At 73.1% G+C, this 57,150-nt stretch carries 48 protein-coding genes and 1 riboswitch (2 of these 49 running past the window's edge); of the genes, 23 read left to right on the forward strand and 25 right to left on the reverse strand.

Annotated features, from left to right (window positions below; translation table 11 throughout):
- The 4 genes from ACIQIB_RS12440 to ACIQIB_RS12455 all read right to left on the reverse strand — a co-directional run.
- Positions 1–994, reverse strand: the 5' portion of a protein-coding gene (locus ACIQIB_RS12440) for a S8 family serine peptidase (protein WP_363607964.1). 494 nt of this gene lie to the left of the window's left edge; 994 of the gene's 1,488 nt are visible here — the first part of the coding sequence; the start codon lies at positions 992–994; its stop codon lies beyond the left edge, outside the window.
- A 263-nt stretch (positions 995–1,257) separates the two neighbouring features.
- Positions 1,258–2,376: an amidohydrolase family protein gene (locus tag ACIQIB_RS12445; RefSeq protein WP_400757765.1), complete on the reverse strand. Its 1,119-nt coding sequence runs from the start codon at positions 2,374–2,376 to the stop codon at positions 1,258–1,260.
- 3 nt (positions 2,377–2,379) lie between these two features.
- Entirely contained in the window at positions 2,380–3,819 is a 1,440-nt protein-coding gene (locus ACIQIB_RS12450; RefSeq protein ID WP_363607966.1) for a glutamine synthetase family protein, read from the reverse strand.
- Positions 3,820–3,895: 76 nt separating this feature from the next.
- Complete coding sequence (locus tag ACIQIB_RS12455; protein WP_400757766.1) at positions 3,896–6,598, reverse strand: MXAN_6230/SCO0854 family RING domain-containing protein; 2,703 nt, start codon at positions 6,596–6,598, stop codon at positions 3,896–3,898.
- 560 nt (positions 6,599–7,158) lie between these two features.
- Between ACIQIB_RS12455 and ACIQIB_RS12460 the strand changes: the two genes are divergently transcribed.
- The 9 genes from ACIQIB_RS12460 to ACIQIB_RS12500 all read left to right on the forward strand — a co-directional run bounded on the left by ACIQIB_RS12460 (position 7,159) and on the right by ACIQIB_RS12500 (position 18,788).
- The gene (locus ACIQIB_RS12460; protein WP_400757767.1) at positions 7,159–8,934 is read left to right on the forward strand and encodes a 3-hydroxyacyl-CoA dehydrogenase family protein; all 1,776 of its coding nucleotides are present in this window, start codon (positions 7,159–7,161) and stop codon (positions 8,932–8,934) included.
- Between the two features lie 182 nt (positions 8,935–9,116).
- A complete protein-coding gene (locus ACIQIB_RS12465) occupies positions 9,117–10,034 on the forward strand; it encodes a TetR family transcriptional regulator (RefSeq protein ID WP_363607969.1) in 918 nt (305 codons plus the stop codon).
- Between the two features lie 391 nt (positions 10,035–10,425).
- Entirely contained in the window at positions 10,426–11,796 is a 1,371-nt protein-coding gene (gene ccrA / locus ACIQIB_RS12470; RefSeq protein ID WP_363607970.1) for a crotonyl-CoA carboxylase/reductase, read from the forward strand.
- Positions 11,796–13,835, forward strand: a complete 2,040-nt coding sequence (locus tag ACIQIB_RS12475) for a protein meaA (RefSeq protein ID WP_400653978.1) — start codon at positions 11,796–11,798, stop codon at positions 13,833–13,835. Before ccrA ends, ACIQIB_RS12475 begins: the two co-directional genes overlap by 1 nt.
- Before the next feature lie 26 nt (positions 13,836–13,861).
- Positions 13,862–14,848, forward strand: a complete 987-nt coding sequence (locus ACIQIB_RS12480) for an HpcH/HpaI aldolase/citrate lyase family protein (RefSeq protein ID WP_400653976.1) — start codon at positions 13,862–13,864, stop codon at positions 14,846–14,848.
- Between the two features lie 18 nt (positions 14,849–14,866).
- The gene (locus ACIQIB_RS12485) at positions 14,867–15,370 is read left to right on the forward strand and encodes a MaoC family dehydratase (RefSeq protein WP_363607973.1); all 504 of its coding nucleotides are present in this window, start codon (positions 14,867–14,869) and stop codon (positions 15,368–15,370) included.
- A gap of 160 nt (positions 15,371–15,530) precedes the next feature.
- Positions 15,531–16,733, forward strand: a complete 1,203-nt coding sequence (locus tag ACIQIB_RS12490; RefSeq protein ID WP_363607974.1) for an acyl-CoA dehydrogenase family protein — start codon at positions 15,531–15,533, stop codon at positions 16,731–16,733.
- Positions 16,734–17,230: 497 nt separating this feature from the next.
- Positions 17,231–17,923 (forward strand): phosphatidylserine decarboxylase, encoded by a 693-nt coding sequence (locus tag ACIQIB_RS12495; RefSeq protein WP_363607975.1) that lies wholly within the window; start codon positions 17,231–17,233, stop codon positions 17,921–17,923.
- Complete coding sequence (locus ACIQIB_RS12500; RefSeq protein ID WP_400653970.1) at positions 17,910–18,788, forward strand: CDP-alcohol phosphatidyltransferase family protein; 879 nt, start codon at positions 17,910–17,912, stop codon at positions 18,786–18,788. The genes ACIQIB_RS12495 and ACIQIB_RS12500 overlap by 14 nt, the downstream gene beginning before the upstream one ends.
- A gap of 106 nt (positions 18,789–18,894) precedes the next feature.
- Here the strand turns inward: ACIQIB_RS12500 and ACIQIB_RS12505 are convergent, their stop codons facing one another.
- A complete protein-coding gene (locus ACIQIB_RS12505; RefSeq protein WP_400757768.1) occupies positions 18,895–20,169 on the reverse strand; it encodes a hypothetical protein in 1,275 nt (424 codons plus the stop codon).
- A gap of 430 nt (positions 20,170–20,599) precedes the next feature.
- On the reverse strand, positions 20,600–21,715 hold the full coding sequence (locus ACIQIB_RS12510) for an alpha/beta hydrolase family protein (protein ID WP_400757769.1): 1,116 nt from the start codon (positions 21,713–21,715) through the stop codon (positions 20,600–20,602).
- 280 nt (positions 21,716–21,995) lie between these two features.
- Positions 21,996–22,160, forward strand: a riboswitch (cobalamin riboswitch).
- Between the two features lie 98 nt (positions 22,161–22,258).
- Here ACIQIB_RS12510 and ACIQIB_RS12515 point away from each other — a divergent pair.
- The 7 genes from ACIQIB_RS12515 (at position 22,259) to ACIQIB_RS12545 (ending at position 30,959) form a co-directional block, all read left to right on the forward strand.
- A complete protein-coding gene (locus ACIQIB_RS12515; RefSeq protein ID WP_400757770.1) occupies positions 22,259–23,248 on the forward strand; it encodes a cobalamin biosynthesis protein in 990 nt (329 codons plus the stop codon).
- The gene (locus ACIQIB_RS12520) at positions 23,245–24,789 is read left to right on the forward strand and encodes a cobyric acid synthase (RefSeq protein WP_400757771.1); all 1,545 of its coding nucleotides are present in this window, start codon (positions 23,245–23,247) and stop codon (positions 24,787–24,789) included. The genes ACIQIB_RS12515 and ACIQIB_RS12520 overlap by 4 nt, the downstream gene beginning before the upstream one ends.
- Positions 24,786–26,900: a putative cobaltochelatase gene (locus ACIQIB_RS12525; RefSeq protein WP_400757772.1), complete on the forward strand. Its 2,115-nt coding sequence runs from the start codon at positions 24,786–24,788 to the stop codon at positions 26,898–26,900. The genes ACIQIB_RS12520 and ACIQIB_RS12525 overlap by 4 nt, the downstream gene beginning before the upstream one ends.
- Before the next feature lie 5 nt (positions 26,901–26,905).
- Positions 26,906–27,511: a cob(I)yrinic acid a,c-diamide adenosyltransferase gene (cobO, locus tag ACIQIB_RS12530; protein WP_363607981.1), complete on the forward strand. Its 606-nt coding sequence runs from the start codon at positions 26,906–26,908 to the stop codon at positions 27,509–27,511.
- 10 nt (positions 27,512–27,521) lie between these two features.
- Positions 27,522–28,895 (forward strand): cobyrinate a,c-diamide synthase, encoded by a 1,374-nt coding sequence (locus tag ACIQIB_RS12535; RefSeq protein WP_400757773.1) that lies wholly within the window; start codon positions 27,522–27,524, stop codon positions 28,893–28,895.
- Between the two features lie 267 nt (positions 28,896–29,162).
- Entirely contained in the window at positions 29,163–29,978 is an 816-nt protein-coding gene (locus tag ACIQIB_RS12540; RefSeq protein ID WP_400653956.1) for a serine hydrolase, read from the forward strand.
- Positions 29,979–30,038: 60 nt separating this feature from the next.
- On the forward strand, positions 30,039–30,959 hold the full coding sequence (locus tag ACIQIB_RS12545; protein WP_400757774.1) for a hypothetical protein: 921 nt from the start codon (positions 30,039–30,041) through the stop codon (positions 30,957–30,959).
- Positions 30,960–31,057: 98 nt separating this feature from the next.
- Here ACIQIB_RS12545 and ACIQIB_RS12550 read toward each other — a convergent pair whose 3' ends face one another.
- The 4 genes from ACIQIB_RS12550 to ACIQIB_RS12565 form a co-directional block, all read right to left on the reverse strand.
- The gene (locus ACIQIB_RS12550; protein WP_400757775.1) at positions 31,058–31,882 is read right to left on the reverse strand and encodes a hypothetical protein; all 825 of its coding nucleotides are present in this window, start codon (positions 31,880–31,882) and stop codon (positions 31,058–31,060) included.
- A gap of 208 nt (positions 31,883–32,090) precedes the next feature.
- A complete protein-coding gene (locus ACIQIB_RS12555; RefSeq protein ID WP_363607984.1) occupies positions 32,091–33,125 on the reverse strand; it encodes a TolB-like translocation protein in 1,035 nt (344 codons plus the stop codon).
- Entirely contained in the window at positions 33,122–34,444 is a 1,323-nt protein-coding gene (locus tag ACIQIB_RS12560) for an MFS transporter (protein ID WP_400653949.1), read from the reverse strand. The genes ACIQIB_RS12555 and ACIQIB_RS12560 overlap by 4 nt, the downstream gene beginning before the upstream one ends.
- Before the next feature lie 5 nt (positions 34,445–34,449).
- Entirely contained in the window at positions 34,450–35,409 is a 960-nt protein-coding gene (locus ACIQIB_RS12565) for an alkaline phosphatase family protein (RefSeq protein WP_400757776.1), read from the reverse strand.
- Between the two features lie 307 nt (positions 35,410–35,716).
- Between ACIQIB_RS12565 and ACIQIB_RS12570 the strand changes: the two genes are divergently transcribed.
- A complete protein-coding gene (locus ACIQIB_RS12570; protein ID WP_363607987.1) occupies positions 35,717–36,943 on the forward strand; it encodes a cobalamin biosynthesis protein in 1,227 nt (408 codons plus the stop codon).
- Positions 36,940–37,986 carry an Rv2231c family pyridoxal phosphate-dependent protein CobC gene (gene cobC, locus ACIQIB_RS12575; protein ID WP_363607988.1) on the forward strand — a complete coding sequence of 349 codons (1,047 nt, stop codon included), beginning with the start codon at positions 36,940–36,942 and terminating at the stop codon, positions 37,984–37,986. The genes ACIQIB_RS12570 and cobC overlap by 4 nt, the downstream gene beginning before the upstream one ends.
- Before the next feature lie 162 nt (positions 37,987–38,148).
- Here cobC and ACIQIB_RS12580 read toward each other — a convergent pair whose 3' ends face one another.
- The 3 genes from ACIQIB_RS12580 to ACIQIB_RS12590 form a co-directional block, all read right to left on the reverse strand.
- Positions 38,149–38,676 (reverse strand): HAD domain-containing protein, encoded by a 528-nt coding sequence (locus ACIQIB_RS12580; protein WP_363607989.1) that lies wholly within the window; start codon positions 38,674–38,676, stop codon positions 38,149–38,151.
- Positions 38,677–38,862: 186 nt separating this feature from the next.
- Complete coding sequence (locus tag ACIQIB_RS12585) at positions 38,863–40,050, reverse strand: serine hydrolase domain-containing protein (protein WP_400653939.1); 1,188 nt, start codon at positions 40,048–40,050, stop codon at positions 38,863–38,865.
- Between the two features lie 123 nt (positions 40,051–40,173).
- On the reverse strand, positions 40,174–40,800 hold the full coding sequence (locus ACIQIB_RS12590; protein ID WP_400653937.1) for a TetR/AcrR family transcriptional regulator: 627 nt from the start codon (positions 40,798–40,800) through the stop codon (positions 40,174–40,176).
- 115 nt (positions 40,801–40,915) lie between these two features.
- Between ACIQIB_RS12590 and ACIQIB_RS12595 the strand changes: the two genes are divergently transcribed.
- The 3 genes from ACIQIB_RS12595 (at position 40,916) to ACIQIB_RS12605 (ending at position 45,199) form a co-directional block, all read left to right on the forward strand.
- Positions 40,916–42,472 carry a long-chain fatty acid--CoA ligase gene (locus ACIQIB_RS12595; RefSeq protein WP_363607992.1) on the forward strand — a complete coding sequence of 519 codons (1,557 nt, stop codon included), beginning with the start codon at positions 40,916–40,918 and terminating at the stop codon, positions 42,470–42,472.
- 46 nt (positions 42,473–42,518) lie between these two features.
- On the forward strand, positions 42,519–43,688 hold the full coding sequence (locus tag ACIQIB_RS12600; protein ID WP_363607993.1) for an acyl-CoA dehydrogenase family protein: 1,170 nt from the start codon (positions 42,519–42,521) through the stop codon (positions 43,686–43,688).
- Positions 43,689–43,870: 182 nt separating this feature from the next.
- Entirely contained in the window at positions 43,871–45,199 is a 1,329-nt protein-coding gene (locus tag ACIQIB_RS12605; RefSeq protein ID WP_400757777.1) for an MFS transporter, read from the forward strand.
- A gap of 100 nt (positions 45,200–45,299) precedes the next feature.
- Here the strand turns inward: ACIQIB_RS12605 and ACIQIB_RS12610 are convergent, their stop codons facing one another.
- The 7 genes from ACIQIB_RS12610 to ACIQIB_RS12640 form a co-directional block, all read right to left on the reverse strand.
- Positions 45,300–45,647: a cupin domain-containing protein gene (locus ACIQIB_RS12610; protein WP_400757875.1), complete on the reverse strand. Its 348-nt coding sequence runs from the start codon at positions 45,645–45,647 to the stop codon at positions 45,300–45,302.
- A 311-nt stretch (positions 45,648–45,958) separates the two neighbouring features.
- A complete protein-coding gene (locus ACIQIB_RS12615) occupies positions 45,959–46,675 on the reverse strand; it encodes a hypothetical protein (protein ID WP_363607995.1) in 717 nt (238 codons plus the stop codon).
- A 22-nt stretch (positions 46,676–46,697) separates the two neighbouring features.
- Complete coding sequence (locus ACIQIB_RS12620; protein WP_400757778.1) at positions 46,698–47,384, reverse strand: pentapeptide repeat-containing protein; 687 nt, start codon at positions 47,382–47,384, stop codon at positions 46,698–46,700.
- A gap of 73 nt (positions 47,385–47,457) precedes the next feature.
- Complete coding sequence (gene amcA / locus ACIQIB_RS12625; RefSeq protein WP_400757779.1) at positions 47,458–47,628, reverse strand: multiple cyclophane-containing RiPP AmcA; 171 nt, start codon at positions 47,626–47,628, stop codon at positions 47,458–47,460.
- On the reverse strand, positions 47,625–48,767 hold the full coding sequence (amcB, locus tag ACIQIB_RS12630) for a cyclophane-forming radical SAM peptide maturase AmcB (protein ID WP_400757780.1): 1,143 nt from the start codon (positions 48,765–48,767) through the stop codon (positions 47,625–47,627). The genes amcA and amcB overlap by 4 nt, the downstream gene beginning before the upstream one ends.
- 23 nt (positions 48,768–48,790) lie before the next feature.
- Positions 48,791–48,961 (reverse strand): hypothetical protein, encoded by a 171-nt coding sequence (locus ACIQIB_RS12635; protein WP_363607999.1) that lies wholly within the window; start codon positions 48,959–48,961, stop codon positions 48,791–48,793.
- Positions 48,958–49,326, reverse strand: coding sequence for an ATP-binding protein (locus tag ACIQIB_RS12640; protein WP_363608000.1), 369 nt, complete (start codon positions 49,324–49,326; stop codon positions 48,958–48,960). The genes ACIQIB_RS12635 and ACIQIB_RS12640 overlap by 4 nt, the downstream gene beginning before the upstream one ends.
- Before the next feature lie 697 nt (positions 49,327–50,023).
- Here ACIQIB_RS12640 and ACIQIB_RS12645 point away from each other — a divergent pair.
- Positions 50,024–50,920: a hypothetical protein gene (locus ACIQIB_RS12645; protein WP_400757781.1), complete on the forward strand. Its 897-nt coding sequence runs from the start codon at positions 50,024–50,026 to the stop codon at positions 50,918–50,920.
- Positions 50,917–51,444 carry a GNAT family N-acetyltransferase gene (locus ACIQIB_RS12650; RefSeq protein WP_363608002.1) on the forward strand — a complete coding sequence of 176 codons (528 nt, stop codon included), beginning with the start codon at positions 50,917–50,919 and terminating at the stop codon, positions 51,442–51,444. Before ACIQIB_RS12645 ends, ACIQIB_RS12650 begins: the two co-directional genes overlap by 4 nt.
- Positions 51,445–51,639: 195 nt before the next feature.
- Here the strand turns inward: ACIQIB_RS12650 and ACIQIB_RS12655 are convergent, their stop codons facing one another.
- From ACIQIB_RS12655 to ACIQIB_RS12675, 5 genes are all read right to left on the reverse strand, one after another.
- Positions 51,640–52,737, reverse strand: a complete 1,098-nt coding sequence (locus ACIQIB_RS12655; protein ID WP_400653930.1) for an LLM class flavin-dependent oxidoreductase — start codon at positions 52,735–52,737, stop codon at positions 51,640–51,642.
- Positions 52,738–52,984: 247 nt separating this feature from the next.
- Positions 52,985–54,007, reverse strand: coding sequence for a glutamine synthetase (gene glnII, locus ACIQIB_RS12660; protein ID WP_363608004.1), 1,023 nt, complete (start codon positions 54,005–54,007; stop codon positions 52,985–52,987).
- A gap of 175 nt (positions 54,008–54,182) precedes the next feature.
- Positions 54,183–55,193 carry an SCO1860 family LAETG-anchored protein gene (locus ACIQIB_RS12665; protein ID WP_400757782.1) on the reverse strand — a complete coding sequence of 337 codons (1,011 nt, stop codon included), beginning with the start codon at positions 55,191–55,193 and terminating at the stop codon, positions 54,183–54,185.
- A 199-nt stretch (positions 55,194–55,392) separates the two neighbouring features.
- A complete protein-coding gene (locus tag ACIQIB_RS12670; RefSeq protein ID WP_363608006.1) occupies positions 55,393–56,070 on the reverse strand; it encodes a uracil-DNA glycosylase in 678 nt (225 codons plus the stop codon).
- 83 nt (positions 56,071–56,153) lie between these two features.
- On the reverse strand, positions 56,154–57,150 hold the 3' portion of the coding sequence (locus tag ACIQIB_RS12675) for an amidohydrolase family protein (RefSeq protein WP_400757783.1). 95 nt of this gene lie beyond the right edge of the window; only the last 997 of its 1,092 coding nucleotides appear in the window; its start codon lies beyond the right edge, outside the window; the stop codon is at positions 56,154–56,156.

Consider the following 57,150-nt stretch of genomic DNA (forward strand, 5'->3'; position numbering starts at 1 on the left):
TGTCGTCCGGGCTGCTGACGTCGGTGGTCTTGTGCGCCAGGTCGATGTTCTCGTTGCCCGCGGCGGCCACGTTCAGGACGCCCTTGCGCTGCGAGAACTCGACCGCGCGGCGGACGGCGGTGGTGATCGCCGCCTGGTCCGCGTCGTTCTGGCAGTTGAACATCCACGGGTCGACGTAGTAGCTGTTGTTGGTGACCTTGAACTTGTGCTCACCGGCCCAGACGAAGCCGCAGATGGCGTACTCCGGGTAGATGAAGCCGCCCTCGTCGACGACCTTGACCGCGGCCAGCTTGACGTTCGGGGCCACGCCGACGACGCCCTTGCCGTTCTTGGCGGCGGCGATGGTGCCGGCCACGTGGGTGCCGTGGTCGCTGCTGGTCGGCTGCCAGGCGTTCCAGTCGGTGTTCGGCTTGCCGCCGTCGATGCAGGAGACCGACTGCGAGGCGTCCACGTTGGGTGCCAGGTCCTCGTGCAGCGCGTCGATGCCGGAGTCCAGCACGCCGACGGTGACGTTGCGGCTGCCGAGGGATATCTTGTGCGCCTTGTCCGCACCGATCTGGCGCATGTCCCACTGGTTGGCCTCAAGGGGCTCCTGGCCGGGGGCGGGCGCGGCGGTCGGCTCGGCGGCCACCTCGGCCTTCTGCGAGTCGGCGGCGGTGATGCCCTTGGTACGGCTGGCACCGACCGACTCGACGCCCTTCGCCTGCCGCAGCTTGGCGGCGAACTGGGTGTCGTTCGAGCGGGCGATCACCACACCGATCTGCTCGTACGAGTAGACCACCGTGCCGCCGAGCGCGCTGACGGCCTTCTCGACCTTCTGCACCTGGCCGTGGTTGGCCTTGGTGTTGACGACGTAGCTGAGCAGAGGCCCGGTCGTCGGCTCGGCCCCGGCGGCCGCGACGGCGGTGCCTGCCGGCAGCGCGAGGGCGCCGGCGGTGGCGAGAACGAGGCCCACCGCGGCGTACCGGGTCCGGCTGATCCGAGGAACACTCATAGGGGTTGGCCCTCCCGAGTCGTCATGCAGCTGCGGTTGGCAGGTGCACTGGAATGATCGGGACGCTAGTGAACAAGCGTTGCAATCCGCAAGAGGTAGACATCTAATCGTCACAAGTCGGCCATCTGCGGAAGTTAAGACTCCGCTGTTGACGGCCGCGACGAAAGGTTCAGACCATCGGACTGTCAATCACATGAGCCCGGGCGTGTCGAGAGGGGGGAGTCAGCCCCGGACGGACGGCTGCCCGGGAACCGCCGACCGGATCAAAGGCCGTACAGGCAACGGGCGTTGTCCGCGGCGACCTGCCGGGCGAGGCGCTGCGCGTCCGCCGCCGAGCAGGCGCCGTCGGCCCGCCAGCCGGCCAGCAGGGCACCCAGGCCGTGCCGGAACTGGGCCGCGCCGACCAGGTACAGCTCCGGCAGCCCGTAGGCGTCGGTGGAGAACAACAGTTTGCCGAACGGTGCCAGCTCCAGCATCTCGCCGAGCACCGCCGCCGCGCGCGGCCCGACGTAGGAGGCCGTCAGCCCGAGATCGGTGTAGACCCGGGGGAACGCCTGGGCCAGCCAGGCCGCCTGCCGGTGGTACGGATAGCCGTGCAGCAGCACCAGCGGGACGCCGCTCGGCTCGGCGGCCCGGACGAAGTCGGTCAGCAGGGACGGGTCGGCCCGGTGCAGGGTGAGGTCCGGATCGCCGAAGCCGGTGTGCAGTTGGAGCGGCAGACCGAGGTCCGCGCAGACCTCCAGGGCCGTCCAGAGCAGGTGGTGCAGCAGCACCGGATCGGTCAGCCGGCCGCGCCCCGCCCGCAGCCACTCCCCCGCGGCGGCGACCACCGCCGCCGGGGCGGGCCGCTCGGCGGGCACCGCGAGACCGTACCGGTAGGCGAGCACCGACTTGACCGCCACCGCACCGGCGGCGGCCGCCGCCAGCGCCTCCCGTACCGCGAGCGGCCAGGCCTGCGCCGTCGCCGAGACCGCCTGGGCCACCGACTCCAGCCGCACCACCTCGCGCACCCGGGCGCCGGCCGCCTCGGCGAACTCGCTGAGCGGGAGCAGCTGGTGGCCGGCCGCCGTGGTCAGCCCGGTGTCCACCAGGCAGGTGTCCAGCGCGGCGGCCGCGAGCAGCCGCCGGGTGGCCTCGGGAGCGCCGAGCTCGCGCCGCCGGGCCAGGTAGTCGGCGGCCGGGGCGTGGCAGGGCAGCCCGAGCGCGGGCGGGCACCAGCGCCGGACCGCCAGGCCGAGTGCGCTGTCGAACGGCGAGGTGCCGGGGGCGGGCGGCCGGTCGGACTCGGTGAGCAGCCCGGCCAGGGCGTCGTCGGCCAGATCGGCCACCACCACGCTGTGGCAGTGGTGGTCGAGCAGCGCCGGGACATCCAGCGAGTCCACCGGTCAGTACCGCCAGCGGGTGGCCGCGGCCAGCTGCTCGGGGGTGGCCGCGGCGTACTGCTCGCTCTCGGCCCGGCGGACGGCCAGCACCGCCTCGTACAGCGGCTCACCGAGCGCCTCGCGGAGCACCGCCGACTTCTCGTACGCCGCGATCGCCTCGGCCGGGCTCGCGGGCAGCCGGGGCACCGTGCCGGGCGCGGCCTCGGCCGGATCACCGGTGAACTCCGGTGGCAGCGCGAGCCGTTGGTCCAGCCCTGCGAGGCCGGTGGCGAGCACCGCGCCGACCGCCAGGTACGGATTGGCGGTGGCGTCGAAGCACTTGACCTCGGCGTTGGCCGCGGTGGCCCGCTCGCCGGAGGAGCCGGTGATCAGCCGCAGGGCGGCCTCGCGGTTCTCCAGACCCCAGCACTGGTAGGCGCCGGCCCAGTGCGAGGGCACCAGCCGCAGATAGCCGGCGGGGCTGGAGGAGCCGAGCACCAGCAGCTCGGGCAGCGCGCCGAGCACCCCGGCGAGGAAGCCCTCGGCCTCCACCGTCAGCCCGTGCGGTCCGGCGCCGCCCCGGCCGAGGTTCCGCCCGTCGCGCCAGAGGCTGAGGTGGAGGTGGCCGCCGTTGCCGACCGCGCCGGGCTCGACCACGGGAGCGAAGGAGACCCGCAGGCCGTGCCGGGCGGAGACGGCCCGCACGGTGTGCCGGACCAGCACGGAGGCGTCGGCCGCGCCGACCGGGCCCTCGGGGGCGACCGACACCTCGAACTGGCCCGGGGAGTACTCGGGGTGGATCTGCAGCACCGTCAGGCCCTGCTCGCCGAGGGCGCGCAGCACGTCCCCGAGGTAGTCGGAGAGGTCGGTCAGGCGGTGCATGCCGTAGGCCGGGCCGTCCGTCGGGTAGCGCAGGCCCTCCTGGGGCGCTCCGGCGCGGGCGACCACCCACTCGACCTCGATGCCGGCCTTGAGACTCAGGCCGCGCGCGGCCGCGGCGGCCTCCATCCGGCGGGCGAACAGCCGCTGGCACCCGGGGTGCGGGTCCCCCGTCTGCGTGTACCTCTCCCCCGGCGCCCAGGCCCAGCCGGGCTGGGCGGCCAGCGGGACGATCCGGTCGAGGGCCGGGTAGAGCCGCAGATCACCCGTCGGGCCGCCGATGATCCGGCTGGTGGTGATCGTGTCGTCGGCCAGGAAGACGTCGAAGCAGGGCGCGGTGCCGACGCCCCACTGCGCGGCGTGCACCAGCCCACCGAGCGGGACGGCCTTCACCCGGGTGATGCCCGCGTTGTCCACCCAGGTGACGGCCACCGCGTCCACCCCGGCCACGCGCAGCCGCTCGGCGGCCGCCTCCGCCCGCTCGCCGCGCTCGGCGCGCGGCGGCAGGGCGACGGCGCCGAGGTGGCCGCCGAGGCCGGTGGCGGGCGGCTCGGCGGGGCCCGCGGCAACGGTTCCGGTGCTCATGCCCCCATGCTGCCGGGCCTGTTGACCCCGGGGAATTCCTCTATCGGGTGATTGGAGTGGACGCCTGTCCGCCCATTCACTCGTCCGGGTTGAACAGGGCCACCAAGTCCCCTGCGGTGAGCCGCTCCACGGTGTCGGGCGCGGCGTCCGACGGGCCCGGGTACAGCCGGTAGGCGGCGCCGGTGAGGCCCGCGGGGACGGGCACATCGGCGTGCACCAGCGCGGTGAACGCCCGGGCGCCGGTGAGCCGTTCGGCGAGCAGCCGGACGGTGTCGTCGGCCGGCCCGTCGGTCCGGTCGTCGGGCTCGTGCCGGGCGCGCAGCCGCTCGGCGAAGGCCGCCACCGGCTCGCCCCCGGCCCGGCGGTAGGCGCTCAGCGCGGTGCCGGTGCGGCCGCGGACCAGGACCTCGTCGGTACGGGCGGCGGCGGTGGCGCAGGCGAGGTCCCAGAGCGTGGCGCGGGAGCCCCCGGCGAAGTGCGCCAGCACGTCGGCGGCGAGCACGCCGATCCGGTCCCGGTGCCGCCAGACGTTGTGGAAGCCGCCCGAGGCACTGGTGTTGAGGTCCGTCCAGACGTACTCGCGCTGGGTCAGGTCGACGATCATCGGGACACAGACCCTGGCGTCGCCGGCCAGGTCGAGGCGCTGGCGGACGTCCTTCGGCCGGAAGCTGCTCCGGCGGTACTTCGCGGTCTCGGTGGCGTCAAGGTCCAGGAAACCGGCGAAGGCGTCGGTGAGGTCCTCGAAGGGGACGTCGTTGTAGCTGAAGACGATCGTCACCGCGTAGCGCGCCCCGGCCGCGGCCAGCACGAGCAGGTCGAGGTCGACGAACTCGGTGGCGCCGTGCGGCGGCGGGGCCGAGGTGAGGTCGCCCGAGTGCACCGCCGCGCGCGGGCCGTGCACCAGGTGGGTGTAGTCGCAGAGGCCGACGAACCGCCACTGGTCGTCGTAGAGGGCGACCGACAGATCCAGGTCGACGCGTTGGCGCGGGGTCTGCATCCAGTGCAGGAAGAGCCGCACCCGCCGGCCGTCCGGGAGCCGTTGCACGCTGCCGCGCGGCAGCGCCACCAGCGTTTTGGCGCTGGCCCGTTCGGCGAACGGGACGACCAGGTCGGCCAGGCCCTCGTCCAGCACCGCGAGGTCGAGGCGCTCGTGCGCACCCGCCCGGCGCAGCAGTTCGGCCTCGATCAGGGCGCAGACCGGTGCGCTGAGGGCGGCCGGGACGACGGTGCCCCAGTCGTCGCGGGCGTGGGCCAGCGAGACCCGGCCGCGCGGGAAGTACAGCCGGCGCTCGCCGAGTTCACGCGGGGCGCGCAGCCGACCGTACGCGCCGAGCAGCGGGCCGGGCGCGACCTTGCGCAGCGCGCCCGGCAGCGCCCCGGCGAGCGCGGCGGGCAGCGGTTCGGCCGGGCTCCAGGTGGCGTGCACCCGCAGCAGGTGGTGCAGTCGGCGGACCAGCTCGCCCGGGCGGGCGGTCAGCAGCCGGACGGCGGCGGGCACGTCACCGACGGCGAGGGCCTGTTCGACCCGGCCCGCGAAGGTGGTGACGGCCAGCCTGGTGTGGCCGCCCGGGGTCTCGGCGACCCGCAGCGGCGCGGGCGCGTCGCGCAGTTCGGCGCCGAGGCCGTGCAGGTCGAGGTCGCTCTGCCGGAGCACGGCGAACGCGGCGGCGGCGTACGGGAAGCGGGCCCGGTGCTCGTAGGGGTGCAGCAGTTCGCCGGCCCGCAGCCAGGCGGACCGGTGGCGGCCGAGGTCCTCGGCCAGGGTGCCGAGCGGCAACGCGTCGAGGGCGGCGAGCAGTTCGCGGCGGAGCGGGCGGGGCAGGTTGCGCAGCCGCAGGCCCTTGGCGGTGGCGGGCAGCAGGTCGGGCTCGGCGCCGGACCAGGCCCAGATCAGCCGCAGTACGTCGGTGGCGGTGGTGAGGCGGTCGGCGAGCAGTGGGCGGGCGGTGGCCTGGTCGCGGTGGAGCAGGGCGGCCAGGACGCTCGCGCGGCTCTCCCGGACGGGGATGTCGACGGGCAGCCAGTCGGCCGGATCGGCGGGGGCGTGGTCGAGCAGCAGGGCGAGGTCTTCGCGGTCCTGCGGGTCGAGCGGGGTGCGGCGCCCGAGCAGCCGGGCCAGTTCGGCGGCGGCCACGGCGGCCGGGTCGGCGCCCTCGGCGAGGCGCAGCGGGCGCAGCAGGCTGTCGCGGGGGTGCTCGCGGGCTGCGTTGCGGACGGCCTTGGCGTCCAGCGGGAGGTGGCGTTCCCCGTCGACCGGGGTGCTGCAGAGCAGGCATCGCGCCCCGCGCGGCCAGAGGGCCTCGGCGTCCTGGTAGCAGTCGTCGCAGAGCAGGTGGGCACAGGGCGCGAGGGCGCCGATGCCGACCTCGGCGCCGGTGCGGTCGCACCAGGAGCAGGGCTGGTTCGGCTGGTTGAGCAGGAAGGCGCGGATGTGCGCGGAGTAGGTGGCGTGCGCGTGGGCCGGGACCGTCTCCGGGAAGCGGCGGAACAGCGGCTGGTGCTTGCGGTCGGCGCCGAGCAGGGCGTCGATCCGGCGCAGCAGTTCCGCTCCGGCGTCGGCCAGGGCGGCCGGGCGGAGCCGTCCGAGCGCGGCGCGCAGCGGCCCGGTCAGCAGGAAGCCGCGCTGCGCGAGGTCGGCCTCCAGGGCGATCAGCCCCGACGCGTTGGAGGGGTCCGGCTCTCCCGGGGCCGCCCCGGCGGCGACCACGACCGTCCCGTGCCGGCGCAGCAGGTACGCGTCCAGACCGGTGTCGGGCGTGGCGGTGCTCTGCTTCTTCACTGGTGTCCCCCGGGGATATGACGAAGCGGGGGCGGAGAGTGGGCGCACTCGGATTCATTGTAAGAGATGAGAGGAGAAGGAAGCACGCCGCGGAGCCGCCCCCGCACCGCCACCCTAGCGAAGCCCCCGCCCGGCGCCGAACGGATTTCCGGTTCGGTCCCCCCACCCCCTTCCTACTGGCGAGTAGCTTCGCTACAGTGTCCGCACGCACCACCGCCGGGCTTCGGGAGCCGCACCGGCGGGGTCGTCGGCCGGCGCGCGGGATCGTGCGGTACGGGCGGCGGCGGGCGGTGCGTCTTTCACCGGTCCGTGCCGCGATGGGCGGCGGGCCGGGTTTCCTCCTCGTATCAGCGCCGCTTCCTTCACCTTTGAGCGCCTGAGTACCACGGCACACCCGCGGCACGGCCGGAGCGGACCGGCGGCTGCGCCGGTGGGCCGCAACCGTCATCTCCCCAGCCCCGCGCGCGAACCCTCCTCCGGCGGCGGCCGTCCCCGGTGTACGGGCGCGGCGGCGCGCCCGCCGGAGCGCGCGGGCCCTTCATGACAAGGAGTCAGGACAGATGGAGCGTCCCTTTCCCACGGTCGCCGTGGTCGGCCTCGGCACGATGGGTGCCGGTGTCGCGGTCGCGGCCGCGAAGAGCGGCCGCCGGGTGATCGGCATCGAGGCCACCGCGGACTCGGCCGCCCGGGCGCTGGCCCGGATCGAGGAGGCGACCGCCCACGCGGTGGCCCGTGCGCGGATCACCGCCGAGGAGCGGGCCGCGCTGCTCGCGCTGATCTCGGTGGGCCACGCGCTGGAGGCCGCCGCGGCGGCGGACCTGGTGATCGAGGAGGTCCCCGAGCAACTGGAGCTGAAGCGGGAGCTGTTCGCCGCACTGGACCGGATCTGCCCGGCGGAGACGGTGCTGGCCACCGGCACCACCGCCCTGTCGGTGACCCGGATCGCCGCCGCCACCACCCGCCCGGAGCGGGTGCTGGGGCTGCACTTCTTCAACCCGGTGCACACCATGAAGCTGGTCGAGGTGGTCCGCACCGTGCTGACCGCCCCGCAGGTGGCCGAGGACGCCGCCGCGTTCTCCCGCGACCTGGGCAAGGAGCCGGTGGCGGCGGGCGACCGGGCCGGCTTCGTGGTGAACGGGCTGCTCTTCGCCTATCTGAACCAGGCCGCCGCGATGTACGAGTCCCGGTACGCCACCCAGGAGGACATCGACGCCGCGATGCGGCTCGGCTGCGGCCTGCCGATGGGCCCGCTGGCGCTGCTCGACCTGATCGGCGTGGACACCGCCCGCACCGTGCTGGAGGCGATGTACGAGCAGTCCAGGGACCGGCTGCACGCGCCCGCGCCGATCCTCGGCCAGCTGGTGGCGGCCGGGCTGCTGGGCCGCAAGACCGGCCGCGGCTTCTACACCTACGAGGCGCCGGGCTCGTCCAGGACGGTCGACGCGGCGACCGCCGGCACCGCGGCGCGGGTGCCGGGCCGGGAGGTGCGCGACGTCGGAGTCTGCGGCTCGGGCACCATGGCCACCGGCATCGCCGAGGTGTTCGCCAAGGCCGGGTACCCGGTGCTGCTGGCCGCCCGCGGCCAGGAGAAGGCCGACCGGGCCAAGGCGCGGCTCGCCGGGTCGCTGGAGCGCTCGGTCTCCCGGGGCCGGCTGACGGCGGACCAGCGGGACGCGGCGCTGGCGCTGGTGACACCGGTCGACCGGTACACCGAGCTGGCCGGGGTGGACCTGGTGGTCGAGGCGGTGGCCGAGGACCTGGCGGTCAAGCGCGAGCTGTTCGCCACCCTGGACAAGATCGTCAAGCCCGGCGCGGTGCTCGCCACCACCACCTCCTCGCTGCCGGTGATCAGCTGCGCCACGGCCACCTCGCGGCCGCAGGACGTGATCGGGATGCACTTCTTCAACCCGGCGCCGGCGATGCGGCTGGTCGAGGTGGTCTCCACGGTGCTGACCGCGCCGGACGTCACCACGACCGTGCTGGAGCTGTGCGCGGCGGTGCGCAAGCACCCCGTGGAGTGCGGCGACCGGGCCGGGTTCATCGTGAACGCGCTGCTCTTCCCGTACCTGAACGACGCGGTGCGGATGCTGCAGGAGCACTACGCGACGGTGGACGACATCGACACCGCGATGAAGCTGGGCTGCGGCTATCCGATGGGTCCGTTCGAACTGCTGGACGTGGTCGGCCTGGACGTCTCGCTGACCATCGAGCAGGTGCTGCACCAGGAGTTCCGCGAGCCGGGTCTGGCGGCGGCGCCGCTGCTGGAGCACCTGGTGGCGGCCGGCTGCCTGGGCCGCAAGACCGGCCGCGGCTTCCGCGACCACGCGCGCCGGTGACCGCGCCGTCGACCGGGGGCGCCGGGCCCCGCGGCGCGGTGCCGCACGGGTCCCCGCCGCCCGGCTGGAGCCCCGGGGCGGTGGCCGCCCGGTGGCCGAGACCGGCCGTGACCGGCCCGGTTCCGCCGGTGCGCCGGGGAAGGCCGGCCACCCCGGCGTCGGGGACGTGTAGCGTTCCGGACATGGATCGGGTTCAGTCAGCCTCCCCACAGCACGCCGCCGTACCGCGCGGCGCCGACCGGCCGGCCGGGTCCGGCCCCGCCGTCCCCGACACCGGCCCGGGCAGCCGCCGGGCGGCCGCGCAGCGCCAGCAGATGCGCCAGGACCTGGCGACGGCGGCGATGGAGCTGTTCGCCTCGCAGGGCTACGAGGAGACCACGGTCGATCAGATCGCGGCGGCCGCCGGGGTGGCCCGACGCACCTTCTTCCGGTACTTCCGGTCCAAGGAGGAGGCGATCTTCCCGGACCACGACGACACCCTGGTCCGGGTGGCCGACCTGCTGGCCAGCGCCGAGCCCGAGGAGCACCCGCTGGACGTGGTCTGCCGGGGCATCAAGGAGGTGCTGCGGATGTACGCCTCCACCCCCTCGGTGTCGGTCGCGCGGTACCAGCTGATCCGTCAGGTCCCGGCGCTGCGCGAGCGGGAGATCGCGGTGGTGGCCCGGTACGAGCGGTTGTTCACCCGCTATCTGCTGGGGCGGTTCGACACCCGCGAGTCCATCCCGTCGGGCTGGCAGCGCGGCGGTGAGGACGACTCGATGCTGGCCGAGGTCTCGGCGGCGGCGGTCGTGGCGGCGCACAACCACGTGCTGCGGCGCTGGCTGCGGGCCGGCGGGCGGGGGGACGTGGAGGCGCAGCTGGACCACTCCTTCGAGGTGATCCGGCGGACCTTCTGGGCCGCCTCGGAGCCCGGCCCGCGACGGCGTGGGTCGCTGGTGGCACCCGGTGCCAGTGCGACGCCGCTGGAGACGGCGGCCCGGAGCGCACTGAGTGCCAGCCCCGGAGGTGAGGTGCTCATCACAGTGGCCAGGACGGACGCCCCGCTGGACGTGGTGGTGGACAGCATCAGGGCTGCGCTGATCAGCGCCAAGGAGGCCTGAGCAGCAGCGTCTTCGCAGGTCGAAGCGGTTTCACAGGGCTTTGGGGGCCCGCGCCGGAGGGTCGGCGCGGGCCCCTTCCGCGCCTGCGGGCACCCGGTCGAACACGGATCCGGTTCACCCGAATTGATGACACCCGGTGTCTTTACGCGTGGCACAGGGTGCCACTACCTTGTTACCCACCAGTCGCGGCGCCGCGGCTCCCACCTCGGCGCGCCGTCGTCCGGCGTTCCCACACCCCGGGAGCTCTGCCCTACGCCAGGCACCAGCCGGGCGCACGCCAGGCCCACCCCGCCAGACCACCCACCACCCACCTCAGCGAAGCCGGTGTCCGCTCCCGGCTCCCCCAGACGCCCTGTGCTCCCTCGGCACAGGTACGCCTTCGGAGGCAGCCATGAAGGAAATCCTCGACGCGATCCTCAGCTCCGACAGCACGTCCGCGGACTTCGCCGCGCTCAGACTGCCGGAGTCCTACCGGGCGGTGACGCTCCACAAGGACGAGGAGCAGATGTTCGCGGGCCTCGACAGCCGCGACAAGGACCCCCGCACGTCCCTCCACCTCGACGAGGTCGCCCTGCCCGAGCTGGGCCCCGGCGAGGCGCTGGTCGCCGTCATGGCCAGCGCCGTGAACTACAACACGGTGTGGAGCTCGATCTTCGAACCGGTCTCCACCTTCGGCTTCCTGGAGCGCTACGGCCGCCTCTCGCCGCTCACCAGGCGCCACGACCTGCCGTACCACGTGGTCGGCTCGGACCTCGCGGGCGTGGTCCTGCGCACCGGCGCCGGGGTCAACGCCTGGAAGCCGGGCGACGAGGTGGTCGCCCACTGCCTCTCGGTCGAGCTGGAGTCCTCCGACGGCCACAACGACACGATGATGGACCCGGAGCAGCGGATCTGGGGCTTCGAGACCAACTTCGGCGGCCTGGCCCAGCTGGCCCTGGTGAAGACCAACCAGCTGATGCCCAAGCCCGCCCACCTGACCTGGGAGGAGGCCGCCTCCCCCGGTCTGGTCAACTCCACCGCCTACCGCCAGCTGGTCTCGCAGAACGGCGCGGGCCTGAAGCAGGGCGACAACGTGCTGATCTGGGGCGCCAGCGGCGGCCTCGGCTCGTACGCCACCCAGTACGCGCTGGCCGGTGGCGCCACCCCGATCTGTGTGGTCTCCAACGACCAGAAGGCCGAGATCTGCCGGGCGATGGGCGCCGAGGCGATCATCGACCGCTCCGCCGAGGGCTACCGGTTCTGGAAGGACGAGAACACCCAGGACCCGCGCGAGTGGAAGCGCCTCGGCGGGCGGATCCGCGAGCTGACCGGCGGCGAGGACGTGGACATCGTCTTCGAGCACCCCGGCCGCGAGACCTTCGGCGCGAGCGTCTACGTCACCCGCAAGGGCGGCACCATCGTCACCTGCGCCTCCACCTCCGGCTACATGCACTCGTACGACAACCGGTACCTGTGGATGTCGCTCAAGCGCATCGTCGGCTCGCACTTCGCCAACTACCGCGAGGCCTGGGAGGCCAACCGCCTGATCGCCAAGGGGAAGATCCACCCGACGCTGTCCAAGGTCTACCCGCTGGAGCAGACCGGCCAGGCCGCCCTCGACGTCCACCACAACAAGCACCAGGGCAAGGTCGGCGTGCTCTGCCTCGCCCCCGCCGAGGGCCTGGGCGTGCGCGACGCCGAGCTGCGCGCGAAGCACCTGCCGGCCATCAACCTGTTCCGCGAGGTCTCCGAGCGGGCGGCAGAGCCGAGCCGGGGCCTCTGATGGCAGACCGCGACCGCCCCTGGCTGATGCGGACCTACGCCGGCCACTCCACCGCGAGCGACTCCAACGCCCTCTACCGGCGGAACCTGGCGAAGGGTCAGACCGGTCTCTCCGTCGCCTTCGACCTGCCGACCCAGACCGGCTACGACTCCGACCACGTCCTCGCCCGCGGCGAGGTCGGCCGGGTCGGCGTCCCGGTCGGCCACGTCGGGGACATGCGCACCCTGTTCGAGGGCATCCCGCTCGACCGGACCAACACCTCGATGACGATCAACGCCACCGCGATGTGGCTGCTGGCGCTCTACCAGGTGGTCGCCGAGGAGCAGGGCGCCGACATCTCCGGGCTCACCGGCACCACCCAGAACGACATCGTCAAGGAGTACCTCTCGCGGGGGACGCACGTCTTCCCGCCGGGCCCCTCGGTGCGCCTGATCACCGACATGATCGCCTACACGGTCGGGCGCCTCCCCAAGTGGAACCCGATCAACATCTGCAGCTACCACCTCCAGGAGGCCGGTGCCACCCCGGTCCAGGAGATCGCCTACGCGATGTGCACCGCCATCTCGGTGCTGGACGCGGTCCGCGACTCCGGCCAGGTGCCGGCCGAGCGGATGGGCGAGGTGGTCGCCCGGATCTCCTTCTTCGTCAACGCCGGCGTGCGCTTCGTCGAGGAGATGTGCAAGATGCGCGCCTTCGCCCGGCTCTGGGAGAAGGTCACACTGGAGCGCTACGGCATCCAGGACGCCAAGCAGCGCCGCTTCCGCTACGGCGTCCAGGTCAACTCGCTGGGCCTGACCGAGGCCCAGCCGGAGAACAACGTCCAGCGGATCGTGCTGGAGATGCTCGCCGTCACGCTCTCCAAGGACGCCCGCGCCCGGGCCGTCCAGCTGCCCGCGTGGAACGAGGCGCTCGGCCTGCCCCGCCCCTGGGACCAGCAGTGGTCGCTGCGAATCCAGCAGGTGCTCGCCTACGAGTCCGACCTGCTGGAGTACGGGGACCTCTTCAACGGCTCCGAGGTGGTCGAGGCCAAGACCGCCGAGCTGCTGGCCGGCGCCGAGGCCGAGATCGCCAAGGTGCTGGAGATGGGCGCCCGGGCGGGCAACCGGGGCATCATCCCGGCCGTCGAGTCCGGCTACCTCAAGTCCAGCCTGGTCGCCTCGCACGCCGCCCGCCGGGCCAGGATCGAGTCCGGCGAGGACAAGATCGTCGGGGTCAACTGCTTCGACACCACCGAGGAGAGCCCGCTCACGGCCGACCTCGACACCGCGATCATGGTGGTCGACCCGGCCGCCGAGCAGTCCGTGCTCGCCGCGCTGGAGGACTGGCGCGCCCGGCGCGACGAGGCCGCCGCCCAGCGGGCGCTGGAGGAGCTCAAGGCCGTCGCCGCCACCGACGCCAACCTGATGGCGCCGACGCTCGACTGCGCCCGGGCCGGGGTCACCACCGGCGAGTGGGCCTTCGCCCTGCGCGAGGTCTTCGGCGAGTACCGCGCGCCCACCGGCGTCGGCGGCGCCCCGGTCGCGGTCGCGGCCGAGCCGGGCGGCGAGCTGGCCGCGGTCCGCGCCGCGGTGGCCGCGACGGCCGCCGAGCTCGGCGCCGGCAAGCTGCGGCTGCTGGTCGGCAAACCCGGGCTGGACGGGCACTCCAACGGCGCCGAGCAGATCGCCGTCCGCGCCCGGGACGCCGGGTTCGAGGTGGTCTACCAGGGCATCCGGCTGACACCCGAGCAGATCGTCTCCGCCGCCGTCGCCGAGGACGTGCACTGCGTGGGCCTGTCGATCCTCTCCGGCGCCCACACCGAGCTGGTTCCCGACGTACTGCGGCGGCTGCGCCGCGCCGGGGTGGAGGATGTCCCGGTGATCGTGGGTGGCATCATCCCGGCAGCGGACGGCGAGGCCCTCAAGGCCGCCGGCGTCGCCGCCGTGTTCACCCCGAAGGACTTCGGCATCACGACCATCATCGGCCGGATCGTGGATGAGATCCGGCTGGCCAACAGGCTCCAGCCGTGGACGCCCGAGCCCGCCGCGACCACCAGCTGACCCCCGGAAGGAACTGACCCGCCCTCATGAGCAACGCCAGCCCGACGCCCGCCGCCGCCTTCGACCGGCTCCGCCCCCGCCGCTCCTGCCTCGCGGTACCGGGCAGCAACCCGCGCTTCCTGGAGAAGGCCCAGGGCCTGCCCGCCGACCAGGTCTTCCTCGACCTCGAGGACGCCTGCGCCCCGCTGGTCAAGGAGAGCGCCCGGCACTCCATCGTCGACGCGCTGAACAACGGCGACTGGGGCGGCAAGACCCGCGTCGTCCGCGTGAACGACTGGACCACCCACTGGACGTACCGCGACGTGATCACCGTCGTCGAGGGCGCCGGCCCGAACCTCGACTGCATCATGCTGCCGAAGGTCCAGGACGCCGAGCAGGTCAGGGCCCTCGATCTGCTGCTCACCCAGATCGAGAAGACCATGGGCTTCGAGGTCGGCCGGATCGGCATCGAGGCGCAGATCGAGAACGCCAAGGGCCTGATCAACGTCGACGCCATCGCCACGGCCTCGCCCCGACTGGAGACGATCATCTTCGGCCCGGCCGACTTCATGGCCTCGATCAACATGAAGTCCCTGGTGGTCGGCGAGCAGCCGGCCGGCTACCCGGCCGACGCCTACCACTACATCCTGATGCGCATCCTGATGGCCGCCCGGGCCAACGACCTCCAGGCGATCGACGGCCCCTATCTCCAGATCCGCAACCAGGAGGGCTACCGCGAGGTGGCCGGCCGCGCCGCCGCGCTCGGCTTCGACGGCAAGTGGGTACTCCACCCCGACCAGGTCGCCGCCGCGAACGAGATCTTCTCGCCCGCGCAGGAGGACTACGACCACGCCGAGCTGATCCTCGACGCCTACGACTGGTGCACCTCCGAGGAGGGCGGCGCCAAGGGCTCCGCGATGCTCGGCGACGAGATGATCGACGAGGCCAGCCGGAAGATGGCACTGGTCATCGCCGGCAAGGGCCGCGCCGCCGGTCTCAAGCGCACCTCCACGTTCGAGCCCCCGCAGGCCTGACCCCCAGGAGCCCTGATCATGCAGTTCGGACGCACCTACGAGGAGTTCGAGGTCGGCGCGGTCTACAAGCACTGGCCCGGCAAGACGGTCACCGAGTACGACGACCACCTCTTCTGTCTGCTCACCATGAACCACCACCCGCTCCACCTGGACACCAACTACGCCGAGAAGACGACGGACTTCGGCAAGAACGTCGTGGTGGGCAACTACGTCTACTCCCTGCTGCTCGGCATGTCCGTCCCGGACGTCTCCGGGAAGGCCATCGCCAACCTGGAGGTCGAGTCGCTGCGGCACATCGCGCCGACCTTCCACGGCGACACCGTCTACGGCGAGACGACCGTGCTCGACAAGTGGCCGTCCAAGTCCAAGGACGACCGGGGCATCGTCCACGTCGAGACCAAGGGCTACAAGCAGGACGGCACCGTCGTCTGCGTCTTCCGCCGCAAGGTGATGGTGCCGACCGAGACCTACACCAAGGAGCGCGGGGGCGAACAGCCCGGGCGCCCCACCCCGCAGCCCTAGGACCCCGGACGGGTAGGCCGCCGTCATCGGCCGAACCCCACCCCGGTACGGGGGCCCTGCTGCCGCAGCCACGCCGGCGGGGCCCCCGGCAATCCCCCCCCCCCCCCCGCTCTTCCGCCCTCACCCCCACCCTCTTCCTCTTCTCCACAGGAGCCGCACGATGGGACGCCTCGCACAGACCGACGGCCTCACCGAGATCCAGCGGGACATCCTCGCCACCGTGCGGGATTTCGTCGACAAGGAGATCATTCCGGTCGCGACCGAGCTGGAGCACCGGGACGAGTACCCGACCGCCATCGTCGAGGGGATGAGGCAGCTCGGCCTCTTCGGCCTCACCATCCCCGAGGAGTACGGCGGCCTCGGGGAGTCGCTGCTGACCTACGCCCTGGTGGTGGAGGAGATCGCCCGCGGCTGGATGTCGGTATCCGGAATCGTCAACACCCACTTCATCGTCGCGCACATGATCAACGCGCACGGCACCCAGGAGCAGAAGGACTACTTTCTGCCGAAAATGGCGGCCGGCGAGATCCGCGGCGCCTTCTCGATGTCCGAGCCGGGCCTCGGCTCCGACGTTTCCGCGATCTCCACCAAGGGGGTCCGGGACGGCGACTGCTACGTCCTCAACGGCCAGAAGATGTGGCTCACCAACGGCGGCACCTCCACCCTGGTCGCGGTGCTCTGCAAGACCGACGAGGGCGGCAGCACCCCGTACAAGAACATGACCACCTTCCTGATCGAGAAGACGGCGGGCTTCGGCCCGAACCCGTCCGTCCCCGGCCTGACCGTGCCCGGGAAGATCGAGAAGATGGGATACAAGGGCGTCGACACCACCGAGCTGGTGCTGCAGGACGTCCGCGTCCCGGCCGACCGCGTCCTCGGCGGCGTCCCGGGCCGGGGCTTCTACCAGATGATGGACGGCGTCGAGGTCGGCCGGGTCAACGTGGCCGCCCGCGGCTGCGGCGTCGCCCGCCGCGCCTTCGAACTGGGCGTCTCCTACGCCCAGCAGCGCTCCACCTTCGGCAAGAAGATCGCCGAGCACCAGGCGATCCAGTTCAAGCTCGCCGAGATGGCCACCAAGGTGGAGGCCGCCCACCAGATGATGGTGATGGCCGCCCGGAAGAAGGACGGCGGCGAGCGCAACGACCTGGAGGCGGGGATGGCCAAGTACCTCGCCTCCGAGTACTGCAAGGAGGTCGTCGAGGACGCCTTCCGCATCCACGGCGGCTACGGTTTCTCCAAGGAGTACGAGATCGAGCGCCTCTACCGGGAGGCCCCGATGCTGCTCATCGGTGAAGGTACTGCGGAGATCCAGAAGATGATCATCGGACGCCGGCTGCTGGAGGAGTACCGCATCGCGGAGTGACCCCCGGGCGGGGGACGCGCCGAGCGGGGGTCTCCCCGGGCAGGCGACTCAACCGACCCGGTGACGGCCGGTCGACGGGCGTGCGGGCCCGTCCCGGCACCGCGCCGTGCCACCAGGAACCCCGGCCTGGTCCGCCGGGAGTCCGGCACGGCCTTCCGGAAGCGGCCGCAGGGCGTACAACTGCTGTCACACGCCCGGCGGCCGCTTCCGCGCGTCCGCGACACGCCCTTGGCGGTCCCCGGTTCCTCCGGGACGCCCGTTGAGACAAGAGTCACCGGCCTCGTCAGGACCCTTGGGAACCGGACCGGGGCGAGCTACGGTCGTACACACAGAAGGCGCGCGAACGCCGCGCACAGGACACATGAACGAGCAGGCGGGTTGCCCACCCACCGTGTGCTCCCGATAGCATCCACCGGGACAGCAGCCGTCCCTTTATTACTCGATCCCCGCGGTGGCCCCCGTCCAGCGGCCATGATCCCCCGCGACAAAGGTCTTCGATGCCCATCAGCCCGTCCCCTCACACCTCCGTCCCGGAAGGCGATGCCCTCGCCGCTCCGACGGCCGGTCGGCGACCCCGCGTGACCATCGCGCGCGGAGCCACCCCCTGGTTCGTCCCCACCCTCGCCACGGCCGCCGTGACCACCGCGCTCACCCGGCGCAGCGGCAAGTGGGCCCTGGCGGCGGTACCCGCCTGCGCGCTCGGCGCGGGCATGCTGTGGTTCTTCCGCGACCCCGAGCGTGAGATCGGCACGGGCAGAGTGATCTCCCCCGCCGACGGCGTGGTGCAGAGCATCGACGCCTGGCCGGACGGCCGCACCCGGGTCGCGATCTTCATGAGCCCGCTCAACGTCCACGTGAACCGCGCGCCGCTGCCGGGCACGGTCACGTCGGTCGAGCACGTGGCGGGCGGCTTCGTGCCCGCGTTCAACAAGGACAGCGACCAAAACGAGCGGGTCGTCTGGCACTTCGACACCGAGCTCGGCGACATCGAGATGGTGCAGATCGCGGGGGCCGTGGCCCGCCGGATCGTGCCGTACGTCGAGGCCGGAACCAAGGTCGAGCAGGGCGATCGGATCGGTCTGATCCGGTTCGGGTCCCGGGTCGACACCTACCTGCCGGCCGGCGTCGAGGTCGGCGTCGAGGTCGGCCAGAAGACCACAGCCGGGGTGACGCGCCTTGACCGTGACTGATCCTGAGACGATCGTCGGCCTGGACGACGAGGAGACGGTTCTGCGCCGCCGCCGCTGGGCGCGCGACCGCGAGCTGCGTGCTCCGCGTTCTCCGCAGCACCTGTCCACCGCCGACTTCCTGACCCTGGGGAACGCCGTCTGCGGCTTCCTGGCGATCTACTCGATCACCACCGGGGTCCTGGTCCCGCACATCACCAACCCGGACGTCGCTCCGGACCGGCACAGCGCCGCCACCGCGGTGACGCTGCTGCTGATCGGCTCGATGTGCGACCTCTTCGACGGGCTGGTGGCGCGCAAGCTGCGCTCCTCCGCCCTCGGGGCCGAACTCGACAACCTGGCCGACCTGATCAGCTTCGGCATCGCGCCGGCCTACTTCGTCGCGGTCTGGGGCATGGTCTCGCCGGGCTCCGACAGCCGGCTCTCCGCCCTGATCGCACTGACGGTCCTGCTGTCGGTGGTGCTGCGGCTGGCCCGCTTCTCGGCCGTGAAGATGCGCCCGGGGGTGTTCCAGGGCATGCCCTGCCCGATGGGCGCCATGACGGTGATCGCCATCGTGCTGCTGGACCCGCCGTTCCTGCCCGGCCTGCTGGCCATCGCGGGCACCGCGTACCTGATGATGAGCCGCATCGAGTACCCGAAGCCGCAGGGGCTGCTGGCCACCGCCACGCTCTGCTGGATCGTGGTCTCGATCGGCTGCCTGGCGGCCTGGGCGACCGGCCTGCCCGGCGGCGACATGCTGCTGCACATCGGCGCCTTCGCCCAGATCACGCTGGCCGCGATGGCTCCGCTGCTGGTCATCCGCCGCAAGGTGGGCCAGAAGGTCGGCGACGTCCGCGCCCGCCGCGCGGAGTCCCGGATCGGCTGACCGGCCGCACGCGCGACCGCATGACGGAGGGCCCGGATCCACTGGATCCGGGCCCTCCGTCATGTCCTGGGCCCTGAGCCCTGGAGCCTGGGGACCGCCGGCCGGGTTACGCCCCGCCGCGGTGGACGCTGAACGCCGAACGGCGGGCCGCGCGGGCCACGCCCGGGTCCGGGTGGACACCGGAGACGGCGGTCAGCACCGAGGCGGCCCGGGGGTGCCTGGACTGCCTGGCGCGGGCGAACAGCCGGACCGGGTCACCCGCCGAGGCGCCCTCGACATGGCCGACCAGCAGATCCGTCTCCCCGTGGTCGAGTACGGCGGCGGCGGTGTCCACCCAGAGCCAGGCGGCGTCCTCCGCGCCCAGCACATCGGCCGGGGAGACCCCCTCGTCCGACTGCTCGGCCAGCCAGAGCAGCGCGTACGGGCGCAGCACCGGCTCGTCCACCGCGGCGCGGACGGCCTGTTCGGCGGTGCTGCCGGCCACCCGGAGCGCCTCGAAGGCCAGGCCGCGGACCAGCGCGTCGTCGCCCTGGGCGGCGTCCAGCAGCTCGGCCACGGCCCGGTCGGCCGGACGGGCGGCGACCCAGGCGCGGAACTCGGCCCGGGCCGGGCCCGGCGAGTAGTCGGCGCAGGCGTTGAGCAGTTCGAAGGCGCTCTGCTCGATGTGGCCGGCGGCGGTCTGCGCGACGGTGCAGATCTCCTCCAGCTTGGCCCGCACCGCCCAGTGCCCGAGCGGCGAGAGTTCGGCGGCCTCGTCCCGGCGGACCACGGCGCCGACGGCGGCCAGGCCGTCCAGCATCCAGTCCAGGACGGCGGCGACGTCGGACGGCGCGGCCGGGGTGTCGATCTGCGGCTCGCGGCAGGTGCCGCGGACGGCGGACACGGCGGAGGCGGCGTGCGGGATGGGCGAGAGGCCCAGCGCACCGGCGCCACCGCCGACCCGGCGCTCGTCCAGGCCCCGGCGCAGCAGCTCCAGCAGTTCGCTGTCGGCGACCGGGCCGGCCACCAGGTGCAGGAAGGAGAGCAGCTGTGGTGCCTGGTCGACGGCCTGCCCGGCGAGCACCGCGAAGACGCCGCGCAGCGCGGCGGGCGGGACGGGGGCGAGCAGCGTCCAGGCGTCGAACAGCGCCGACCAGCCGCGGACCACGGCCTCGTCGTCGTGCTCCCAGGCGTGCAGGCGCCAGCCGGGGGCGGCGCCGCCGTCCCTGGCCTCGACCAGGCCGACCAGCAGGGCCTGGCCCCAGGCCCGGGCCGCGGCGCCCACCGTCATGGCGAGTGCCCGGCCGGCGGCGCGGGCGTCCTCGGGGAGCAGTTCGCCGCGCTTGTCGACCTCGGAGAGTTCGCCGGCCCAGCGGGCGATCCGGACGGCGTCGACGAGCATCCGACGGGCCAGCGGAGCGAGCTCGGCGGGGGCCGGGAAGCCCTCCGGTACGGGGACCCGGCCTCGGCCGGGAGCGGGTGCGGGGCCTCGTCGGCGGGGTACGCCGGGAGCGCCCGGCCTGATGCCGGCGGGGCGGTGGGCCGTTCCGGGGAGACGGGTCACCGTCGCACCGGTACCGATCGTCGGCGGGAGCGGGGCATCACGGTCGCGCGGGTTCCGAGACGTCACGTCGAGCAGTCTTCCCCTTGTACCGGCCTTCTGTCACATCCGGTTGGCCACGGACTCCGGAAGGGCGGTCGCGGCGGGTCGACAAGATCGGGCAACAGAGGCCAAACCGCCTGGCCGGATCTGCATGACGCGAACACGCCAGGTCAGAGCGGTCGGCCGGCCGGGCCGGAGGAAGCTGCCGGACGGCCGGCCGGAGCCGTCGTCAGAGCAACGGCGTGAGCCAGCGGCGCAACAGCTCTTCATAGCGGTCGGGGTCGGCGTTCCAGAGGGCGGCGTGGTCGGCGCCGGGGAAGGCCTGGAGGCTGACCAGGTCGAAGCGGCGGTCGGCGAGCCGGGCGGCGGCCCGCCAGGGCGCCACCGGGTCGTCGGGGCTGTGCAGCACCATGGTGGGCACCCGCAGGTCGGTGCCCTCGGCGAGCCGCGCGAAGTCGGCCAGGTCCACCCCGGTCCGGCCCTCGGCGGCGAGCGCGCCCGGCCCGGCGGCCGTACGGCCGAACCCGGCCCGGGTGGCGCCCCGGCGGGCGAAGACCGGCCGGTCGAGCACCGGGGAGTCCAGTACCAGGCCGCTGATCGCCGAGGTCCAGGCGGACCGGGCGGCGGTCTGCAGCACCATCGTGGCGCCGAGCGACCAGCCGTGTAGGACGACCCGGCCGGCGCCGCTGTCCAGGGCCAGCCGCACTGCCGCCTCGACGTCCCGCCACTCGGTCTCGCCGAAGTCGTCGAGGCCGTCCGGCGCGGCCGGCGCGCCCCGGTCTCCCCGGTAGGTGACGGCGAGGGCGGGCAGACCGAGACGGTGCAGCACGGGCAGCACCGGGAGCGTCTGCTGCCGGTCGGCGCCCGGGCCGTGCACCAGGATCACCCAGGTGCCGCGTTTGCCGTCGAGCCGCCAGGCGGGCAGGGCGCCCAGCTCACCCTCGGCGGCGGTCTCGGCGTAGGGCAGGCCGAGCGCGCCGGTCGGGTCGCCGAGGTGGACCCGGGGGGTGAAGCGGACCTCGGTGCCGGGCGTCAGGGCGCCCCGGTCGGCGCGGACCAGTCGGCGGGTGACGCCCTGTTCGTCGGCGTGCAGGATCTCGTCGACCACCGCGTGGCCGCCCTCGTCCCACTCGACGGCCCAGCGGCCGGGGCGGGTGCTCTCCGGGCTGCGGGTGAAGGTGGCCCGCCCGACGGCCAGGCTCCGCACCGTGACGGGGCCCGCCTGCGGCCGGGAAACGGCCGCCGGGTGGAGCATCCGCCGGACGGCCCTGCGCCCGGCCAGCAGTACGGCGGCCCCGGTGCCGACGGCGGCGGCCGCCACGGCGGCCGCGGTTCCCCAACGCATATCGCTCCCCGCTCTGTTGATCGCGGACTGGGCACCCACCAGTCCACTCGCGGGACCGGACCGGGGCCACCGGGCATGGGCCGACCGGGTGTCACGCCGGACGGGACAGCGGGGGCCGCGGCCTCCACCTGCGGCCGGGCGATCGCGCCCTCTCCGCACCCCCGCGACACCGACCCGCGGAGGCGGCGCGCGGGCGGGCCGTGTGACCAACCCCTCCGTGACCTTGGTTGACTCCCGGTTCGGCCGCGTGATGGGATCCTTCAGCCAAACGGAGGCATGCAGAGGAAGCCGGTGCGAGTCCGGCGCGGTCCCGCCACTGTCACCGGGGAGCACGCTCGGATCAATTCCCTCCTTGCCCGCCAACAGGCAGGAGGGGCCCATCGGCGGGCCGTCAGAAGCCGCTGGAGGCTCCGGGGGTGTGTCGGACCCGGAAGCCAGGAGACTCTCGCCGCCGGTACGTCGATCCAGGGCGCGGACCCTGAGTGAGGACACGCACGCGATGCAGGCTGCCCCGACCGCCCGCCCCCTCTGCCGCCCTTCGCCGTGCGCCCGCTGACCCGCGCGGCCGCCTTCGCGCTGGGCGCCGTCGCGGGACATCTCGCCGACGCCCGCTTCGCCGATCCCCGGCGCGGCCACCCGGTGGCCGCCTTCGGCAGCGCGGCGGGCCGGCTGGAGAAGACGCTCTGGCGCGACGACCGCGCCGTCGGCACCGCCTACACCGCGCTCTGCGTGGGCACCGTCGCGGCCGGGGCGGTGGCCGCCGAACGCGCCCTGGGCCGGCGGCCGCTCGGCCGCGCCGCGCTGACCGCCGCCGCGACCTGGACGGTGCTCGGCGGCACCTCGCTCACCCGGGAGGCCAGGACCATCGGCCGCTCGCTCGCCGCGGGCGATCTGACGGCGGCCCGGGAACGGCTGCCGCATCTGTGCGGGCGCGACCCGAGCGCGCTGGACGAGCAGCAGATCGCCCGCGCGGTGGTCGAGTCGGTCGCCGAGAACACCGCCGACGCCGTGGTGAACGCCCTGGTCTGGGGCGCGCTCGCGGGCACGCCCGGGCTGCTGGCGTTCCGCGCCGTCAACACGCTGGACGCGATGGTCGGCCACCGCTCGCCGCGCTACGCCCGGTTCGGCTGGGCCTCGGCCCGGCTGGACGACGTGGCGGGCTGGCCGGGCGCCCGGCTGACCGCGCTGCTCACCGTGGCCGCCGCGCCCGAGCCCCGGACGGCCTGGCGGATCTGGCGCCGGGACGGCTCCGCGCACCCGAGCCCCAACGCGGGCCAGGCCGAGTCCGCGTTCGCGGGCGCGGTCGGCGTGCGGCTGGGCGGCACCCTCGCGTACGGGGAGCGGGTGGAGCACCGGCCGGTGCTGGGCGGCGAACTGCGGCCGGTGACGGTGGACGACATCGAGCGGGCCTGCCGGCTCTCCCGCCGGGTGGGCCTGCTGGCCCTGGGCACGGCCGTCGCCGGGCACGCGGCGGTCCGGGCCGCCACAGGAAGCCGGACCGTCCTGGGACGGAAGAAGAGGAGGAGCGCATGAGCAACGCACTGCTGGTCGCCGGGACGACCTCGGACGCCGGCAAGACCGTGGTCACCGCGGGCATCTGCCGCTGGCTGGCCCGGCAGGGTGTCCGGGTGGCGCCGTTCAAGGCGCAGAACATGTCGCTGAACTCCTTCGTCACCGCCGGCGGCGCCGAGATCGGCCGCGCCCAGGCGATGCAGGCGCAGGCGGCCCGGGTGGAGCCCGAGGCGGCGATGAACCCGGTGCTGCTCAAGCCGGGCGCGGACGGCCGCAGCCAGGTCGTGCTGCTCGGCCGCCCGGTCGCCGAGGTGGGCGCGCTGGACTACCGCGAGCGCAAGCCGGTGCTGCTGGAGCGGGCCCTGGAGTGCCTGGCGGACCTGCGCAGCCGCTACGACGTGGTGGTCTGCGAGGGGGCCGGGTCGCCCGCCGAGATCAATCTGCGCGACCGGGACATCGCCAACATGGGTCTGGCCACCGCCGCCGGGCTGCCGGTGGTGGTGGTCGGGGACATCGACCGCGGCGGGGTGTTCGCCGCCATGTACGGGACGCTGGCGCTGCTGTCCGCCGAGGACCAGCGCCATGTGACGGGCTGGTTCGTCAACAAGTTCCGGGGCGACGCCCGGCTGCTGGCGCCCGGGCTGGAGATGCTGGACCGGCTGACCGGCCGCCCGGTGCTCGGCACCCTGCCGATGCTGCCCGGGCTCTGGCTGGACGCCGAGGACTCGCTGGACCTGTCCACCGTGGTGGACCGCGCCGAAAACCGCGGGCCGGTCGGCGCGGACGTGCTGCGGGTGGCCGTGGTGCGCTTCCCGAGGCTGTCCAACTTCACCGACGTGGACGCGCTGGTGCAGGAGCCCGGGGTGCTGGTCCGCTGGGCCACCCGGCCCGAGGAGCTGGCCGACGCCGACCTGGTGATCCTGCCCGGCACCCGGGCCACCGTCGCCGACCTGGCCTGGCTGCGCGAACGTGGTCTGGAGCCGGCCCTGAAGGCACGGGCCGCCGCCGGGCGGCCGGTTCTCGGTGTCTGCGGCGGCTACCAGATGCTGGCGCGCGGCATCGTGGACGAGGTCGAGTCCGGGGCCGGCGAGGTGGCCGGGCTCGGGCTGCTGCCGACGCGTGTCCGGTTCGGGGCCGCGAAGGTGCTCGGCCGTCCGGTCGGCGAGGCGTACGGGCAGCGGGTCGAGGGGTACGAGATCCATCACGGTGTGGTGGCCGTCGAGGGGGGAGACCCCTTCTTCTCCGACGGCCGGGGCCGCGCTCTGGACGGCTGCCGGGTGGGCGCGGTCTGGGGCACGACCTGGCACGGCGCACTGGAGAACGACGGGTTCCGTCGCGAACTGCTGCGCGAGACCGCCGAGTTGGCCGGCCGGGCGTTCGTTCCCGCGCCGGACACCTCGTTCGCCGCGGCGCGCGAGGCCCGGCTGGACCGGCTGGGGGACCTGATCGAGGAGCACGCGGACACCGACGCGCTGTGGAAGCTGATCGAGGGCGGGGTGCCGGCCGCGGGGTCGCTGCCGTTCCTGCCGCCCGGAGCGCCTGAGGAGGCCGACAAGGCATGAGTGACGTCCGCTACCCCTTCACCGCGATCGTCGGTATGGCCGACCTGCGGCTCGGACTGCTGCTCAACGCGGTCTCCCCGGCCGTCGGCGGCGTGCTGGTGCGCGGCGAGAAGGGCACCGCCAAGTCGACCATGGTGCGCGCGCTGGCCGGCCTGCTGCCGTCCATCGCCACCGTCGACGGCTGCCGCTTCGCCTGCGACCCGGCCGCGCCCGACCCGCAGTGCCCGGACGGCGCGCACGCCGGCGCCACGGCCTCCGGCCGTCCGGCCCAGCTGGTCGAGCTGCCGGTCGGCGTCTCCGAGGACCGGATCGTCGGCTCGCTGGACCTCGAACGGGCGCTCGCCGAGGGCGTCAAGGCGTACGAGCCGGGGCTGCTGGCGCGGGCGCACCGGGGCGTGCTCTACATCGACGAGGTCAACCTGCTCCAGGACCACGTGGTGGACCTACTGCTGGACGCCGCCGCGATGGGCCGCTCCTACGTGGAGCGCGAGGGCGTCTCGGTGCGGCACGCGGCCCGGTTCCTGCTGGTCGGCACGATGAACCCGGAGGAGGGCGAGCTGCGCCCGCAGCTGCTCGACCGGTTCGGCCTGACCGTGGAGATCGCCGCCACCCGCGACCCGGCGGAGCGCGCCGAGGTGGTCCGCCGCCGCCTGGCGTACGACGCCGACCCGGCCGGGTTCGCCGCCCGGTTCGCCGAGGACGAGCGGGCGCTCGCCGAACGGATCACCACCGCACGGGAGTTGCTGCCCAAGGTCGAACTGGCCGATGTGGCGCTGCGTCAGATCACCGCCGTCTGCGCGGCGTTCGAGGTGGACGGGCTGCGGGCGGACATCGTGATGGCCCGTACCGCCGTCGCGCTGGCCGCCTGGGCGGGCCGGACGGAGGTGCTGGAGGAGGACGTCCGCAAGGCCGCCCGGCTGGCCCTGCCGCACCGCCGCCGGCGCAACCCGTTCGACGCGCCCGGCCTGGACGAGGAGCAGCTCGACCGGACCCTGGAGGAACACGCCGACCCGGAGCCCGAGCCCGCGTCGCAGCCCGAGCCGCAGCCGGAGGACGGGCCCGAGGGCGGCCCCGAGGGCGACGGACCCGACCCGGACGGCGGTCCGGACGGGGGCGGCCCCGACGGCGGTGGCGGCGCACCCGAGCCGACCGGGCCGACCGGCCCGGACGCGCCCGGCGCCGAGGCACCCGCCCCCGAACCCGGACCGGCCCCGGAGCAGACGCCCGAGCAGGCGCCCGTGCCCGCACAGCACCCCGCCCCCGCGCGCGAGTCCGCGCCGGTGGCCGCCGGGGAGCCGTACCGGACCAGGCTGTTCAAGGTGGACGGCACCGGGCGCGGGGCCCAGGGCCGCCGCTCCCCCGCCGAGACCGACGGCGGCCACACCATCCGCGCCCGGCGCCCGCAGGGGCGGCTGGCCCGGCTGCACCTGAGCGCCACCCTGCAGGCCGCCGCGCCGCACCAGGCGGCGCGCGGGCGGGCGTCCCGCGCGCTGGTGCTGCACAAGGACGACTTCCGCGAACAGGTCCGCCAGGGCCGGGAGTCCAACCTGGTGCTGTTCCTGGTGGACGCCTCCGGCTCGATGGCGGCCCGGCAGCGGATGACCGCCGTCAAGGGCGCCGTGCTCTCGCTGCTGATGGACGCCTACCAGCGGCGCGACAAGATCGGCATGATCACCTTCCGGGGCGCGTCCGCCGAGCTGGCGCTGCCCCCCACCTCCTCGGTCGAGGTCGGCGCCGCCCGGCTGGAGTCGCTGCCCACCGGCGGACGCACCCCGCTGGCGGCCGGGCTGCTGCGCGCGCACGAGGTGCTGCGGGTGGAGCGGATGCGCGACCCCGACCGCCGTCCGCTGCTGGTCGTGGTGACCGACGGCCGCGCCACCGGCGCCCGGGACGCCGTCGCGCAGTCCCACCGCGCGGCCGCCCTGTTCGCCGCCCAGGGCGTGGCGAGCGTGGTGCTGGACTGCGAGACCGGCCCCGTCCGGCTCGGCCTCGCCCGGACGCTGGCCGCCCGGCTCGGCGCCTCCGCCGTTACCTTGGACGAGCTGCGGGCCGAAGGCGTGGCCTCGCTCGTCCGCGACAACCGTGCAACCACGATGCGAAAGGCGGCCTGAACCCCATGCCCAAGGGAGTGCCCGAGAACGTCCCCGACGACGGCCTGACGACCCGTCAGCGCCGTACGCTGCCGATCACCGCCGTGCACACCGGCCCCGGCAAGGGCAAGTCCACGGCCGCGTTCGGCATGGCGCTGCGGGCCTGGAACCAGGGCTGGCCGGTCGGGGTGTTCCAGTTCGTCAAGTCCGCCAAGTGGAAGGTCGGCGAGGAGAACGCGCTGCGCGTCCTCGGCGCCTCCGGCGAGGGCGGCACGGTGGCCTGGCACAAGATGGGCGAGGGCTGGTCCTGGGTGCAGCGCTCCGCCGAGATGGAGATGGACAGCGAGGCGGCGGCCAAGGAGGGCTGGGAGCAGGTCAAGCGCGACCTGGCCGCCGAGACCTACCGCTTCTACGTGCTGGACGAGTTCACCTACCCGATGCACTGGGGCTGGATCGACGTGGACGAGGTGCTGACGGTGCTGAGGGACCGCCCGGGCAGCCAGCACGTGGTCATCACCGGCCGGTACGCGCCCGAGGCGCTGACCGAAGTCGCCGACCTGGTCACCGAGATGACCAAGGTCAAGCACCCCATGGACGCCGGCCGCAAGGGCCAGCGCGGTATCGAGTGGTAGTCGCAGGTACGTGAACATTCCCCGTCTCGTCGTCGCCGCGCCGTCCTCCGGCTCGGGCAAGACCACCGTCGCCACCGGCCTGATCGCGGCGCTCGCCGCCCGTGGGCTGGCGGTCTCGCCGCACAAGGTGGGCCCGGACTACATCGACCCGGGCTACCACGGCCTGGCCGCCGGCCGCCCGGGCCGCAACCTGGACGCCTTCATGTGCGGGCCGGAGCGGATCGCGCCGCTCTTCCTGCACGGCGCGGCCGGGGCGGACGTGGCGGTGGTCGAGGGCGTGATGGGGCTCTTCGACGGGGCCTCCGGGCGCGGGGAGCTAGCGTCCACCGCGCACGTCGCCAAGCTGCTGCGGGCGCCCGTGGTGCTGGTGGTCGACGCCTCCTCGCAGTCCCGCTCGGTGGCCGCGCTGGTGCACGGCTTCGCCTCCTGGGACCCGGAGGTCCGCCTCGCCGGGGTGATCCTCAACCGGGTCGCCTCCGACCGGCACGAGCACCTGCTGCGCGAGGCCCTGGAGGAGGGCTCCGGCGTGCCCGTGCTGGGCGCGGTGCGCCGCTCGGCGGCGGTCGCCACGCCGTCCCGCCACCTCGGCCTGATCCCGGCCGTGGAGCGCTCGGCCGAGGCCCTGCGGGCCGTCGCGGACATGGGCGAACTGATCGGCCGGTCGGTCGATCTGGACGCGGTGCTGGCACTGGCCCGGACCGCTCCCCCGCTGGACGACGCGCCGTGGGACCCGGCCGCCGAGGTGGCGCCGGTGCCCGGCACGCCCCGGATCGCGGTGGCCGGCGGCGCCGCGTTCTCCTTCTCGTACGCCGAGAACGCCGAACTGCTGACCGCCGCCGGCGCCGAGGTGGTGCCGTTCGACCCGCTGCACGCCGGCGCGCTGCCCGAGGGCACGGCGGGGCTGGTGATCGGCGGCGGCTTCCCCGAACTGTACGTCCGCGAGCTGAGCGGCAACACCGCGCTGCGCGGGGCGATCGCCGCGTTCGCCGCCTCGGGTGCGCCGATCGCCGCCGAGTGCGCCGGACTGCTGTACCTGGGACGGGAGCTGGACGGCCTGCCGATGTGCGGCGTGCTGGACACCGCGGCCCGGATGACCGAGCGGCTCACCCTCGGCTACCGGGAGGCGGTGGCGCTGCACGACTCGCCGCTCGGCCCGGCCGGCACCCGGGTACGGGGGCACGAGTTCCACCGCACGGTCTGCGAGCCCGGCGCGGGCGAGCGGCCGGCCTGGGGCTGGCGGCTGCCGGCCGGCCCGCGCACCGAGGGCTTCGCGGGTACGGGTACGGGGGCGGGCCAGGTGCACGCCTCCTACCTGCACCTGCACTGGGCCGGATCGCCACAGCTGGCCGCCTCGTTCACGGCGGCGGCCGCCGCGCACGGTTAGGGTCCCGGGATGGTCCGGCTCAGGTGATCGTCCTCAACGAGGCTGCAGTCGAGTACCGCGACCACGAAGCCGGTTTGCCGCAGTCCAGGCAGGTACGGTCGGGGCGCACGGCGATGGAGCGGAGCCGCTTCAAGGACCTCAGGACTCGACTCTCCCCTCCCTCTCGGCGACTTGGCAGTCCTTCACTTCCCCCGTCCAGCAGGGTGAGTGAGGCCGACAGCCGGGTAGGTGACTGTTAGCCTGAACCAACCGCTACGGGAGAAACGGATGGCCCTGATGGTCGGTTCCGAGGGAGTGCGCGCTGCGATTGCCGCGCAGATCGAGGAGTTCGCGCAGGGCGGCAACGGCGCGGGGGTGCGCAGCGTCCTGGTCAAGGCCCTCGGTGACCCCCAACTCACCGTCGCGCACCAGGCAGACCGTGTACTGCCCGCGGCAAGCCTCGCGAAGATGATTCTGGGAGTCGCCCTCTTCGAGTCGGGCGAGCATGGCGACCTCGATCTGGACGCACGCGTCCGGATCGGCGATCTGCCCAGCACGATGTACCCGAGCGTGCTACAGGCGTTCGATCCCGATTCGACCGTCACCATCCGGGAGTTGTGCGGGCTCTCCCTGGTGACGAGCGATAACCCGGCAGCCGAGCACATCCGCTCGGTACTGGGGCAGGACCGGATCGACTCCGCGATCAAGAACCTTCGGTTGAACTCGACGGTCTTTCCGGTCGGCTTCTCCGAGCGGGAGCTCGGGCCGCTGGGACGAGCCAACACCACGACCGCAGAGGACATGATGCGGTTGATCGAGTACATCGACCAGAAGCCCCATTTGGAGCCGCTCCGCCGCTACCTGGTCAACTACCTGCGGAACGACAGGATTCCCTCCCGCCTGGACGATGACGTCCCGGTTCGGCACAAGACCGGCAGCCTTCGAGGCGTGGTCAACGATGCCGGCATCGTTCTGCATCCGTACACCCCCATCGCCATGGTCTTCCTGACGGACGGTCAGTCCGATAACGTTCGCACGGCGCAGGAGATCGGGGAACTCTCCGATCGGATCGTCCGAATCATCACAGACGGGGCAACGCTCTGACGCTGCCTGCGGGGGTCGCACATGGCTGTGTCGCGGGAGCAACAACTACGCAAGGTCCTGGTGCTGGTCAACGTCCTGGCGCTGACCACGGGCCTGGCGTGTGTCGTGGCCGCTTCACTGCTGACCCACCAGCAGGTTCTCGCCACCGTCCTCAGCCTCATCGGCGGCGCCTTCGTGTCGGCGGCAGTGGTGACCCTGGCGATCGGATCGCTCACGGTACGCGAGACCACCGAGCAGGTGGACAGCGCGGTGCTTCGCGGCATGCAGGACGTCCTCGGCCCGGTGCGCGATCCGCTGTTCTCCGGGGCACTGTCCGCCTATCGATACGACTGTCTGCTCTCACCTCCGCCGACAGGCGACTCTCACCCCGACTACGTCTATCAGAGCTTCCGAATCTCCTACCGGATCGAGACCCTCCCCAAGACGGTGACCATCGCGTGCCTGGCCTCCAACGATGACGCCGGTCTGGATGGTTTCACTGGACCGGAGTGCCTGTTGCGTTGGATGATCGACGACAACCTGGACCCGGACGACCCCGAAATTTTCACCATCGGGGCGGTCCGCGTGGACAACAGGGACTTGGAGCGCAAGCCTCCGACTCACGAGACAGTCTCCGGAGGAAGAGCCAGGATCGACCAGTTCTCGGTACCGCACGACGCCCAGGTAACAGTGGGTCATCTCGTCGAGTTGAGCATCACCGCGCGCAAGTACGTGGGCAACGATCGAAGGATCCGTGTCCAGGCTCAGGTGTTCCGCCACGTCACCGACGCCGAGTACCGGCTCGTCATCGACCCGGCGCTCAGGCCGACCCGCCTGAGTATCAACGCGTCGGAGATCAGCGCGCTCGGCGCTGCCCACGGTGCCAGCGTCCGGGCCACCTTCCCCGCGCCGTTCAACAACTCGGCCGGCCTGATCCAGCTCCCGTTCCCTCTCCAGCCCGGAAGCGTCATGGCGTTCACCATCGATCGCGATGTGTCCTGAGCAGCCCGTTTCAGCTACCGAGTGATCTCCATCGGCGGCCTGCTGCGCCAGGCGTTGCCGGTCCTCGGGTGGCAGCCGGGTTGAGGGAAGGGTCCCCCTCAGCCGGTGGCGCGGACGTAGATGTCGGCGGCACCCGGCAGGCCTCCGGGGACGGTGGCGACGTAGATCCGGCGGCCGGTGGTCGGGCGGGCGTCCGGGGGTGCCGGGGTGGGGGTCGGGGCGGGAGTCGCGGTCGGAGCCGGGACGGGCTCGGGCGTGGCCGGGGCGGGGGTCTGCGTCGCCCCGCACGGCTCCGTCTCCTCGTCCCCGCTCCCCTCGCCGTCCTCGCCCGCGCACTCGCTCGGGCCCGCGCCCTCGGCCTGGAGGCCGGGCGGGGCCGGGGAGACGACGGGCCCGGTGTCGGACGCGCTGCCGGGCGCGGCCGCCGGTACCGCCGCCGTGGGCGCCGGGTCCGGCGGGGCGTCGGGGGCGGACGACGGCAGGTCGGTGCGCGGCTCCGGCAGTTCCGGCGCCTCGGCCGGTTCGTCGCCGCCGAGGGCCTCCGCCAGGTCGGGCGGCAGCGGCGCGCTGGGGCCGGGGGCGGGCAGGTCGTAGGTCCGCAGGAAGTCGCCGACCCCGACGTTCCGGCCGCCGCCGAGCCGGTAGTGCAGATAGGCCACCGGAACGCCGTCCGCGGTGCGCGTGTACACCGCCCCGACGGGCACGTAGTACGGCCCCGCGCCCGGGTGCTGGGACGGATGCAGACCGGCCAGCAGTTCGGCGCGGTCGCGGTCGGTCTCGGGCGTCTCCCGTCCGAGCGTCAGCGCGTTGACGCCCCGGACCATCAGCGCCGCCGCGACCGCCACGCAGAGCACCAGCCCCACCGCGACCGTGCGCCGCAGCACCGGGCGCCCGTGCAGCGCCGGCCAGGAGTCGCTGGGCATCCGCTCGCCCGGCGCCCCTCCCGACAGCCCGCCCGTGCGCGCTCCGCCCGGCCGTTCCGCTTCCTTCACCGCTCCCGATCCCCCGCCCTGTCGGCACGCCCGAGGCACTCACCGTGCCGTCGGCCCGGCCGCCATGTTCTCGCATCGCTCTCGCAGTGCTCGACGTGGACCGGCCGCTCGAAGTTCCGGGTCGTACCGATCGGCCCGGTCAGCCGGGGTAGGCCGGAGCCACCGCCGCTTCGAGCACCCGCCGGGACTGCCCGGTTCCGTCCGCCGGAACGGTCCACAGATCCGCCCCGAAGTCGCCGGGAAGCGCGTAGAGCAGGGTCGAGGCGTCCGACCAGACCGCCTGGTCGTCGATGCTGCGCTGCTCGGCGGTGGCGGTCTCGGTCATGGTGGCGAGGTCGAGCACGTAGAGCCGCCAGGGCGCGTCCTCGGGCAGGCCGGGGACGCGCCGCTTGTACGCGATCCGGGTGCCGTCCGGGGAGAGCGAGGGGCACTCGACGTTCTGGTGGAGGGTGGTGAGGCGGCGGGCGGCGAGGTCGCCGCGGACGAGGTAGGTCTGGCCGCCGGTGGCCAGGGTGGCGTAGAAGAGGTCGTCGTCGGCGAAGGTGACCCCCCAGATGTTGACGTCGTGCGCCTGGTACGGGTGGCCGTCCTTGATCACGTCGAAGGTCTCCAGGTTGTCCCGGAGGTTCCCGTCGCGGACGTCGACGATCGAGGTCCGGGTGGAGAAGTCGGTACCCGCGTAGGAGTCCCCGCTGACGAAGACCGTCCAGGCGGCGAGGTGGCCGGAGGGTGAGACCCGGGAACGGGTCGGGATGCCGGCGGCCGGGAAGGAGCGGAGTTCGCGCAGGTGGTCGTCGAGCAGGACGGCCCGGTAGCTGTCCTGCAGCGTCCCGCGCTCGGCCTGGAGGCAGACGCCCGTCCCGGCCGCCGCGTAGAAGCGCAGGCACTGGACGCCGGAGGCGGTGCGCGGGCCGTCGGGGTGGTCGGCGGGGACGGTGGCGAGCTCGTCGCGGTGCGGCCCCCAGGCGAGGTTGCGGAACACCAGCTGCCGTCCGTCGGAGGGTCGGCCGAGCGAGACCGGGCCGGTGGTGACGACCGGCCCGCCGGGCTGCGCCTGGTCCCGGCGGGCCGAGCGGTCGGCGGCGTACAGCACGGCGCCGGTGCCGACCGCGCCGAGCAGCAGGACGGCCACCAGCAGGATCAGCACCCTGGTACGGCCGGGGAGTCGGGTCATGAGAGCACCTCGGAGTCGGATCCGGCGCCGGGCCGGGCGTCACGGAGCACGAAGGCCGCCCCGAGCACGCACCCGGCCAGCGCGACCGCCGACCAGGCCAGCGCGGCGGTGCCGCCCACCGCGCTCCACAGGGCACCGAACACCAGCGAGCAGGCGAACCGGGCGAGCGCCTGCCCGGTGCCGACCAGGGCGAGCCCGGCGCCACGCTGTTCGGCCGGCACCGCGTCGGCCGCGGCGGCGGCGAGCACACCGTCGGTCGCCGCGTAGAACGCGCCGTGCAGCACCAGCACGCCGAGCACCGCGGGCAGCCCGTCCAGCGGCGAGAGCAGCAGCCCGTACGCGAGCAGCAGGAGGCCGTGCCCGGCCAGGAAGAGCCGGCGGCGGCCGATCCGGTCGGCGAGCGCCCCGAGCGGGACGGCGAGCAGCAGGAAGGCGGCGGCCGTGCCGAGCGGCAGCAGCGGGAAGAGGTCGGTGGCGAGGCCTAGCCTGCGCTGCACCAGCAGATAGAGGAAGGAGTCACTGACGGTGGTCAGCCCGAGCAGCACCGCGCAGAGCGCCAGCCGGCGCAGCGCGGGCCTCCGCAGCAGGGCGAGGCCTTCACGCAGCGAGGGAGCGGTAGTTGACGCTGCGTCAGCCTGCTGCCGGTTCGGCACGAACAGCAGCAGGACCAGCACCCCGAGCACCGCCACACAGGCACTGACCGCGAACACCGCGTCGTAGCCGTGCCGTTCGCCGCCGTCGGCGAGCAGCGGGCCGCCGGCGAGGCGCAGCACCAGGAACGCGGTGAGCGGTCCGAGCAGCGCGCCCGCCGTGTCCATCGCCCGGTGGACGCCGAACGCCCGCCCCCGGTGCTCGGGTTGGGTCGCCAGCGAGATCATCGCGTCCCGGGGCGCGGTGCGCAGACCCTTGCCGGTGCGGTCGACGGCGAGCACGGCACCGATCAGCGGCACGGTGTGGACGAGCAGCAGCAGCGGTTTGCAGAGCGCCGACAGGCCGTAGCCGACCGCCGCGACCGCCTTGTGCCGGGCCGCGCCGTCCGCGCCGCGCCGGTCGGCGAGATGGCCGCCGGCCAGCCGGACCAGCGCGCTGAACCCGTTCTGGATGCCGTCCAGCAGGCCGAAGCCGAGCGGGGAGAGGCCGAGCCCGGTGAGCAGGTAGAGCGGCAGGACGGCGCTGACCATCTCGGAGGAGACGTCGGTGACCAGGCTGACGGTGCCCAGGACCAGCACGGTGCCGGGCACGGCGGCGGCCCCCCTCCGCCCCGGCCGGTCGGCCGGGGCGGAGGGGGCCTTGGAACCGCGGGATTCCGCGACGTACACGGGCGTCAGTTCCAGATGCCGGTGATGGTGGCGGCGGAGGCGGCGTTGCCCGCGTGGCTGCTCAGCCCGACGAGGTCCTCCAGGGTGCGCAGCACGTTGTAGTGGTTGTAGGTGGTGGCGGTGGTGCTGCCGGGCGTGACGTGCGCGCCGTAGAAGAGGGTCGGGATGCGGTTGCCGGAGAGCTTGTTGTCCTCGTCGAAGGTGAGCACGAGGAGGCTGTTGTGGCTCTGGGCCCAGGCCGCGTACGCGCCGAGCTTGTTCTTGACCCAGGTGTCGCCGGTGGAGACCGAGCAGTCGTGCATGTCGTTGCAGAGGTCGGGCACGACGAAGGAGACCTTCGGCAGCGTGGTGTAGTCGGCCGGGAACTGCGCGAAGGTGTACGCGCTGCTGGTCGGCACGTTGTTGAAGCCGAACCACGGGTTGTGCTTCTGGGCGTAGTTGCCGCTGCTGCAGGTGGTCGAACCCTGGCTCGGCAGGCCCTCGTTGTAGCTGGCCCAGGTCTGGCCGGCGGCGATCAGCTCGGAGCCCAGGTTGGGGGCGGAGAGCGAGCCGACCGGCACGCAGCTGTCGTCCGTACGGCCCTGGGTGGCGCCGGAGAACAGCATGTAGTAGTTGGGCTCGCTGGGGTGGGTGAGCCCGTAGGACTGGGTGAGGGTGGCCCCGCCCGCCTTGAGGGTGCCGTTGATGTACGGCGCGCTGGAGCTGCCGACGACCTGCGAGTAGGCGTGGTTCTCCAGGACGACGACCACCACGTGGTCGGGCGCGGGCAGGGTGGCGGCCTGCGCGGTGCTGCCGGTGGCCGCCCAGAGGCCGAGCGAGCCGGCGACCAGGCCGAGGCCGGCCACGAGGGCGGTGAGCGTGCGGCGGGGGGCCGCCTCGGCGGTTCCTTCGGTGGCTCGTTCGGCGGTCTTCTCGGCGGTCTCTTCGGTGGTCTTCTCGGTGGCGCGGAATCGTGCGAAGGGCATGGTGGTGTCGTCCTCCGTGCGTCGGGACTTCCGGGTTCGGGATTTCCGGGGTTGGAGCGCCGCAAACAGTAGGAGCGCGGCGGTGTCGTGTACCGCACAAGGAAGGTGAAGAACAGACGAACACGGCGATGCCGTCCGCGGTGGCTGTCACAGCCGTCCCGATTGACCCGTCCGTCGCCGCCGTGGTGGGATTCCACGGGCGCCGCCTCCTCTGCGCGGCTTTGTCCCGGGGCCTCGCGGGGCCTCTCGCGGGGCGTCCCGCGAAGCCCGTCAAGCCCGTCAAGCCCGTCGCGCTAGGGAGCGGAACGTGATCGGTCTGGTCGCCGTGACCGCGGCGGGCCGCCCGCTCGCCGAGGAGCTGCACGCGGCCTGGCCGGACGGCAGCGTGGTCGTCCCGGCCGGGCGCGACGCGGACGGGGACCCTCGGGAGATCCTTGACCTCGCGCTGGGCGGCTGCCGGAGACTGGTCTGCTTCGCGCCCGTCGGTCTCGTCGTGCGACTGCTCCTCGACGCGGCCCCCGGCCTGTCGGAGCGGCCCGCCGTGGTCTGCGTCGATCTCGAACGCCGCTTCACCGTCTCGCTGACCGGGGGTCCCGGGGGAGCGGGCGGAGGCGCTGACGGGGGTGCGGCGGCCGACGGGGGCGCGGGCAGCGACGGGGGCGCCGACGAGCTGGCCGGGGAGGTGGCGGCCGTCCTCGGCATCTGGCCGGTGGTCACCGACGGGCCCGCGGCCGACCCGCTCGCCGACGCGACGGAAGCACCCGGCCGCCCCACCGCGCTCCCGGCCCGCCCCGGCGGCCTGCCGCCCCTCCCGCGCCGCAGAGACCTGGTCATCGGGATCGGCGCCCGCCAGGCGACCGAACCCCCGGAGGTGGCCCGGCTCATCCGCCGGACGCTGCTGGAGGCCGGACTGTCCAGCCGCTCCGTCGCCCGGCTCGCGACCCTGGACGGCAAGGGCGACCACCCCGCCGTCCGCTGGGCCTCCGCCCGGATGGGCCTGCCGGTGGACGAGCACCCGGCCGACACGCTCGCGGCCGTCGCGGTGCCGAACCCGTCCGCCGCCGTCGGCAGCGCGGTCGGCACCATGAGCGTGGCGGAGGCCGCCGCGCTGGCGAGTGCGCCGGGTGGCGAGCTCGTCGTCGCCAAACGCAAGTCGGCGACGGCGACGGTCGCGGTGGCCCGCGCCGCGGTGCGCGGCCGGCTCGCCGTCGTCGGCCTGGGCCCCGGGGAGCACGACCTGCTCGTCCCCCGTGCCCTGGCGGAGCTGCGGCGCGCGACGGTGGTGGTCGGCGAACCCGGCGCGGTCGAGCGGATCGCCGGACTGCTGCGGCCGGGAACACGGCGGTCCGCCGTCCCGGACGGCTGTGCGGAGCTCGCCGTCGCACTCGCCTCGCAGCGGCAGGCCGTCGCCCTGGTCGCGCTCGGGGACGGCGCCTCGTACGCGCCGCCGCCCGGGCCGTACGAGCTGCACCGCGTCCCCGGTCTGCCCCTTCCGCCCCCTCCCCCCGTTCCCCCCGTAGGAGACCTCTCATGACCACCGCTGGGCCCGACCTCCGCCACCACGGCGACGCCGAGGTGCGCGCCGACGGGCTCGGTCTGGTCGACCTCGCCGTCAACGTCCGGACCGGCACGCCCCCGTCGTGGCTGCGCGAGCACCTCGCGGCGACCCTCGGAGGTCTCGCCGCCTACCCCGACCAGACCGCCGCCCGGGCCGCCGTCGCCGCCCGGCACGGCCGGCCGGTGGAGGAGGTGCTGCTGACCTCGGGCGCGGCGGAGGCGTTCGTGCTGCTGGCCCGCGTCCTGGCGGCACGTCATATCGTCGTGGTGCACCCGCAGTTCACCGAGCCCGAGGCGGCGCTGCGGGACGCCGGGCACGAGGTGGACCGGGTGCTGCTCGCCCCCTCGGACGGCTTCCGGCTGGGATCCGTGCCTCCCACCGCGGACCTGGTCGTGCTCGGCAACCCGACCAACCCGACCTCCGTCCTGCACCCGGCCGCCGCCGTCGCCGCCCTCGCCCGGCCCGGCCGGACCCTGGTGGTGGACGAGGCGTTCATGGACACCGTGCCCGGCGAGCGCGAATCCCTCGCCGCCGTCCGGGACCTGCCCGGCCAGGTGGTCGTCCTGCGCAGCCTCACCAAGACCTGGGGCCTGGCCGGCCTGCGGATCGGCTACGCCCTCGGCCCGGCGCCGCTGATCGCCGCCCTCGGCGCCGCCCAGCCGCTCTGGCCGGTCTCCACCCCCGCCCTGGCCGCCGCCGAGGTGTGCAGTGCCCCCGCCGCCCTCGCCGAGGCCGAGCGGGCCGCCGCCGAACTGGGCGTCCACCGGGACCACCTGCTGAAGGGGCTCGCCGCGTTCCCGTCCGTCCGGGTGCACGGCGAGCCGGCCGCCTCCTTCGTGCTGATCCGGCTGCCCGGCGCGGCCGTCGTCCGCGAGCGCCTGCGGGACGCCGGCTTCGCCGTCCGCAGGGGCGACACCTTCCCCGGCCTCGGCCCGGACTGGCTGCGCATCGCCGTCCGGGACGAGGAGACGACCGACCGGTTCCTCACCGCCCTGGCCGGCGTCCTCAGCACAGACTGACCGCGCCCCCACCGCCACCCGCCCGGCGGCCACCACTCGCGCACAGACACCGGCGCGGGGCATCGGCGCCATGCCCTCCGGCGGCACCAGCCGGTTCCGCTCGGCGAGCACCCGCGGCGCGGCCGTGCTGCGCGGCAGCGGCCCGCGGGTGTCCCCCCACCCTCATACCGCCGCCCACTCCTTCAGCGTCGCGAAGTCGCCCTCCCGCAGGCCGAGTCTGGGATCGATGCGGAGGGTGAGGGCGCGGCCCGGGTGGTGGGCCGCTGTCCACGCGGTGTCCTGCGGCCCCAACTCGTCGTCCACCCAGGCGAACGGCCGCCCGGCCGCCCGGGCGACGAGGCATCTGGTCTTCCAGTGCAGCCCGTCCGGATCCTCCCGGTGCGGCTCCGGCCAGTCCACGAACGGCAGCTGCGGCAGCCCGAGCAGCGGTGCGATCCAGGCATTCGCCTCGTCCATCCAGGTGGTGGCCCAGACCAGCTCGTACGGCAGCGCGAGCAGCTCCGGCCCGTGCACCGGGTTGAGCCACAACCGCAACGGCCGCACGTACTCGGCGGGCCCGCGCGGGAACCGGGACACCCAGAAATCCGGCTTCACCCGGTGGGTGAGGTACCCCTCCGGCCGCTTGTGCGGCTTCGCGGCATACGGATTCAGCGGACCGTCGACGTCGAGGAGGAGCAGTGGTGGCGGCATGCCCCGCATCCTGACCCCGCCGCCCCGCCTCCGGCCACCCGTTTTCCGGCTGCCGCTTCGTCCGGTGGGCCTCCGGCCGGGCGACCGGTTCCTGCGGGCGGCCCGGTGCCGCGAGGTGGCCGGTGTTCCGGAGCGGCTCGAAGGTCCCGACCGCCGAGCGGTCGGGACCGAACGCACCGTTGGACCCTAGGAGTTCAGGTGGATTCCGATCGTCAGGAACGCCTGGACGAGGGGGACCTGGGGGACGGCCGGGGAGACGACCTGGGAGGCGTAGTGGACGATGACCAGGTCGAGTGCGGGGGAGATGAAGAGCCGCTGGCCGTGGATGCCGCTCGCCATGAAGGAGCCGTACGGGTCGTTGGGGATCCACCACAGGTCGTGGTAGGAGAGGGTGGCCGGCGCGTCGGGGGGTGCGGCGGGGAAGCGGACCCGGCGGGGACAGCCGTCCGGGACGCCCGACACGATGGTTGACGCGACGGCCTCGGGAATGACCTGGCGGTCGCCGACGGCGCCGCCGCAGCGGATCATCTCGCCGAGCCTGGCCACGTCGCGCGCGGTGGCGCTGAATCCGCCGCAGGCGGACTCGTTCCCCTCGGCGTCGAGGATGTAGTAGGCGTCCTCCTCGGCGCCGATCCGGGTCCAGATCGTGTCGGACAGGTGCGCCGAGGTGGTGGTGCCGGTGACGCGGCGCAGGACTTCGGCGAGGGCTTCGACGTTGCCGTTCTCGTAGCGGAAGCCGGTGCCGGGTTCGCCGGTCGCCCGGGCCGTCGCGAGGTGTTCGCGGATGGTGGCCGGTCCGCTGTAGCCGAAGGGCCGCAGCTGGGGTGCCAGGACGGCGAAGTAGCGCTGGGCCTCCAGCGCCTTGTCGTAGGGTCGCCCCGCGTAGCTCATCCGGGTGCCCATGTGGAGCAGGTGGTCGACCGTGGCGTCGCCGAAGGCGGTGCCGGCGAGTTCGGGGACGTACGTCGAGACCTCGGCGTCGCGGTCGAGCCGTCCTTCGTGGACGAGGACGGCCGCCAGCAGGCCCAGGTAGGACTTGGCGGCCGAGGCGTTGAAGTGGGGTACGTGGGGCTCGTAGCCGTGCAGGTACTGCTCGTGGACGACGCTGCCCCGGTGCAGGACGAGCAGGGCGTCGGTCTCGGCCTCGGCGAGCAGCCGCGCGAGTGTCAGCGTACGGCCCTGCGGCCCGGCGAAGGCGAGACCGTCGAGCGCGCCGGACGGTGCGCCGGGCAGGTCCCGGGCCGGGCCTCGGCCCCGCCAGACACCACGGCTGGGAACGGTCTCCCGGCCGGACGTCGTATGGCGGCGGGCCCAGGACGGGTCCGTGAATCCGCGGGCCCAGGCGAGGTCGGACAGTGGGGGCATGACGGGCATACGGCAGCTCCGCTCTTCTCATGCGTGCCTTCCGGGCTCGTTACCGTACATCGCGTCTGGTAAATCGACCAGGGACGGCAGGGTGCGGTGAGAGACGGAAGGGTTCGGTGAGATGAGCGGGCCCTACGGCACCAGGTCCAGGGCCCCGGGTGCATCCGAGGGCGCCAGCCCCGTGGCCCACACCCGCCCGTAGACGGACAGGTCGCGCAGGTGGGCGGTGATGTCGGCGGCGCTGTAGCCGGTGTCGCTCTCCACCCACCAGGCCAGCACGCCGATGAGCTCGCCGGTCCAGGCCCGCGCGACGAGGTCGAGCGGGATCCGCGGCGTCACTCCGAGCTGTGCGACCCGCTCACGGAACGCGGCCTCGGCGTGCGCACGGATGAGCTCGGTGAACTCGCGCAGCGCCCGCCCGTCGCCCTCCCCCCGCAGGATCACCTGGTAGACCGGCCGTTCCTGCGCGGCGTGCTCGAAGATGTACTTCACCGGCAGTCCGGTGAAGCCCTGGGCGTGCGCCTGCCGGACCGCCGGCAGGAGGCGCTCGCGGTCTTCGGCGAGGTCGCGGACGATGCCGACGAGCAGGTCCTCCTTGTCCCGGCAGTGCGCGTAGAAGGTGGCGCGGCCGACGTCCGCGCGCTCGGTGATCTCCTCGACCGTGATCGCCTGGAACCCCTTCTCCAGGGCGAGTTCCACCAGGGCTCGGCGCAACGCGGCGCGTGTCCGGCGAACGCGGCGGTCTCCCGCTGGCTTCATGTCCACATCGTTTCCTTCTGGTCCGGACCGTTGACCCGACCCTAACGCTGCCCTTAGGTTGCCGGACACCAAACTAGTTACCGAACAAAGAGTTCGGAATCTCTGTGGAGGTGCGATGAATCTCGGGCGATACGTGCGCCGGGCGGCCGGCCATCACCCCGACGCCGAAGCCGTGGTCTGCGGGCCTGTCCGGCTGACCTACGCGGAACTCGACGACCACAGCGACCGGCTCGCGACCGCGCTGCGCGAGCTGGGGCTGAACAGGGGTGACCGGGTCGCGACGCTCGCGGCCAATCGTGCCGAACTCGTCGTCACCGAAGTGGCGCTGTACAAGGCCGGACTGGCCCGCGCACCTGTCAACGCGCGCCTCGGCGACGCCGAAGTGGCCCATCTGCTCCGCGAGTCCGAAGCCCGGGTCCTGCTCACCGACGCCGGCCATCTGGACACGGCCCGCGCGGCGGTGCCCGGCACGGAGGTGAAGACCGTCCTCGGCTACGACGGTCCCGGCGATCTGGGCCCGGGCTACGCGGACACGCTGGCCGACGCCGCCGGCGGGGCCGTCGACGTCGACTGCGACGAGAGGGACATCGCCGTCCTGCACTTCACCTCCGGCTCCACGGGCCGGCTCAAGGCGGCGGTCCAGACGTACGGCAACCGGCTGGCGCTGATGCGCAAGTCGGTGATGAACGCGGACACCCGGATCGGCCCGGGAGAGCGGCAGATCCTCGCCGGCCCCGTGACCCACGCCTCCGGCATGCCGCTGATGGGCGTCTTCTTCGCCGGCGGCTGCGCGGTCGTCCTGCCGCGCTGGGACGCCGAGGAGTTCCTCGCCACCGTCCAGCGGGAGCGCGCCACCCACGCCTTCGTCGTACCGACCATGGTCAACACGGTGCTCGCGCTCCCGAACGCCCGCGACTACGACCTCTCCAGCCTGCGTCAGCTGATCTACGGCGCCGCGCCCATGTCACCGGCCCGCATCCGCGCCGCCTGGGACCTGTTCGGGCCCGTGCTCTCCCAGGGATACGGCTGCGGGGAGACCACCTCCGGGGTCCTGTTCCTCTCCACCGAGGACCATCGGCGGGCGATCGACGGCGAGGACGAGGAACTGCTCCTGTCCTGCGGGCGCCCGCTCGCCGAGGCCGACGTCCGGATCGTCGACGAGGCGGGCGCGCAGGTGCCCGACGGCGGGATCGGCGAGATCGCCGTCCGCGGCCCCGATGTCGTCCCCGGCTACCACAACGAGCCGGCGCTGACCGCCGAATCCTTCCGCGACGGCTGGTTCCTCACCGGAGATCTCGCCCGCCGCCGGTCCGACGGCTACGTCTTCATCGTCGACCGCAAGAAGGACATGATCATCTCCGGCGGGTTCAACATCTACGCCGTCGAGGTGGAATCCGTCCTTCACCAGCACCCGGACGTCTACGAGGCCGCCGTCGTCGGCGTCCCGGACGACCGGTGGGGCGAGGCCGTCAAGGCCGTGGTCGTCCCCCGCGCCGGCGCCGTGCTCACCGAGACGCAGCTCGTCGGGTTCTGTGCCGAACGGCTGGCCCGCATGAAGAAGCCCCGCTCCGTCGACTTCGTCGCGGCCCTGCCCCACAACCCCAACGGCAAGATCGACCGCCGCGCGATCCGCGAGCCGTACTGGGCGGGCGCCGAGCGCCGCGTCCACTGACCTACCGAACCCGCCTGACGCACCCCCAGGAACAGGAACCGCACCCATGCCCTACACCCTCGAACCCTCCTACGAGGACAACCCCCGCCTCCAGGACCTCGTCGTCCGGCTGCGCGGCTACCTCGCCGACGAACTCATCCCCTACGAACGCGAGCACGGCATCACCCCCGAGAGCAGGCTCGACCGCGCCACCCTCGAACGCGTCTGGAAGCGCAGCGGCGAACTCGGCTTCTACGGCATCAGCCTGCCGCCCGAACTCGGCGGCCAGGGCCTGGGCTTCACCGAACTGTGCGCCCTGAAGGAGGAACTGACCGCCTCCGGAGCCGCCCTGTCGCACTCCGTCCTCGGAGACCTGGGCGGGCCGCTACGGGTGGGCGCCATCGTGAAGTACGCCACCGAATACCAGCTGGAGCGCTACCTCCTGCCGGTGATCCGCGGCGAACGCGCCTGCTGCTTCTCCCTCACCGAGCAGGACGCCGGCTCCGACGTGCGGCGCATGACCACCACGGCCGTCCCCGACGGCGACAGCTACGTCCTCAACGGGCACAAGGTCTTCAGCTCCGCCGCCCCCTTCGCCGACTTCGCGATCGTCGTCGCCCGCATGGCCGGCACGGACGAGGCGTACAGCGCCTTCCTGGTCGACCTCGACAGCCCCGGCTGCCAGGTCCTCGACGGAGAAGTCCCCATGTCCGGCCAGCAGATGGAAGGAGACCTGCTCCTCGAGGACTGCCGCGTCCCGGCGGCCAACCTGCTCGGCGAGATCGGCCAGGGCCTGCGCATCGGCATCGGCCGCATCACCCTCAACCGGCTGCTCCACTGCCCCTCGCTGATCGGCGCCGCCCGGCGCGCCTGGGACCTCTCCGTGGCCCACTCCAAGAGCCGGGTCGCGTTCGGGCAACCGCTGCTCGCGCTCCAGGCCATCCAGCACAAGCTCGCCGAGATGGCCACCGACATCTACGCGGCCCGCTCCATGGTCACGGCCACCGCCGCCCGCGCCGACCTCGGCGCGAACATCGCGGTGGAGGCCAACATGTGCAAGCTGTTCACCTCCGAGGCGTGCTTCCGCGTCGCGGACCAGGCCGTCCAGATCCACGGCAAGGCCGGTCTGACCCGCGGTCACGAGGTCGAGCAGATCTTCCGCACCCTGCGGATGTTCCGGATCGTCACCGGAACCACCGAGATCCACAAGAACGCCATCGTCAAGGCACTTGTCTGACCGGGCAATGCCCCCGGAAGCAGAGGCCGCCGGGCGTACACCCGTACGCCCGGCGGCCCCGACACACGCAAGCCCGCCTCCCCGGAACTCTGCCCCCTCACTGTCCGGGGCCGCCCGGCCCGACCACGGTGGCCCGTCGGCATCACGACCCCCTGCTCCACCCCCACCCGCAGGAGTCACCCATGGCACCCCACCCCACCGCTCCCCCGCTCGGCCGGACCGACGCCGTGGCCACCGATCCCCCGTACGACCGCCGCCGCGCCTGGCTGATCACCGCCATGATCGTGACCTTCATGGTCATCAACTTCGCCGACAAGTCCGTCCTGGGTCTCGCCGCCCTCCCGATCATGGACGAGCTGCACATCGACAACAGCACCTACGGCCTGGTCTCCAGCTCCTTCTCCCTGCTCTTCAGCCTCTCCGGCCTCGTCGTCGGCTTCCTCTCCACCCGGATATCCAGCCGAACGCTCCTGTTCGCCATGACCATGCTGTGGGCCGTCGCACAGCTGCCCGTCCTGCTCGCCGCCACCGTGCCCGCGCTGATCGCCGGCCGCGCCCTCCTCGGCGCCGCGGAGGGCCCCGCCGCGTCCATGTCCATGCACGCGCTGTACAAGTGGTTTCCCCCGAACCGCCGCGGCCTGCCCTCGGCCCTGCAGATCGGCGGTGCGGCCCTCGGCACGCTCATCGCGGCGCCCGTCCTCACCTGGGCCATCACCGGATTCGGCTGGCGGGCGGCCTTCGCCGCGCTCGCCGTCGTCAGCGCGGTCTGGGGCCTGCTCTGGTGGCGGGTGGGCCACGACGGCCCGTTCGACCACGCCCGCACCACTCCTGTCACGGGTGGCACGCCGGGGGCCAGGCTCCCCTACCGCCGGTTGCTGACCACCGGCACCGTGCTGGGCAGCATCTCCAGTGCCTTCGGTGCCGCGTGGGCCCTCTCCCTCAGCCAGTCATGGCTTCCCGCCTACCTCCGAACCGAACTCGGGATGAGCCCGAAGGCCGCCGCCACCACCATCAGCGCCGTCTCCGCCTTCAGCCTCGTTCTGCTGCTGGCCGTCTCCCCGCTCATGGACGCGCTCAAGTCCCGTGGCGTGTCGAGCCGTTGGTCGAGCGGCGCCGCTCAGGGCAGCGCGGTCTGCGTGGCAGGCTGCGCGATGGCCGCCCTCCCGCTCGCCGACGCCGCCCTTCCCCGCCTGCTCCTGATCGCGCTCGCCTTCGGCACCGTCGCCATCGCGATCCCCCTGCACTACATGACCGCCGCCGAGGTCGTCCCCACCGCCCAGCGAGGCGCCCTCTTCGGTATCGTCGCCGCCACCGGCACCCTCCCCGGCCTCCTCGCGCCCTTCCTCACCGGCCGCCTCCTCGACACCGCGGACGATCCCGCCTCGGGCTACCGCACCGCATTCCTCATCGCCGGCCTCGTGATGACGGTGACGGGAACACTCGCCCTCATCGCCATCCGCCCCGAACGCGACGCCCGGCGCCTGGAACTGGACACACCCGGGAGTCCATGACGAATCGAGGTCCCGCCGGAGGGCCGGCTCGTAGGCGGGAGGTCTGGTGGACGGCCCTCGCCGCCGCGCCAGGGGTAGCACTCCGCCGGGCGGCGGAGCGCTACCCCTGCGGCCGGTGGACGTACAGGGCGGGCAGGTTGACCACGATCGCCTCCTGGGTGGAGCGGGCGATGACGACCACGGCCTCCTCCCCGTCCGGGTTCTCCTCCCGGTGGGGGACGAAGGGCGGGATGAAGACGTAGTCGCCGGGAGCGGTGCGGATCCGCTCCTCCGCGCCGTCCTCCCGCAGGAAGACGAACTCGGGCCGACCGCTGACCACGTAGATCGCCGTCTCGGAGTCGCCGTGGTGGTGGTCGCCGGAGGAGGTGGCGGGGGCGACGTGGGTCTGCCCCATCCAGAGGCGTTCGGCGCCGACGCTCGCACCACTGACGGCGGCGAAGCGGCGCATGCCGCCGGTCTGGGCGGTGCCCGCGTCGTTCTCTGTCAAGTTCAGCGTGTTGCATGATCACGACCCCCTCCGCCCGGGCCGCACCCACCCTGTCAGGAGGCGCGGCCGCCGGCTCACCGGTTCGTCGACCGGCAATTCTCTCTGCTTCCTATATGCGACTGACAAGAAATCAGAAATTGGCCAATTTTCATACGTCTTACTCATTGCCGGATTGATTCGGACCGGTGTCCTGCACGGGCCACTTATCGCAACACGGTGACCTGCGCAGAGGACACTGCTCCCGACCGGTAGGACAGTCCGGTTGAGTCGGATCAGACCAGGGAGGGGAGGATGCGGCGCGGCCAGTGGCCGAGCCAGAACGCGGCAGTGGACGGCTCGGGCTGATCCTCGGTGGAGCCGTCGTGGGGCAGCAGTTCGGTGGGGGCGATGTAACCCTCGCCCGGTTCGAGGCGGATGCGGAAGATCCGCAGGGGCTGGTGGCCGGCGGCGTACGCCCGCAGGTCATCGGTGTGCGGGTAGCGGCTGGCGGGGTCGCGGTACAGGGTGCGGCAGATGGTGCGGATGTCGAGGTCGGCGAGCAGGAGGTAGCGGGTGCCGGGGCCGAGGTTGAAGCACAGGCGCCGTCGGCCGGTGTGCTTGGACTGGTAGTCCAGCTTGTCCCAGTTGTCGAGGTGCAGCCCGATGCGGCGGCCGTCCTGGTAGTTGGGGGTGGTGGTCAGGGCCTTGGCGGGGCTGGCGGCCTGGCCGAGGTGGACGGCGTCCGGATCGCCGAGCGGATCGGCCAGAGCCGCCAGGCTCGCGGGCGCCGCGCCGCCGGGGAGCTTGACCAGCTCCACCAGCGTGTTGTCGGCGGTTGAGGCGGTCGGCCTGAGTCGCGTGGCCAGGTCGGCGGTCAGGGGCTGCCAGGGGCCAGCCGGAAGGACGGCCCCCGGTTCGTACTCCGGCTCGCCCCCGGCGATGCGGACCCCAGTGGTCTCGCACCGGGCGATGAGGGCGGCAGGGTCGGTGTGGGCTATGGCAAGGTTCAATCCGGGCTCCTCCCGGTTCGGGTCACCGGCGCTCGTTCAGGGTGTCGCCGAAGGTCACGTCCAGCTCTGCGATCAGGGCTTCGGCGAGCTCGGGCTGCTGGGCCCGGTCGATGATGACCTTGCCGAGGTTGGCGACGCCCCGGACCGTGGTCAGGTCGTTGCCGCGCAGGTCGAGGTCTTGGTACTTGCCGCGGCCGAACTCGGCCAGCCGCAGCGTGCACTCGTCGATGACCGTGCGGCTGAGGTCGCAGCCGGTGAACACGGCCTCGGTCAGTACGCACTTGGAGAAGGCGACCGGCCCGGTAGCCCGCACCTGCTCGAAGCTCGCGTAGTCGAGCTTGCAGTTCTCGAAGAGCACGTTGTCCAGGGTCACGCCGGTGAGGTTGGCTCCCATGATCTTGCAGTTGCGGAAGACGACGCGGGACAGCTTGGTGTCGCTGATCCGGGCGGTGGCGAGGTCGCAGGTGTCGAACTCGACGGAGTCCAGGCGGACTTTGTCGAGCTGGACGCGGTCGGCCCGCAGCCCGGTGACGCGGCCGGTGATGAGGCTGGTGTCGGTGAGGTCCAGGTCCCGCAGGTCGGCGTCGCCGTACTGGAAGCCCTGGACGATGCCCCGCGCGGAGTCGAGCGTGCTGACGTTGGACAGGTAGAGGCCGGGCTCGTTCAGGCTGGGCAGGGTCACGGTGACGCGGCCGAAGGTGCTGTCCACTGTCTTGCTCCGCTCTCTCGGTTCGGGGCCGGGCCCGCACCGTGTGGTGCGGGCCCGGGTGGTTCAGGTGGTGCTACTTGCTGGTCTTGTTGTCCCAGGTCGGCCGGTTGTCGAACTTGGGTGTGGGGTTGTCCCAGGTCGGCCGGTTGTCGAACTTGGCGACCGCGGTGTCGGCCAGGGTGCCGGCGGTGAGGTCGGCGATCACCGGGGCGTCGGTGCTGGCCAGCAGTTCGAGCAGGGTCATGCGGTTTGCTCCTCTCGGACGGTATCGGACAGTGCGGTGATGAGGGCCTGCCTGGACACGCGGCAGTAGTTCGTTTCGGTGGTGTCCAGGCGGCCGTTCTCGAAGTAGCGATTGCCGGCCTGCGCTCCCCGGCAGAAGCCGAAGAACTCGCAGGTGGCCTCGCACTCGTCCAGGCCGGTCAGGAACTCGCGCACGTACCGCAGGTCGTGCGCGCGGTCCAGCATGGAGCCGATGCTCAGCTCCAGGACGTTCCCGGCCCGGAAGTCCTCGTAGGCCGGGTCTTTGATCCCGGCGAGCTCGGGCGAGAGCAGGACGACGTCCCCAGCGGAGGAGACGGTCGGTATGGGGTCGATCAGCAGCCCGTCCCCGGTTGCCTGTGCGCCGGAGCGGGCGGCTCGCAGGTAGCCGCCGAGGCGGTCGACCTCCCGGATGGTCAGCTCCTTGTGCTGCCGGGACCAGGCGATGGTGCGGTGCCAGAACTCGCGGGCCTGTTCGACAGCGGGCACCAGGCGATCGGTGTTGACGCCCTCCGTCTCCTCCATGTTCAGGCCGACGCTGTGGCAGCCGAGGCCGGCCATGAAGTCCAGCAGACCCTCGGGGTCGCTGATGCTCTCCGCGCTGACGACCGCGATTGCCGAGAACCGAACGTCGTGCTCGCGCAGGCAGCCGATCCCCTTCATGATCCGGTCGAACGCGGGCCGCCCGGCCCAGTCGACCCGCTGCCGGTTGAGGGCTGCCGGACCGTCGATGCTCACCCCGACCCGGAACCCGTACTCGGTCAGGAACTCGCACCAGGCGGGGTTGAGCAGGACGGCGTTGGTCTGCACCGAGTGCTCGACCAGGCCGGCCTGCTGCAGCGGTTCGAAGGGCGCCAGCAGCTCGGCGAAGCGCCGGCGGCCGATCGCCAGCGGCTCACCGGCATGCCAGATGATCTCGACCGACTCCGGCGAGGTGGTGTCGGCGAACTCGGCGACCGAGCGGGCCACCGCCTCGGCGACCGCGATGGGCATCGGCGTGCGCTTGTCGCGGTCGGGCAGGTAGCAGTAGGTGCAGTTGAGGTTGCAGAAGCCGTCGGGCTGTACAACCACCATGTTCGGGCGGCGGGCGATGCGGCGCCGGTATCGGGCCAGGGTCTGCATCGTGCTGGCTCCTCGCTCGGATGTCAGAGGGATTCGGTGCCCGGATCGGTGTCCGGCGCGCTGGCAGGTCTGAGCGGCTGGTGCTCGACCAGGTAGCCGAGCAGGCCGAGCACGATGAGGTGGCCGGAGACCACCAGGGCCTTCACGGTGTCGCCGAACAGGTCGCGGTCGGGGTCGCGGTGCTGGGCACTCATGCCGCCACTCCCAGCTTCGCGTGGACCGTCTTGCCGTCCGGCAGCTGGTCGGCTCCCCAGTGACCGTCGGTGAGGTGGTGGACCAGGGCGATACCCCGGCCGCCCAGAGCCCCACTGTCGGCCTCGACCATGACCGGCAGGACACGGCAGCCGTCGGTGACACGGATCTGGACCGCCTTCTCGTCGAGCCGCTCGATCTCGACCCTCATCCGCAGCTGGCAGCCGGTCTTGGCCGCGTTGGTCGCCAGCTCCGAGACGATCACCTGGGCATCTTCGACCAGGTGATCCAGGGCCCAGACCGCCAGCTGCACGCGCACCGGCCGACGGGCGGCCGACACGGACTCGGCCCGGTAGGGCAGGTTCACGCCGACAGACTCGGTGTCACTGGTGGCCGTGGTCGCGGCGGCCGTCGGCTCGGCTCCCGGGTGCATGCCAGCGGTGACGCCATGGCGGAACTCCTGGTTGAGGGTGCGGATGAGGGTTGGCCGGCGCCAGGCCCGGAACGCAGGACGGCCCTGGCGCCAGATGCCGCCCCCAGGGGATGTCGGGCGGCGTTGCGCAACCAGTGAACGACCGTCAGCTACCAAGTGGTGAGGCAAAGTACGCACGTTGCAGGTCTCGGCCGAACCGGAAAACTTGACCGTCTCATTGCCCGTTCCCCTGCACGCCACGTCACACCGCGGCTACGTTGATCACATGGTGGCCAACGTCGCACTCCGCCTCCGGATGGCCGAACGCCGCATGACGAAGGCAGAGTTAGCCCGCGAAGTGAACGCCGAGGTCAAGATCCTCACGGGGAAGCTCGGCACGGTATCAGAGCGCACGGTGCACAACTGGCTTACCGGTCAGACCCGTTGGCCGCCGTTGAAGATCCGCCTCGCGCTCACGGCAGTATTCGACTGCATGCCCGAGGAACTGGGCTTCGTCCCCACCGGGCGGACCCGCACCACAACGGAGGTCAACGTGAGGCGACGCGACTTCATAGCGGTTGCCGGAGGCACGGCGGCTGCCGTGTTGACCAGCACCGCGGCAAGCGGACCGCGTCGGATCGGGATCAGCGACGTGCAGCAGTTGCAGGCCCGCTTCACCGAGGTCGTCGCCAGCGACCACCGCCACGGCGGCCGACTCAGCATCGAGACCCGCGCCGGCCAACTCGCCGACAAAGCCCTCGCCCTCCAGGAGCACGGCACCGCCACCCAGCGGATCAGAGCCCAGCTGTATGCCAGCGCGGCCTCCTTCATGTCGAGCGCGATGTGGGCCGCCATCGACGGCCGCCGCTTCGACGCCGCTCTTCAGCACCACCAGAAGGCCGCTTCCCTGGCCGCGATGTCCGGCGACAGCGGCATCCAGTTCCGCATCTGGTCCCACGCCGGCAGCCTCTACCGCCACCTCTCCCGCCCCGGCGACGCACTCGCCGCCAACGACGTGGCCCGCAACCTGCCCATCGCCCGCCGTGACCCGCTGTTCGCCTCCCTCGGACATGCCCGCCACGCGGCCATCCACGGCCTGACCGGCGACACCAACGCGGTGCGGCGTTCCCTCGGCCACGCGCAGGACGCCCTCGACCGAGCCGGCCCTGCTGCGACCCGCCCGCTGTGGATAACCGCCTTCTACGATCAGTCGGAACTCGACTCCCTCGCGCTCGCCGCCCACCTGGCCGCCGGGAACTGGGAGGACGCTGAGGCCCACGCGCACCGCAGCATCGCGCTTCGCCGGGGCGCCATGCAGCGCTCCCACGCGATCACCACCGTCCGCCTGGCCCATGCCCAGCTCGGCCAGGACGCCCTCGAGCCCGCCGTCGCCACCGCCATGTCGGTACCGGCCGAGGTCTCCACCCATCCCCGTGTCACTGGCATGCTGAGCGTCTTCGGCACCAAGCTCACCGACCGCGCCGCGGGAAGCGGCCCCGCCCGCACCTGGGCCGAATACGCCCACGAGACCTGGAGGACCACCGCGTGACCGTCGAACTCCGCCACCACACCGACCTCACGGCCCAGGCCCGCCAGGACCTGCTGGACGTCTACGCGGACGTCCGGGCGCCGCTGCTGCACCTGGCCAACTACCGCGTTGAGGCGTTCGCCGAACGACTCGACCGGCACGCCACCGAGCCCGGGTTCGAACTCGTCCTCGGCTACGACGGCGAAGTCCCGGTGGGGTACGCGTACGGCAACACCGCCGAAGCCGGCGACCGGTACTGGAAGCGCATGGCCGAACCTCTACTCGACGGCTTCACCGACACCCCCGTGCTGGTCATCAAGGAGATCGGCGTCCGCACCCCCTGGCGCGGCACCGGCACCGCCCGCCGCATCCACGACGAGCTCCTCGCCCACCGCAACGAGGACCGCGTCACCCTCATGGTCAACCCGCTCGCCGGGGACGGCAAGGTCCAGGCCCTGTACGAGACCTGGGGCTACCAGGCCATCAATAGCCAGCAGCCCTCACCCGAGTCGCCCCGGCTCACCGCCATGCTTCGCGCACGCTGACGAACCGCATCCGATCCGGCGGGGGTGAGTTCCGGAGGAACCCCGCACTGCAGGCCTTCGACATCGCCTTCGACGGCCGACTCTCCGTCGGCCGCCGGTAACTCACAACACCCGAGTTACACCGTTGGCTGCAGACCCGGATGTGGTGGACACGGGAGGCGGCGGCGGGCGGCAGGTCGGGGTGGAAGGCGTCGGTCACGGCCGGCTCCACAGGTTGCGGGCGGCCAGCAGCGGCAGCACGCCCTCGCCGAACCAGTACGCCTCCTCCAGGTGCGGCATCCCGGAGAGCACGAACTCGTCGATGCCCAGCTCGTGGTACTCGGTGACGAGGTCGGCGACCTCGCGGTGGCTGCCGACCAGCGCCGTGCCCGCGCCACCGCGCAGCAGGCCGATGCCCGCCCACAGGCCGGGGTGGATCTCCAGCCGTTCCGCCGAGCCGCCGTGCAGCGCGAGCATCCGCCGCTGGCCCTCCGACTCGCTTTCGGCGAGGGCCCGTTGGGTCGCGCGGATGCGTCCCGGGTCCATCGCGGCGAGCAGCCGCTCCGTCTCGGCCCAGGCCTGCGCGGAGGTGTCCCGGGTGATGACGTGCAGACGGATGCCGAAGCGGACCACCCGGCCCCGGGCGGCGGCGAGTTCACGGATCCAGGCGATCTTCTCCCGTACCTGGCCGGGCGGTTCGCCCCAGGTCAGGTAGACGTCGGCGTACCGGGCGGCGATCTCGCCGGCCGCCGGGGAGGAGCCGCCGAAGTAGACGGGCGGCACCGGGTCGGGCAGCCGGTTCAACGTGGCGCGCTCGACCCGCAGATGGGGGCCGTCGTGGTCGACGGTCTCCCCCGCCCAGAGCCGCCGGGTGATGGAGAGGAACTCCCCGGTCCTGGCGTAGCGCGCGTCCTTGTCCAGGAAGTCCCCGTACGCCCGCTGCTCGGCCGACTCGCCGCCGGTCACCACGTTGAGCAGCAGCCGTCCGCCGGACTGCCGTTGGTAGGTCGCCGCCATCTGCGCGGCCAGCGTCGGGCTGAGCTGCCCGGGCCGGAACGCCACCAGGTACTTGAGCCGATCGGTGACCTGGGTCAGCATCGCCGTCGTCAGCCAGGCGTCCTCGCACCACGCGCCGGTCGGCGTCAGCACCCCCTCGAAGCCCAGCTGTTCGGCGCTGCGGGCTATCTGTCCCAGGTAGGCGACGCTCGGCGGCCGGTCCGACCCGGCCGTCCCGGGCGTCGAGCCGTGCCCGCCGCCGACGACGTGCCGGCTGTCGCCGTTGGTGGGGAGGAACCAGTGGAAGGTGAGGGACATGGGCGTACGCTCCTGTGCCGGGCATGCGTGCCTGAAGGGTGAACTCGAAGGACGGTTCAGGGACGACAGGCGGCCGAGCAGACCCGCACCAGGTCCACGTGCAGACGGCGCACGAGGGGGTGGCGGGCGGGAGCGGTCATGCAGGCGATTATGCCCGACCCGGCACGAACACGGCCCGGCCCGGCACGAACACGGCCGCCGACCCTCCCCGTGGGGAAGGCCGGCGGCCGTGGCGGAGCGGGGCGGATCAGACCTGGCCGGCCTTCTCCAGGGCGGCGCAGCAGGTGTTGATCAGGAGCCGGGTGACGACGTAGGGGTCGACGTTGGCGTTCGGGCGGCGGTCCTCGATGTAGCCCTTCTGGTCCACCTCGACCTGCCACGGGATGCGGACCGAGGCGCCGCGGTCGGAGACGCCGTAGCTGTAGACGTTCCACGGGGCGGTCTCGTGCTTGCCGGTCAGGCGGGACTGGATGTCGTCACCGTACTGGCTGACGTGCTCCAGCACCGTCTCCTGGGAGGCACCGAGCGACTCGCAGGCGGTGATGATCGCGTCGTAGCCCTCGCGCATCGCCTTGGTGGAGAAGTTGGTGTGCGCGCCCGCGCCGTTCCAGTCGCCGCGGACCGGCTTGGCGTCGAGGGTGGCGTCGATGCCGAACTCCTCGGCGGTGCGGTAGAGCAGGTAGCGGGCGATCCACATGTCGTCCGAGGCGGTCAGCGCGTCGACCGGGCCGATCTGGAACTCCCACTGGCCGGGCATGACCTCGGCGTTGATGCCGCAGATGGCCAGGCCGGCGTCGATGCAGCGGTCGAGGTGCAGTTCGACGATCTCGCGGCCGAAGACCTCCTCGGCGCCGACGCCGCAGTAGTAGCCGCCCTGCGGGGCCGGGAAGCCGCCGTCGGGGAAGCCGAGCGGGCGGGCGCCCTTGAAGAAGGTGTACTCCTGCTCGATGCCGAAGATCGACTCCTGCGCGGCGTACTGCTCGGCCACGGAGCGGAGCAGCGCGCGGGTGTTGGACTCGTGCGGGGTGCCGTCGGTCTCCAGCACCTCGCAGAGGACGAGGATGTTGTCGCCGCCGCGGATCGGGTCCGGCACGATCCTGACCGGGTCGAGCACGCGGTCCGAGGCGTGGCCCTTGGCCTGGTTGGTGGAGGAACCGTCGAAGCCCCAGGTGGGGATCTTGTCGGCGTTCGGCAGGACCCGAGTCTTGGAGCGGAGCTTGGCGGTCGGCTTCGTGCCGTCGATCCAGATGTACTCGGCCTTGATTGCCACGGCGGTGAACCTCGCAAACTGAGTGGTGGGTGCCCGCGTAGCGTTGCAAGCCGCCGTTTCCCGGTTGTTCCTCTCATGTAACACGCAGGTGAACCAACCGTCCGCATTGGTGCGGTCACGGTGCGAGAGTGCCGCCGCCGGGCACCCCCGCACCGCGGCGCCGGTGCCGGTGGCGTCAGCGGCGGCGGGCGTGGGCGGCCCGGCGGCGGCGGGTGGCCCAGAGGGCGCAGCCGCCGCCCGCGACCAGGGCGGCGGCTCCGGCGGCCAGCGGGCCGGTGGCGTCGCTGCCGCCGGTGGCGGCCAGATGCTCCCCGGGGGCCGCGGCGGCCCCGGTGGCGGCCTGCGGGACGGTGGCCGGGCGGGTGGCGGCCGGGGTGGTGGCCGCTGTGACGGCGGTCGTCGCGGTGCCGTCCGCGACGGGCTGGACGGTCGGGGTCGCCGTCGGGGTGGCGGAGGCGGGCGGGGCGGTCGGCTTCTCGCAGCTCACCGAGGCGACGGTGATCTTCCCGGTCACCTTGGCGACGTTCAGGTTGAGCGGGTTCACCTCGACCCGCACCTCCAGTGCGGAGGCGGCGGCGGTGGTGGAGGTGGTGGTGCGCTTGGAGAACTCGACCGAGACGCTGCCGATCAGCGGGACGTCCACCGCGGTCGGACCGTACAGGCTGAGGGTGACCGGCCTGCCGAGGACGGTGAGCCGGGCGGGCGCGGTGACGTTCGCCGTGGGCTGCCCGTCGACCGGACAGGTGGCCTCGGAGCTGAGCGCCTCCAGGCCGAGCAGGGTGGTGAGCGGCAGGCCGGGTGCGTGCACGTCGGCGTTGACCAGCTGGACGGAGGCGGTGGCGCCCTTGGCGTCGGCCCTGGTCACCGACTTGCCGATGTCGGCCTTGACCAGGGTGATCGGCCCCCGCTGGTCGACGCCGTCCACCGTGGCGGTGAGCACCGAGCCGTCGCGCTGGGCCGGGGTCTCGACCTTGTTGAGCGCGACGTTCACCGGGACGTCCACCGTCTTGTTCAACAGGCTGACGTGCAGGTCGAGTTCGGCGGTGACGGCGCGCGCCCTGCCGGGTTTGGCAGCCGCCGGGGCGGTGGGCTCGGCAGCGTGCGCGAACGGCGCGGCGAGCAGGGCCGGGACCACCACCCCGGCGGCGACGGAGGCGGAGAAGGAGACGGAACGCGAAGAAGACATGGCGGTACCCCCACGGATGGCGATGCGGTGGAGCGCGCCTCCGACGTCACCCACGACAGGGCGGGGAAAGGGGTCGGCGCTCCGAACGACGAGCCGCCAGTCTTCTCGAACAATCCGTCACATGAGTCACACAGAAAGTCATTTCACTCGTTCGAGTGAGAATCCAGGTTGACGCTCAGTGCCGGCCCCCGCCGACGCGCTACGGCAGCCGCCAGTCCACCGGCTGCGCCCCCTGCCGCACCAGCAGCTCATTGGCCCGGCTGAACGGCCGCGAGCCGAAGAAGCCGCCGTTCGCCGAGTACGGGCTCGGGTGCGCGGACTCGATCGCCGGCACCTCCCCCAGCAGCGGGCGCAGATTGCGGGCGTCGCGCCCCCAGAGGATCGCGACCAGCGGGCCGCCGCGGGCCACCAGCGCCCGGATCGCCTGCTCGGTGACCTCCTCCCAGCCCTTGCCCCGGTGCGCGGCGGGCTTGCGCGGAGCCGTGGTCAGGGCCCGGTTCAGCAGCAGCACGCCCTGCTGCGTCCACGGCGTGAGGTCGCCGTTGGACGGCTGCGGCAGGCCGAGGTCGTTGCCGTACTCCTGGAAGATGTTGATCAGGCTGGCCGGGATCGGCCGCACCTCGGGCCCCACCGAGAAACTGAGCCCGACGGCGTGCCCGGGCGTCGGGTACGGGTCCTGCCCGACGATCAGCACCCGCACCGAGGCGAAGGGCTGCTGAAAGGCGCGCAGGACGTTCGGCCCGGAGGGCAGGTACGTGCGGCCGGCGGCCAGCTCCGTGCGCAGGAAGTCGCCCATGGCGGCGACCCGCCCGGCGACCGGCTCCAGGGCGGTGGCCCAACCGGGCTCGACGATCTCGTTCAGTGGACGCGGTGCCATGGGCGCCACCCTATCGGCCTACACCGACAGGTCGTTCCCCTGCACGCCACCGAAAGGATCATGACGGGGGGGCGCGGAGAGGATCACCCCACCGGACGCCCCCTCAGCACCACCACCCGCGGGTCCGCCAGCACCCGGACGTCCGCGCGCGGGTCCTCGTCGTACACCACGAAGTCCGCCGACGCGCCCTCTTCCAGCCCGGGTCGGCCCAGCCACTCCCGCGCGCCCCAACTGGCCGCCGACAGCGCCTCGGCCGGGGTGAGCCCCGCCTTCACCAGCTCGGCCACCTCCTCGGCGACCAGGCCGTGGGCCAGCGAGCCGCCCGCGTCCGTGCCGACGTAGACCGGGATGCCCGCGTCGTGCGCCGCGCCGACGGTGTCGTACCGGCGCGCGTGCAGCCGGCGCATGTGCGCGGACCAGGCCGGGAACTTGGCCTCGCCGCCGGCCGCGAGGCCCGGGAAGGTGGCGATGTTGACCAGGGTCGGGACGATCGCCACCCCGCGCTCGGCGAAGACCGGGATCAACTCCTCGGTGAGCCCGGTGGCGTGCTCGACGCAGTCGATGCCGGCCGCCAGCAGATCGGGCAGCGACTCGGCGGCGAAGCAGTGCGCGGTGACCCGGGCACCCTCCTCGTGCGCCGCCGCGATCGCCTCGGCCAGCGCGTCGCCCGGCCAGCAGGCGGCGAGGTCGCCGCGGTCACGGTCGATCCAGTCGCCGACCAGCTTCACCCAGCCGTCGCCGCGCCTGGCCTCGGCGCGGACGTACGCGGCGAGGTCGCCGGGCTCGATCTCGTGCGCGTAGTTGCGGATGTAGCAGCGGGTCCGGGCGATGTGGCGGCCGGCCCGGATGATCCGGGGCAGATCCGCGCGGTCGTCGATCCAGCGGGTGTCGGCGGCCGAACCGGCGTCGCGGATCAGCAGGGTGCCGGCGTCACGGTCGGTGAGTGCCTGCTTCTCGCTGGTGGCCGCGTCCACCGCGCCGTGCGCGTCCAGGCCGACATGGCAGTGCGCGTCCACCAGACCGGGCAGCACCCAGCCGGTCACCGTCCGGACGTCCCCCGCGACGAGCGGGCGGACGAAG

It is taken from the genome of Kitasatospora sp. NPDC092286, assembly GCF_044755565.1.
In the GTDB taxonomy this organism is placed as follows: Bacteria; Actinomycetota; Actinomycetes; order Streptomycetales; family Streptomycetaceae; genus Kitasatospora.

Bases quoted from the DNA above. Each gene is read 5' to 3' on its own strand.
- ACIQIB_RS12590 (WP_400653937.1), bottom strand. From the start codon at position 40,800: ATGAAGCCAGCGGGAGACCGCCGCGTTCGCCGGACACGCGCCGCGTTG.
- ACIQIB_RS12525 (WP_400757772.1), top strand. From the start codon at position 24,786: ATGAGTGACGTCCGCTACCCCTTCACCGCGATCGTCGGTATGGCCGAC.
- ACIQIB_RS12610 (WP_400757875.1), bottom strand. From the start codon at position 45,647: ATGCGCCGCTTCGCCGCCGTCAGTGGTGCGAGCGTCGGCGCCGAACGC.
- cobO (WP_363607981.1), top strand. From the start codon at position 26,906: ATGCCCAAGGGAGTGCCCGAGAACGTCCCCGACGACGGCCTGACGACC.
- ACIQIB_RS12670 (WP_363608006.1), bottom strand. From the start codon at position 56,070: ATGGCACCGCGTCCACTGAACGAGATCGTCGAGCCCGGTTGGGCCACC.
- ACIQIB_RS12550 (WP_400757775.1), bottom strand. From the start codon at position 31,882: ATGCCCAGCGACTCCTGGCCGGCGCTGCACGGGCGCCCGGTGCTGCGG.
- ACIQIB_RS12665 (WP_400757782.1), bottom strand. From the start codon at position 55,193: ATGTCTTCTTCGCGTTCCGTCTCCTTCTCCGCCTCCGTCGCCGCCGGG.
- ACIQIB_RS12475 (WP_400653978.1), top strand. From the start codon at position 11,796: ATGGCAGACCGCGACCGCCCCTGGCTGATGCGGACCTACGCCGGCCAC.
- ACIQIB_RS12495 (WP_363607975.1), top strand. From the start codon at position 17,231: ATGCCCATCAGCCCGTCCCCTCACACCTCCGTCCCGGAAGGCGATGCC.
- ACIQIB_RS12490 (WP_363607974.1), top strand. From the start codon at position 15,531: ATGGGACGCCTCGCACAGACCGACGGCCTCACCGAGATCCAGCGGGAC.
- ACIQIB_RS12510 (WP_400757769.1), bottom strand. From the start codon at position 21,715: ATGCGTTGGGGAACCGCGGCCGCCGTGGCGGCCGCCGCCGTCGGCACC.
- ACIQIB_RS12450 (WP_363607966.1), bottom strand. From the start codon at position 3,819: ATGAGCACCGGAACCGTTGCCGCGGGCCCCGCCGAGCCGCCCGCCACC.
- ACIQIB_RS12480 (WP_400653976.1), top strand. From the start codon at position 13,862: ATGAGCAACGCCAGCCCGACGCCCGCCGCCGCCTTCGACCGGCTCCGC.
- amcB (WP_400757780.1), bottom strand. From the start codon at position 48,767: ATGCAGACCCTGGCCCGATACCGGCGCCGCATCGCCCGCCGCCCGAAC.
- ACIQIB_RS12520 (WP_400757771.1), top strand. From the start codon at position 23,245: ATGAGCAACGCACTGCTGGTCGCCGGGACGACCTCGGACGCCGGCAAG.
- ACIQIB_RS12585 (WP_400653939.1), bottom strand. From the start codon at position 40,050: ATGCCCGTCATGCCCCCACTGTCCGACCTCGCCTGGGCCCGCGGATTC.
- ACIQIB_RS12540 (WP_400653956.1), top strand. From the start codon at position 29,163: ATGGCCCTGATGGTCGGTTCCGAGGGAGTGCGCGCTGCGATTGCCGCG.
- ACIQIB_RS12655 (WP_400653930.1), bottom strand. From the start codon at position 52,737: ATGTCCCTCACCTTCCACTGGTTCCTCCCCACCAACGGCGACAGCCGG.
- ACIQIB_RS12505 (WP_400757768.1), bottom strand. From the start codon at position 20,169: ATGCTCGTCGACGCCGTCCGGATCGCCCGCTGGGCCGGCGAACTCTCC.
- ACIQIB_RS12555 (WP_363607984.1), bottom strand. From the start codon at position 33,125: ATGACCCGACTCCCCGGCCGTACCAGGGTGCTGATCCTGCTGGTGGCC.
- ACIQIB_RS12605 (WP_400757777.1), top strand. From the start codon at position 43,871: ATGGCACCCCACCCCACCGCTCCCCCGCTCGGCCGGACCGACGCCGTG.
- ACIQIB_RS12600 (WP_363607993.1), top strand. From the start codon at position 42,519: ATGCCCTACACCCTCGAACCCTCCTACGAGGACAACCCCCGCCTCCAG.
- amcA (WP_400757779.1), bottom strand. From the start codon at position 47,628: ATGACCCTGCTCGAACTGCTGGCCAGCACCGACGCCCCGGTGATCGCC.
- ACIQIB_RS12595 (WP_363607992.1), top strand. From the start codon at position 40,916: ATGAATCTCGGGCGATACGTGCGCCGGGCGGCCGGCCATCACCCCGAC.
- ACIQIB_RS12465 (WP_363607969.1), top strand. From the start codon at position 9,117: ATGGATCGGGTTCAGTCAGCCTCCCCACAGCACGCCGCCGTACCGCGC.
- ACIQIB_RS12635 (WP_363607999.1), bottom strand. From the start codon at position 48,961: ATGAGTGCCCAGCACCGCGACCCCGACCGCGACCTGTTCGGCGACACC.
- ACIQIB_RS12565 (WP_400757776.1), bottom strand. From the start codon at position 35,409: ATGCCCTTCGCACGATTCCGCGCCACCGAGAAGACCACCGAAGAGACC.
- cobC (WP_363607988.1), top strand. From the start codon at position 36,940: ATGACCACCGCTGGGCCCGACCTCCGCCACCACGGCGACGCCGAGGTG.
- ACIQIB_RS12580 (WP_363607989.1), bottom strand. From the start codon at position 38,676: ATGCCGCCACCACTGCTCCTCCTCGACGTCGACGGTCCGCTGAATCCG.
- ACIQIB_RS12485 (WP_363607973.1), top strand. From the start codon at position 14,867: ATGCAGTTCGGACGCACCTACGAGGAGTTCGAGGTCGGCGCGGTCTAC.
- ccrA (WP_363607970.1), top strand. From the start codon at position 10,426: ATGAAGGAAATCCTCGACGCGATCCTCAGCTCCGACAGCACGTCCGCG.
- ACIQIB_RS12460 (WP_400757767.1), top strand. From the start codon at position 7,159: ATGGAGCGTCCCTTTCCCACGGTCGCCGTGGTCGGCCTCGGCACGATG.